Here is a 57671-nt window from a genome sequence, read left to right on the forward strand (position 1 = left end):
GATGTCCAGAAACCGGCGTTTCTCTTCCTTGAGCTTTACTTCCGCATTGACCTGGCGGGTTGAGTTGATGAAGCTGCCACAGATGGCGATCAGCTGGCCCTCATCATCAAAAATCGGAAAGTGGCGGGAGAGGAAATACTCTATGTCCCTGCCGATATTGAGAGCTAGCTGGCGAGTTTCGGTTTCTCTCGTCTCGGCAATACGGATAACAATGTCGAGATGGTCCTGCGGCAGGGAGGGGAGGATTTTGTCTTCTACGCGTTGCGCGGCGCCAGGGCGAAAATGTTCCCGATATCCGCTGTTGGCGTAAATGACGGTTCCATCCGGGCGGGCCATGTACATCGGGGGCGCCTGCTCAAACACCGCGTCGAAAAACTCGCGACTAACGATACTCTGCATTGACGGAATATCTGCGCCATTTGTGTTTTTGACATCGGTATGAAGCGACACGACACTTCCTTGCCCCCGTTCTGTCATTCACTCTTTACATGTAAGCCTACATGTTCCCTGATACAAAATTACGCCACAACAGGAAATCATAAATACACCCGGTCTTCGTCAAGATCTGCGTCGAGTTGTTCAACAATTTCCATGTAGTCACGCTCCAACTGCCAGAAGCGTAACGTCATTTTCGCTTTCTTTGAAGAAAGATTATCATAAAATTTCATAATAATCTCTACTTCTTCCGGCTGTGTCGTCTTTTTTACTATTTGTTTACGTGAAATATTGCGGGTCAGCAGGTATGTGGTGGAAAACCCGCTACGGCTAAACTCCAGCGCCTTGAGGACAACAATCAAGGCCTCGGCATTGGGGTCATAGATAAATCGGCTGATTTTCTGGTAATCAAGCCCCGACAGCTCAGCCAGACCGATCAGGAATAACCGGATCTGGCGGCCGCGCAGCGCCTGCACTAGAAATTTTTCGTTCAGTTCCTTGCGTTTCGACAGTTCTGAAATAAGCTTGTCCGCGCTCGAGCTTTTTTCCGTAACATCGTAGCGATATTCGGTTTTTGCTGCGGCAACGATCTTCTCATTCAGTTCCAGCTCATCGATCTCGAAATTCTCGATGATATGGCGGCGTAGGGCGGCCGACACCCACCAGAACATTTTATGGGCCAAATCCGGGGGGATGTCGTGGCGCGCAATCAGGGGTTCCTGGAAACGGTCGATCCGGCGGGACTCCTCAACCAGATATTCCATGCTCTTGCGGGATATCTTGGCGTCGCCATTCTCGATCAAATGCGAGATCACGTCCTCATCGCCATGGCTGATCAGCAAGTCGCTCAAGGTTGTATTCAGGTCGTCCCGCTCGGCAATGGCCAGCATATGCTCCTTGCCGCGGTTCTGGATGATCTCGATCAGGTCGGGCTCGGCCAGCAGGTGGCTCTTGAACAAAATAGGGCGGGCGACCTCGATATCGTCGTTGGCCAGCAATGTAATCAACCCATGGGGAACATGTTCATTGTCGGCCAGTTCTTCCGCCAGGTTCTGGCGCAGTGTTGTTTCGATCTCCGAAAGGAGCTTGGTCAGGATACTGATTATTAGCGCATGTTCCTGCTCACTCAGACGCTCTTCGTCTTTTATGAACAGATGGCTGATGTTGTTGAAGAGTTGATTGCGGCCGCGCTTGCTGCTGTCTCTCGACAGGGCAACCAGTCTGGCAAGCTCTTCATCGTGACCTTCAGTCATTTCTATTCCGTTTCTACCTTACAATGCCGACTTACTCTGATAGCCGATTTCCTCAGTAAAGGGCTATTTCTGACAAGTTTGACAGGTCCCGTTGAGACAAAATCATTTGTCCGCGCAAACTAATATCAACGTCACAACATGATACAGCGACATTAAATTCCCGTTAATTATGAGACAGGTTGCGGCGTAATTCTGCTGCGGGCTTCATAATTTTGCCGCGAATTGATGGTTTATTTTACCTAAGCACGCGAATGATGAAAGCCATCAAATCAACGAAAATGATAAAAATGGGATGATTTTCGGAGGATTTATGTCGATATCGCATAATCTTCGCGAAGAATTATTGCCAATTTACAATTCGTTAAGATTGTCAGGGCAGAATGAGATGAATTTCCAAGAAGTACATTTTTTTAAACGCGTATACCCGTTGACCTAAGGAAATATTGTGACTGAAGATTATCATGAACTCACCAGGTTGATTGAACGGCTCCATCGCCGCTTTCTCGATGTGTTGCGGACGGAACTGACACTGATGGAGATTACGGACATCAACGCCGTCCAGGCCTTGTTGCTGGCCAATATCGGTGATGAGGAAATTAATGTACGCGAACTTATGTCCCGGGGATATTACCAGGGTTCGAACGCGTCCTATAATCTCAAGAAGCTCGTCGAAATGGGGTATCTTCTCCAGGAGAAATCCGAACGCGACCGGCGGGCAACCATGATCCGGCTTTCTGAAAAGGGGCTCGACATGGTCGAAAAGCTAGGCGAAATGGAACAAAAGCAGTCGGACCTTCTGGCGCGTTCCAATCCGGCACCGGATGTCGCGGAAACCCGCAAGCAATTGCGACAGATAGAGCGTATCTGGACAGATTATATCCAATACGGCGCTCAGTAACACCTTCGCTCCTCCCATAAATACTCTTAAAATACGGGCTTTAATTCTGCCATTTCTACTAATGGCAGAATTAGACCGTCTGGGTTAACCATCTGTTAAGAATTTTCAGCTAGGTTAAATGCCTGCGGTAAACCGCATGAAAATGTTGGATGTTATTTATTGAATGAAGGAGAGGAGTTGCGTTATGGACGTAACCCCATTCGGAAAACAAACTGCGATACTTTCGACTTCGCATGCCACCAGCCCGGTTGCTGATCGCGGCACTGTGGTTAAATACACGGGCGAGGATCTTCCCGTATCGCCGCAAGCGAGTGCAACCCCCGCCAATCCGATAAAACGTGCTGAGGAAGCCATTGGTGGTCTGTTTACGGATTCTAAATTTCCTTCCGGCCGGTTTTCGATTGATCAGGACCGAGAGAGTGGCAGATATGTCTATCGCCTTATCGATCGTGAAACGGACGAAGTGTTGAAGCAGTTTCCAGGTGACTATGTTCTGCGGCGCGTTGCTTACTATCGCGAACTGCAGGGCCTGGCTGTCAACAGCGAAATTTAAAGCCACTCCGTTTGTTTTCCTCTAAATTACCTGGTTGATGGCGATCGCCCCGTTGACGGCGCGCGAATTCCTGTTCGAGAGGGAGTTGGCGACGGACGCGCGGGCGTTATAGGCACTTGGCGGCGCTTTCTTCTTCGCTACTTCGTCTGCTACCGACTTTACCAAACCTTCCGTTACGGTTCTTGCCGTTGACAGTTTCCTGAAATGGCGATCAAGGATAGCGTAGAATTTCTCGCTCGTCTGCTTCAGGTTGTCGATTTCCGCCTTGGGAAAAGCCTTGAACGCATCCGGGTTCTTCTTCACCAGGGACATCTGTTGGTTATAGGTCGCAATCAGGCGGGTCTTTTCATTCAGCGTCGCCTTGAAGCCTTCCGGATCATTCTCGTGGAGCAGCTTGTTTTCCTGTTCCAGGATGTCGCTGAGCCGGGCAATCAGGCGCGCAAATCCCTCCGGGGTCATCAGTGTCGGACCGCTATTCTGGGCTTGTAAGGTCATCTATTTTACCTCCTGTAATGCCAGCATTTCACGATAAACCGCATCCGCGATACCAACGCTATTATTGCGGCTCATGGATTTGGAGTATTCGTCGTTGAGCATGGAGCGGAACATCTTCTCGGATTCACCGCCACCGAATGTCTTGTCTGTTTCCAGGCCGGCCGACATGGAGTTCAGGACCTGGCTCAGGAAGAAGGCCTCAAACTCGATGGCGGTTTGCCTGATCTTCTCGTTTTCGCCGACGCGGCCATTTTTGCCGGTCGCGACCGGATCGACGATGAAGTTGGGGGATGTCGGTTGAATATTGCTCATTACATTAACTCGATATCTGCCTGCAGGGCACCTGCGGCCTTGATTGCCTGAAGAATGGAGATCATGTCCCGGGGGCCAATGCCAAGGGCGTTCAGCCCGTCAACGAGATCCTGAAGACGCACACCCTGTTTCAGGATGGTCAGCTTCTTGTCCTTGTCGTCGTCCACCTCGATATTGGTGCGCGGGACCACAACGGTTTCACCGGTTTCGGAGAAGGGGGCGGGCTGCGATACCTGCGGTGTTTCGGTAATGCGTACCGTCAGGTTACCTTGTGCGATGGCGACCGTGTCCACCTTGACCTCGCTGCCGATCACGATAATGCCGGACTGCTCGTCGATCACGACGCGAGCCGTCTGGTCGGGGTTGACCTGCAGCTGTTCAATATCTGCCAGCAGCTCGACCATGTTCTCACGGTTGCTGTCCGCCAGGTTGAGAACGACTGTCGACGGATCGGTCGGTTCCGCCACCGGCTTGCCGATATAGTCATTGATTGCGACAGCGATCCGGCGAGACGTTGTCAGGTCCGGGTTCCGCAAGGAGATACGCATGCTAGTCAGTGTCGCCAGGTCAAAGCCGAGTTCACGCTCAACAATGGCGCCGTTTACAATTCGGGCTGTGGTCGGCACACCGCGGGTTATGCTTTCCGCCGCACCGCCGGCAGCAAATCCGGCGACAGTCAGCGTGCCTTGCGCAACCGCATACACTTCGCCGTCCGCAGCCATCAGGGGAGTGACGACAAGCGTCCCGCCCATGAGGTTCGTGGCATCACCAAGGGAACTCACAACGATATCGACCTTCGTTCCCTGGCGCTGGAAAGGGGGCAGGGTGGCGGTCACGATCACGGCAGCGACATTCTTGGTCTTCAGCGTTTCCCCGCTGGTGTTAACGCCCAGACGTTCGAGCATGGATGTCAGGCTTTGTTCCGTAAATGGGGAGTTGGACAGAGAGTCGCCGGTCCCGTTCAGTCCGACCACCAGTCCATAGCCGACCAGAATATTGTCACGAATACCTTCAAATTCAGCGATATCCTTGACGCGCGAGGCGGCATTGGCCGCATCAAACGACCATAATAGACAGCTGATTGCGACGAAAGCTGCCATCAAATGCCGTGATTTTGCCTTTGACTGGGCTGCAATATGTTGGGCTAATTTCAAAGCCATCAATAAATTCCGTTCTTAGATATCCAAAATTTTCTAATTTCGATATAAGTAAAGCGAAATCCGTGCCAGTTTTTATATTTGTTAATTTGTTGATTTATATGGATAAAATTATCATATGGTTGTAACGGTGTGAGAAAGAGGCAATATCTTCCCCTTGACCGGGAAAGAATGTCCCTTGAGAATGGAAATTGGTAATATCAGTCATGTCAAATGTGACGGGGTAACGGTTCTAAAATGAAAGTTGGCGGTCCAGGCCGGGCATCAGCGGCATCCGGCAGCAAAGGCGGCAAGACGGCGCAAAAGTCCGGCGCAAAATTTTCCGTTGAAAGCGAAGCGGTGGAATCTGCGGCGGCCGGCGGCGTGTCGTCTTCTTCTCCCATCAGCTCAATCGAGGCGCTTGTCGCCCTGCAGGGGGTGGATGAAAGATTGCCAAGAGGCAACAAGGGGGCATTGGCCAAAGGTCATGATCTTCTTGAAAAACTGGAATCAATTCGCGACGGTCTGCTGACGGGGTCGTTGTCCGCGGACAAGCTCAAGCAGTTGCAGCAAACCCTGTCCGGCTATAAAGTCTCCGACGCCGATCCGGCGCTCAAGCAGATTATCAAGGATATCGAGGTGCGGGCGGCAGTTGAACTCGCTAAATTCGGATTTTGATTATAAAAGTACCCCTCGAGCAACTTATTTTCCCCCGATAACACCCTGATTTTTATCAGACCTTCATAAATATCTTATTCTAATGGAATAGGATGTTGCTAATAACGCCGCGATCTTATATTTATGGCCGGTAAATTTTTGGGTGCCCATGTTGAGGCATTCGAGAAATGGGAACTGGAGTCGCTTAATGAACGTTCAAATTCCTGAAGACTATCAGCCGTCCGAAGACGAGCCTTTTATGAATTCACGCCAGCAAGAGTATTTCCGCGCCAAGTTAATGAAATGGCGTAACGAGATTCTCGCCGATGCGAGCCAGACAATCCTGAGCTTGCAGGAAGAAACGGTAAAGGAACCGGATATCGCGGATCGGGCCTCGACCGAGTCCGAACGGACGCTGGAGCTTCGCACCCGTGACCGGCAGCGCAAGCTTATTGGCAAGATCGATGCGGCGCTGCGCCGGCTTGACGAAGGACAGTATGGCTATTGTGTCGAGACAGGTGAGCCGATTTCCCTGAAACGACTGGAAGCCCGCCCGGTTGCAACGTTAAGCCTGGAAGCGCAGGAACGGCACGAACGCCGTGAGAAAAGCTACCGTGACGACTAGGTTTTGCTTTCAGACAAGATGAGACAATAAAAAAGCCGGTTCTATCTGAACCGGCTTTTTCTGTTTCATGGCCTTCCTTAGAAGGGGAAGATAATGTCGAAGAGTTGCTGACCATAGCGGCCCTGCTGGACGTCGGTCAGGTGACCACGGCCGCCGTAGGCGATGCGGGCCTCGGCAATCTTTGCCGACTCAATCGTGTTGGAGGAAGTGATATCTTCCGGCCGGACAACACCGGTGACCGAGAGATCGCGACTTTCGAAGTTCACACGGACTTCCTGACGGCCGACAATTACCATATTTCCGTTCGGAAGGATCTGGGTCACGATGGCAGCGATTTCCATATTGATGGTTTCGTTCCGGTTGACGGCACCCGAACCCTTCATACTGTGATCACTTCCCAGATCGATCAGGGCGGCGGCATCGGTGCCTTCCGGCAGGACCTTGGTTACCTGGGATTCCAGTCCGAGAAATCCGGCGAACCCGGCGTTTTCGGAAGAGGCTCGCGTCGTATCAGTTGAGTTATTGAGCGTCGCCTTGTCCTCAATCTCGACAAGTACTGTCACGATGTCGCCAACCTGGTTCGCTCGCTGGTCCTTGAAAAAGGCCTTGGAGCCGGGCCGCCAGAGGGAGTTTGCCTGGAGCAGCACGGGTTCCGGTCGCGGCATGGGCATGGACACCGGCTGGTAGCCTTTCTGGGCTACCGGGTTTTCAATCTTTGACAGCGGCGGCTCGGAGCCGATATTGGAAAGGCGGTTAAAGAAGTTGCAGCCCGACAGAGCAAGGCCAAGACCGACCACCATCAGGATACGGGTAATGGATGTAATACGGTTCGTCATGGTAAGCTCCTTTATTCCTTGATATCGCTGGCAGATGCCAACTGCGGCTGCCGGGTAATGATACGTACTTCCTGTGGGCTGATCACCTGGGCCTGTATAACCATTCGGCTGTTGACGTTCTCAACGCGGATGACGTCGTCTTCACCACCGGCTTCAAGGGTGCGGCCGGTAACGGAGAGATACATGCCACCCTGTTCCAGAATGACAGCGACCAGCTTGCCTTTTTCGACAAGGACGGGATCACCCAGGTTACTGATATTGATCGGCAGACCGGAACGGACGGAGCGTCGCGGGCTCTTGCCAATCAGGCTTGCAGCATCGGTAACGACATGATGTCCGACCTTGCTGACGCGTTCGGGCTTATAGTCAATGTCACTCTCGCGAATTTCCTCGCCTGCGGACTTGAAGCGTTTGAGGACAGGGACCAGCATTTGCGCATGGAACTGGCCGCTCAGCTTAACGCGCTGGCCGTTTTCCGCATGAGCCGGTGCGAGAATCTCTGCAACGAACTGGCCGCTGTCGCGGTTGATATACAGATTTTCAATGGAAACTGTCTGGGGTTGATCCGCGGCAATCTGGATATTCAGGTTTTGCGTGGCCAGGTTCATTTCGAACATATCCAGGTCCAGTTCATACTCCAGGGCGGCACGTAGCTGATCGGTAATAACCTGCTGCGGGATGCTGGCGCCCAGACGGCGAACCGTAATCCGGCGGATCGGTGTCGCCGGACGCCATTCCAGCCCTTGCATATGGACATAACGGGCGACCGAGACAGCCTTGAAAACCGTTGATTTGCCCGGCGCGGGTGAGGGCGCGATAACCTGCTCGGCCTTGTCGCCGGCCCCGGTGAACAGATCGCCGATGGTAATCTGTTCTCCCTCGACCGTAATGTCGCGCCGGAGCGTAATCGTCTCGTCGGCAACCGAAAGTGACGGAGCGGTCAAGGCGATCATCAGGGTTAGTACGAGTGCAATGTATTTCATAGCTGTCTCTTTCATTCTAGAAAGTTTTATCGTCCAAGCTGGTTGGTAACCGACATCATTTCATCGGCGGCGGTAATGGTTTTCGAGTTCATCTCATAGGCGCGCTGGGCGCTGATGAGCTGGGTGATTTCCTGCACCGCATTCACGTTGGACATTTCAAGATATCCCTGACGCAAGGTGCCAAAGCCGGTGGATCCCGGAACGCCGATTGTTGGGGCGCCGGATGCCGTGCTTTCCTTATACAGGCTGTCGCCCAGTGGCTGCAGGCCGCCTTCGTTGAAGAAAATCGCAAGGTCGAGCTGACCCACAGTCTGCAAATTGACCTGACCGTCGATCTGGACCTCAACTTCACCGCTCGGGTTAATTGTCACGCTGGTGGCGTCCTGCGGAATGGTGATGCTGGGAATGACGGTAAATCCGTCCTGCGTCACGATCTCACCCGTCGGGCTTAACTGAAACGAACCCGCACGGCTGTAAGCTTCTTCACCACTTGGCAGGAGAATCCGGAAATAACCCTCGCCCTGAACGGCCATGTCATAAGTGTTGCCCGTCGATTCAAGTCCGCCCTGTTCCGTAATCCGGTAGACAGACGCGGTCTTGACACCGACACCGATCTGGATACCCGCCGGGACAATCGTGCCCGCATCGGAGGAAGCGGCGCCGGCGCGTTCCATGTCCTGATAGAGCAGGTCCTGGAACTCTGCGCGTTGGCGCTTAAAGCCGGTTGTTGTCATGTTGGCGATGTTGTTGGAGATAACATCCACGTTAAGCTGCTGGGCCAACATACCTGTGGCGGCAATACCGAGTGCTCGCATTAATCTATTCCTTCTCTACTGTAGTGTTGGCATTTCTTCGATAGTTTTCATCTGCAGGTCATGCTCTGAATCCAGCAGCTGTTGGGCTGACTGATAGGCGCGCATGATGTCGATCATCGCCGTCATTTCCAGAATGGGCTGGACGTTCGACTTTTCCAAGGTACGCTGCATGATAGTGGCCTCTACGGCTGCCTGTGGGCGGAAGTCCTCTGCGTCATACAATCCATTACCGACCTGTTTCAGTACTTGTGGGTTTTCAAAATTGACGAGACTGATCTTCTGCGTCTGTCCGGGGGCCGTTGTTACCGTGCCATCCGGTGCAAAGGAGACATCCTGAAACTGGAGGTCGACGGTAATTTTGCGGTTGTTCTCATCCAGCAGGGCGTTGTTATCGATGGTGACGACGGTCCCTTCCGGATCAAGCCGGAAGCTGCCATTGCGTGTATATCGTGTGCCTTGCGGTGTTTCGATGGTGAAATATCCCTCTCCGCTGACGGCGAGATCAAGGGGGCGGCCGGTATGGGTAAACTCTCCCTCGCGCAGGTCGCGATAGCTGCCATAGTCCTGAACATATGAAACAGAGTCCTGGTTCGCGCGTTCCACCAGAAACTCCTCGAACAGAGGATGTTCGCTCTTAAAGGCCGTCGTATTGACGTTTGCGAGGTTGTTTGCGGTTATGTCGAGGCGCCGTTTCAGCGCCATCTGTTGTGACAATCCAATAAAAACTGCGTTTTCCATATCTCTGCCTTTCTGGCACAAATTGATCTGCCAAGTTATATGCAGACCCCGTGCCAGAATAAAATATCAACAAAAACAATATGTTATATGTGGATAGGGAAGGGTTCACGGGAAACCAGGGGTGCAAATTCGGCCGTTGGCGGCAATTTTTTCCTATCACCGATTGCCGGCCCGTCAGCGGATTGTCGATTTCCAATATAAATTGCGCCTTTTTGCAAAAGAATTGGATGATATCAACTTCTTGTTAACCAAAGCGGCCTACTCTGTAACCAGTTGTTAAAGGTCCAATTCGTCGAAGGTACGAACGAACAATGGTTGACGAGACAGAAGACGAGGCGTTGGACGCCGATCAGGAAGAAGACGGCGAGTCGAAGAAAAAGAAGAAACTTAGCGGTAAGTTTCTGGTTCTCTTTGTATTGCTGCCCTTGCTAGTCATCGGCGGCGGTGCTGGTGGAGCCTACTTCGCCGGCGTGTTTGATGCGCCTGAACCGACAGAAGAGGAAATTGCGGCGAAAGCGGCTGAGGTGAACAAGAAGGTCGTTTTTTATGATCTGCCGGAAATGCTGGTCAATCTCAATTCCGGGAATTCATCAAGCAGCTTTCTGAAGCTTGGGGTTTCGCTCGAACTGGCAGACGAGGCATCCATCCCGGATCTGGAGCTCCTGATCCCGAGGATCATCGACAATTTCCAGGTTTATCTCCGCGAACTTCGGAAAGAGGATCTGAACGGGTCACAGGGAGTATTTCGCCTCAAGGAAGAACTGCTGATGCGGATCAATAGTTCAGCGGCTCCCGTCAAGGTGAACGATGTGTTGTTTAAAGAAATGCTGGTGCAGTAGGAAATTGTATGTCTGATCAGGACGACGAAATGGATATGGCCGCTGCGATGGCCGCCGAAGGTGAGGATGACATGGCTGCGGCTATGGAGGGAGAAAGCGACGAACCCTCCGCCGCTGAAATGAGCGGTCACAGCACGCGCGTACTCAACCAGGATGAAATCGACAGCCTGCTCGGCTTTGATATGGAAGGCGAAGACACCAGCGAAAACTCTGGTATCAAGGCCATCATCAATTCTGCGCTGGTCAACTACGAGCGCCTTCCCATGCTGGAGGTGGTGTTTGACCGCCTCGTCCGGATGATGACAACGTCGCTCCGTAATTTTACCTCCGATAACGTTGAGGTCAGTCTCGATAATATTACGTCCATTCGTTTTGGCGATTACCTCAATTCCATTCCTCTACCGGCGATCTTAAGCGTTTTCCGGGCCGAAGAATGGGACAATTTTGGCCTGATTATGGTCGAGAGCTCGTTAATTTACTCAATTGTCGATGTATTGCTGGGTGGCCGGCGCGGCACGGCCGCGATGCGAATTGAAGGCCGGCCCTATACGACAATCGAGCGCAATCTGGTGGAGCGGATGTTATCGGTTGTTTTGAATGACATGACCGCCGCTTTCGAGCCCTTGAGCCCGGTGACCTTCCGTCACGAGCGGATCGAGACTAACCCGCGGTTCGCGACGATCGCCCGCCCGGCCAACGCAGCGATCCTGATCAAACTTCGCATTGATATGGAAGATCGCGGCGGCCGCATTGAAATGCTTCTGCCCTATGCCACGCTGGAACCGGTTCGTGAGTTGCTTCTGCAAATGTTCATGGGCGAGAAATTTGGTCGCGACAGTATTTGGGAAAACCATCTGGCAACAGAACTCTGGTCATCCGAAGTTGATATCCAGGCAGTCCTGGATGAGAAAAAGATGTCTCTGAACGAGGTTCTGAACCTGAAGATCGGCGATACGGTCATGTTTAACGCCTCACCGGAAAGCCCGACGATCCTGCGTTGTGGCGGGATTTCGATGGTGTCTGGCAAAATGGGACGGTCTGGCCAGAATATCGCCGTTAAAGTTGATAAGTCACTCAGACCAATAGGTTAGAATAATGATGGAAAACTTGCCCCTCGATTTTCTGCTGAACTTGTTTCTTGTCGGTTTGTTGCTGGCAACGATCGGATATTGCGCGATGCTGAACAAGCGACTGTCCAGCATGCGCGATGCCCATACGGAATTGCGCCAGTTGACGGAAGAATTTGACAAGGCGCTTGTTCGGTCGAAAACCGGGGTCGAGGATTTGAAATCACTGGCGGCGACAACCGGAAGGCAGTTCAACGCGGAAATATCCCAAGCCAAGGAACTGATCGAAGAGCTCCAGCTAATCAACGCGTCGAGCACGCGCATTGCGGACCGGCTGCAAAAGGGGGTGGAATCCTCCTCGAAACGGGAAATAACCGGCATTTATGACGACGATCCGGCCGGGCTGTTCGATGATGATGATATCGCGCCGGCACGACCGGTAGCCGCGCCCACGAAATTCCGTACCGAGGCGGAAAAAGAACTTTTTGACGTATTGACGAAATCGACGTGAGGCAGGGGCCAATCATGATGAAACATATTCGTATTTTGCCTGTAACCGTCGTTGCGCTGGCCCTGATTTTCAGCCTCAAGCTGAGTGCCGTCTGGACGGATGCCCAGGGTGTCCTGTTTGACGTTAATGTCGCGGAGGCCAAGGCCAGCGGCAAGACAGACGAAGCGGAAAAGGCTCCCGATGCCGAAGCAACCAAATCCGATAACATGGAAGCTGCGGAAGAGGGCGTCCCCGCGGATGACACAGTTCCGGAAACGACCGTTGCGTCGGCAGACCCGAACAGCACTCACCAGTTTTCAAAGAGCGAGATTGAGGTTCTTGAGCGCCTGGTAGATCGCCGCGCTGAACTTGACCGTCGCGGCGAAGAGCTGGATATGCGGGACAACCTTCTCAAGGCTACCGAATCCCGCATTGACGAAAAGATCAAAAAATTGAAGGAGATGGAGGCAACTCTTAATTCTCTCCTGCAAATGCATGACGAGCAGGAAAAGGCCCAGATGGAGAGTCTGGTCAAGATCTATGAGAAGATGAAGCCAAAAGATGCGGCACGTATTTTCAATGACCTTGATATGGATATCCTGATCAATGTCGCGAGCAATATCAAGGAAGCGAAAATGGCGGTAATCCTGGCGGCAATGAACAACAAGCGGGCGAATTTGCTGACTGTCGAGCTGGCCACGCGCCGTCAACTTCCCGGTGCGGAAGACGGCAAGAGCTAAGTCGGTACTAAAGCCCTTCATCAATATCAAAAATCGTGAGATTTGCGTCTCCTCTTTACCGCTGATTAACCATTGCAGGGTAAAATTTGCCTATCTTGATACGCGACTTAAGCGTGACTGTATGAATAGGCAGGTGACCGGGTGACGGGGACGGACAATAGGATTTCTGTACAGATCGATATGAGCGAGTCCATGACGGGCCCGGTGAATGAGAAAAACGCCAATGCCGTCATCTTTGTCTCGCTTTATCTTCTTCTGCTTGCCTTCTTCATTTTTTTGCATTCAGTGTCTGTTTTGCAGGATGATCGCGTCCGGTCTGTTCTCGGCAGTGTGAATATTGCCTTTGCCGGCCTTTCTCAAGATACACCGGCGGACCAGCAGAAGATGCTCTCAGGGGAGGAGCAGGGCACGCAGGCCTTTCACGCGAAGCTGAAAAACGTTTTTGAAACGGCGATCCCACTCGTTGAATCCCGCTTTACCAAAGGGGGCACACGACTTCAGTTCACTGTTCCCATACGGCAGCTTTTTGCCTATCGCAGTGTGGAAATGCGCAATACGCTCGGGACTTTTCTTGATGATATCGCAGAGACACTGATCGCGCGCAATAACAACATCGGTACCGATCTGGAAATCCTCATCGGCACCGGGATGGCGCTGCCGGAGCTTGCGGATATCTCCGAAGATATCGCCGCACAGCGGGTCAGCCACCTCTCGCAGGTTCTGATGGAGGCCGGGGTGCCGTCGCGCAATATCTCGATCGGGATGGCCGCGGGTGACGCAGGGCTTATACATTTCAGCTTCTTCCTGCGCCCGTCGCTTACCTTTCAGTTCCGGCCGGAAGCAGGTGCGAAATGACCTTTTTCGGGCTGCAATATGAAAAATCTGCGGATACCAGCACCGCCTGGATGACATCACTTGCCGATTTGTTGGCGTTGTTGCTCGCCTTTTTCGTTCTGCTGTTCTCGATGAGTGAAATCAAGGTGGATCGCTGGCAAACGCTGACGGAAACCTTCGGCAACAAGATGAGCGACGTGACCGACCTTGTCACCAAGACGGGTGAGGCGGAAAAGAACATGTCGATGATCAATGAGCCAAAAGCCATTGACCTGTCCTATCTGGAGCATGTCCTGAACGGTAAAAAGCAGCAAAGCGAGCTGCTTGCGAATGTTGATATCTTCCGCGCCGAGGATCGCCTGGTCATTTCTCTTGCCGGCTGGGAATTTTTCAAGCCCGGAACCGAAAAGGAAAGCGGCGAGGTTGCCGAGGTGATCGGCATGATCGGCAATGCGCTTCGCCATATCAGCAACAGGATCGAGGTCTATGGGCATACGGACCCGGACCCGATCACGTCCGCAACGGCGAAGTATCCGAACAACTGGGCGCTATCGCTCGCCCGGGCGCTGTCGGTCGCCAATGAGCTTGAGAACTCCGGATATATCTATCCGATCCGGGTTTACGGCATGGCGGACTCCCGTTTTAACGAACTGATTTATGTGGACGACAAGGATAGAAAATATGCATTGGCACGACGTGTGGACATTGTCGTGCGTGAAGCTGAGGGTCGAGGGAAGTAGTATGAACCGCGTTATCAATCACGGATTTGGACATCGTCTGGGACAATTGCTGTTAGTCGGCGCGCTTGTTATCGCGTTCCTGATGAGCGAAGCAATTGCGGCCACGCCGGTTACCGTTACGGCGGCCAACAAGGACAATGTCGGTCGGCTGGTCTTCAACTGGGATGAAACGCCGGAGTTCACGACCGAACTGGAAGAGGGATATCTCTACATCCGCTTTACCAAGCCCTTTGATACGGACCTTTCCGCCGCCTCAAGCGCGCTCGCGCAATATGTTGGCAAGGGAGAGCTTTTGGAAGGGAAGCAGTCCGTTCGCTTTCCTGTCAAGGAAGAGGTGAGGGTTGCCGCGCGCAAGGACGGGAACGCCGTTGTTGTTGAGCTTACAAAATCGGCCCCGTCAGGCGGAAAAAAGACAGATAACGGCAGTGCTGTCCCGGTCCGTCTGAGGAGTGGCGATCATCCAGATTTCAGCCGCCTGGTCTTCGACTGGCCAACGGCGACTACCGGTTATACCAGCCGGACAACTGGAACTGGCGATAAGCTGATAATTACCTTTGATGCGCTGGCAGTGCTGGATACCAGGGCGTTCAACAATGACCCACTCAATTTCGCGACATCGATCTCACTTTCAAATCCGGACGGCAAGACGGAAGTTTCGGTACAGCTCAAGCCAGGCAGTACCACACGCAGTTTCCGCAATAAAAAAAGCGTCGTTTTTGATATCCAGAAAGGCGAAGTACAGGCGAAGGCTACGCCAGAAAAGGTCGTCCCTGCCGCCCCTGCACCTGCAAAGAAAGAAAGCGTGAAAGTCAGCGCGCCTTCGAAAGAAGCACCGGCCGAGCCTGTGAAGAAGGTGCAACCTGCAAAAAGCGACACAGTCCCGCAGGAAACTGCCGGCAAGGAGACTGAGGCCACTCCGTCCGTGAAAGGGCCGATTATCGAATTGCCGGTTGTCAAGCTGGAGCCGAGGAAGCCTGAAATCGAGTCGACTTCTGTGGAAAAGCAGGTGGAGCAGATTGAGCCCAAGGAAGAAACGGCGCGTGAACTGCCCGCGCCGACACCTGTTGCAGGCACGGAACTGGTCAAGATTGAGACCCCGGTCAGCGATGAGGCTCTCTCCAACCTGTCCCCATCCTCTGGTGCGGCCTCCGGCACCGCGATAGTTGCCATTAGCCCGACGATCGTGCTGGACAAGGAAGTCAGTGAAGTCGACGAAGAAAAGCAGGTGGCGAAGATCGAGCCGGTAAAAGCAGAGCCTCTCGTTATCAAGGATGCCGGGGAAGAACCCGTTGCCAGGGTGGAATCGAAGCAGGTCGTCTCTGCGCCCCTCGGTGCACCAGTGGGACCAGAGCTGAACGTCAAGATTGCCAATCTGAAGGACGGGTTCCGTCTTATCTTCCCCTGGAGCAAGCCGGCGGCCATGGCCATGTTCGAGTCCGGGGGAGCACACTGGGTCGTTTTCGATCAGATATCAAAGGTTGATTTCAAGAGCCTTTCCGGGCCCTACAAGTTCCTCGTTCCCAGTGCACGCCAGATAAACCATGACACGGCTACTCTGATCCGGTTCAATTTCCGCGAAGGATATGCGCCGAAGGTCCACAAGGTGAATGAAGAATGGTATGTGGATTTCCAACTCGATGCGACACCGGCCATAACCCATCCGCTGGGTGTCCAGACGCAGGGAATCTCGGCGTCTGAGTTCCGCGCCTTCATCCCTGCCGTAAATAACGGCAAGGAAATTCGATTCCAGGACCCCACGGCAAGTGAGGACCTTGTGGCGATGCCGCTTCATGGTTCCGGCTGGGGTATCGCGGAAGAGCATATCTTCAATAGCATAACTGTCCTGTCCTCGTTTCAGGGAATTGCGCTCAAGTCCACGGACGCCGATATCCGGATTGGCCATGAGCAGAACGGGCTTGCCGTTTCCGCCATTTCCAATGAGTTTGCGGCGCCGCTTGAGCCAAAGGAAGTCCCCAAAAAGGCAGGTGAGGAAATCTATCCGACGCCGGCCATTGGCAAGGCCCAGTTTGTCCGTCTGCAGGAGTGGCAACAGGTAAACCCGTTGCTATTTACGATCCGCAAGCAGGAACTTCAAAGTGCGGCGGCGACGGCGGAGAAAAAGGAAAAGCGTCCTGCGAAAATGACGCTCGCCAAATTCTATATCGCACATGATCATCATGCAGAAGCGCTTGGGGTGCTGGCTGAGTTGCTCCGGGCCTATCCTAAGATAGAGAAGGACCGGGAATATCGTCTGCTGACAGGTCTTGCCCAACTGGGGATGCATCGCTATGACGCGGCGGCCCGCAATCTTTATCACAATGACTTTGAAGGCGATGTGGAAGTTGCCCCCTGGCGCGGCGCGGTGTCCGCCGGCCTTGGAGACTGGGAGCGTGCGGCGCAGGAACTTAACTATTCCGCCCCTGCCTTCAATGTGTATGAAAAGACTTTAAGTGATCATTTCCGCTTGCTCCAGGCGCGGGCTGCACTGGAAAATGTCGATGTCAATCTGGCAAAGCAAGTGCTTGATCTTGTAAAAGCTCCCGAAGAAAAGGCCCAGAAAGCGGAGAAAGCGTATCTGGAAGGTGTACTTGCCCTGCAGCTTAGTGATTTCCCGACGGCCGCTGCAAAATTTAACAATGCGATAGCGCTCGATTATCGCCCCGTTTCGGAAAAGGCCCGCTTCAACAAGATCAATGTCGATCTGGTGGCGAAGCTGATCACACCTGAGCAGGCGATTGCGGAAATCGAAAAACTCGATTTTGCCTGGCGCGGCGATGCGCTGGAGGTAGAGGTGCAAAAACGCCTTGGTGATTTATACGTTGCCACGGGACAGATTGGTAATGGTCTTGAAACCTATAAACGGATTGTCCATCACTTCCCCAAGTCGCCCTATTCACGTGACCTCGGGCGCAAAATGAACAACCTGTTTGCCGAGCTGTTCCTTGAAGGGGCGGCAGATGAAATCCCGCCAATCAAGGCGCTGGCGATTTATTACCAGTATCGCGAACTGACTCCGGTCGGGGATCGCGGGGACAAGATGATCCAGATACTGGCGGATCGGTTGACGCGTGTCGACCTGCTGGAACAGGCCGCGCAATTGCTTGAGCATCAGGTCAATTTCCGCCTGAAAGGGCTGGCCAAGGCTCAGGCGGGCACAAAGCTTGCCGTTGTCCATCTCTGGAACGGTAAGCCGGCGCAGGCGCTTCGCGTTCTTTATGATACACGCTGGCGTCAACTCCCACCGGAGGAGAAGAGAGAGCGCATCCATATTGAAGCGCGGGCTCAGGCCGGGCTTCAGCATTACAAGGAAGCCCTGCAGCTGGTTGCCAATGACAACAGCATCGAGGCTGATGAGTTGCGCGCCGAAATCCACTGGAAATCACGCAATTGGGCTCAGGCGATCCCGGCAATCGAGAAGTTAATCGGGAGGGCCAGTGACAAGAAGGAAGTGGATGTCGCCCGGCTTGACCGGCAGCGGATCATGCAACTTGCCGTCGCCCAAAATCTTTCCAACAACAAGAACGGTATTCGTAATCTGCGGGAAAGATATTCCGATAAGATGAAAGGGACGCCCGATCAGGCCGCCTTCGACCTGATAACCGAGCAGAATGATCCGTCCGAAACCGATTTCCGGGAGCGGGCAACGGTCATCGCCCGTGTCGGGCAGCTGGAATCCTTTATGGCCGGCTATCGCGAAAAGCTGCAGAACGGTGAATTCTGGGCGACCTACTGATCGCCCTCTTGCAGGATCTCGCTGTAGAGCGATGGATCGACATTGCCGCCTGAGGCGATGGCAACAACGGTCTTGCCCCGAATATCAACCTTGCCCTCGAGTAATGCTGCGAGGGCAACTGCGCCGCCCGGCTCGATCACGCATTTGAAATAGTGAAAGGCCGTGCGCACGGCCGCCCTGGTTTCATTGTCCGTCACAACAAGCCCGCCTGATAGTGTTCGCCGGTTGATCCCGAAAGTGATCTTGCCGGGTGTCGGCGTCACAATGGCATCGCAAATACTCTGGTGTCCATCCTGGTTTTCGACCCGTTCCCCGGTGGCGAGCGATTTGCTGGTATCATCGAAAAATGCCGGTTCCGCCGCGTAGATTTTGGTTCTGGGACTAAGTTCCCGAAGGGCGAGGGACGTCCCGGCAATCAGACCACCGCCGCCCGTCGGCGCGGCACAGATATCGGCACGGATATCCCGCTCCTTCAATTGCTCAGCAATTTCAATTCCCGTGGTTCCCTGGCCGGAAATCACGAAATAATTATCATAGGGTTTGACGAGCGTCAGGTTCCCGTCTTTGGCTATTTTTTCCCCTATTTCCTCGCGTGACTGGTGATACCGGTCATAGGTGATAACTTTTGCGCCATATCCGCGGGTATTGTTCAACTTGATAGCAGGGGAATCTTCCGGCATCAGGATCGTCGCGGGGATGCCCAGCAGTTTCGCCGACAGGGCGACGCCCTGCGCGTGGTTCCCGCTCGAATAAGCGATGACCCCGGCCGACTTCTGGGCGGGGGAAAAGCGGCTCAAGGTGTTATACGCGCCGCGGAACTTGAAGGAACCGGTGTGTTGCAACGTCTCGCATTTAAGCAACAGCCTTGCGCCCAGCCGGTCGTTGAGCGCCATGGATTCCAGGAGCGGCGTGCGAATGGCGATCCCGCGGAGCTGCGTCGCGGCATCTCGGACGGACTGATAGGAGGGTGTCTTATCGAATTCGAGCAATGAAATCATCCATTTTTTTAAGGGCTTCCGGTTCGTTGAGAAGCGGAACATGGCCCCGGTTCTCGAGGACAAGGGCCTCCATATCGGGGTCTTCCTCCTTCATGCGCTCGAAAACCTCCTTGCTCAGGACATCCGAGAGCGCCCCCCGGATCGCCAGCACCGGCAGGTCTCCAAGTTCCCTGAAAAACGGCCAGAGATCGACCTGCTCTTTGGCATTAAGCTGGTCCACCAACGCCCGGCCAAGGCTCAGGTCATAATTGAGGCGATAATTCTTCGCGGTCTCATCATAGACGAAGGTTGTTTCCGCCTGGCCTAGCCAGTCCTCCTCCGGGAGATCCGGATAGGCGCCGCCATAGATCTTTTTCTGCTGTGCGGCCGCCTCTTCACGGGTCTTGAATCGAACATCCTTGCCGACATAATCGAGGATCCGGCTGCTCCCCGATTTGTCAACCTCCGGCCCGACATCATTCAGGATGGCGCCGGCAATGTAATTCTTGGCAAGGCCCGCCATCGCGATGGTCAGCAGCCCGCCCAGGGACGTGCCGACAAACAACGCTTTCCCGATACCTTTCGTGGTCAGGAAGGCAAAGATATCGCCGATATAGATTTGCGGATTATAGTTCTTGTAGTCCGTGTCATAGTCGGACTTGCCGCGCCCGCGATAGTCGAGGGTATAGACCTTGCGCGATGTCGCGTAGCGCTCGGCGAACTCATGAAAATCAAGCGACGAACGGGTCAGGCCCGACAGGCAGAGAAGGGGGCAGGCGCCTTCGTCCGATCCGTATTCCCTGTAATATAAATTCAGGCCATCCGGCGACGGGTAATAATTTTCGCTGAAAGACATAGGCTAATTTCATCCTGTTTCATTATGTTGCGCCAACAATGGCGGGAAGTTCATCGAGCGTTTTAATCTGACCATCCGGCGTTCCGGGAAGGCGTTCCGCTGCCTGGTCGAAGCGGTTGCACCAGATAACATTGAATCCAAATACTTTCGCGCCATAGGCATCCCATCCGTTGGAGGATTGGAAGGAAATCTCCGACGGTGCGAGTCCCAGACAGTCAACGGCGATCTGATAGGTGGACGGGTCCGGCTTGTATATCCCGACATCCTCAATCGAGTAGACCCCGTCCAGAAGCGAGGCGATTCCGGCGTTATCGACGGCGGCGGCAAGCATGTCCGGTGTGCCGTTCGACAGGATCGTGCATTTGATCCCTGATGATTTCAGCCGTTCCAGGGTCGTTTTCACTTCCGGATAGGCGGAAAGGGTGAGGTAAAGGTTCATCAGCCGTCCCCGTAGCGCCGCGTCTGATACGCCTGCGCTTGCCAGGGCAAAATCGAGGGCCTCTCCGGTCACCTGCCAGAAGTCCGCATGGCGCCGTTGCAGGCTGCGCAGCCAGGTGTATTGAAGCTGTTTCAGGCGCCAGACGTCGGCAATTTCCAGCCATTTATCACCGAGTGCCGCCTGCTCGGCACGGGCGGCGGCGTTTACGTCAAACAGCGTGCCATAGGCATCGAAAACGCAGGCCTTGATATTCTTGAGGCTAGGGGTCGCCATGGATCATTCTTTCTCTGTAACGCGCAAGACCCAATGTTGGATATGTGCTGCGCCAATGCAAGCAAAGAATTGCGGAGGGATTAGTGGCTCGCGGTGCCCCTGTTGATGTCATAACTGATTTTAAGGACGCTGCCGTCCTCCCGCGCCAAACGTGCGCGGTAGACCTGAAGGTTTTCAATGACCCGCTGGACATAATTCCGGGTTTCAGAGAAGGGAATAAACTCGATCCAGTCGATCATGTCGATCTCGCCGGAACGGGGATCGCCCCATGCCTTCAGCCAGCGGTCTACGTTGGCGGGCCCGGCGTTATAGCCGGCAATCGCCAGCACGTAGGAGCCGTTGAATCTTTCTATGAGGCCGGCAAGATAGGCACTGCCGAGCATCGCGTTATAGGCGGGATCGGCAATCAGGAGGTCTTTCGAGTAGTTGACCTTCAGGGTGCGTGAAACCAGCTTCGCGGTGCCGGGCATCAACTGCATCAACCCACGCGCACCCGCCCATGAAACGGCATCGGCGGCAAAGGCGCTTTCCTGCCGTGTGATCGCCAGCATCAGCGCAGGCTCAATCGGTGGGTTCTGGATGGCAAGATCCGGGGTCGGCCAGTTAATCTCTATTAGTTCCGTACCGCGTTGAGAGGCGCGCTTGGCAATCGCGATGGCATAATCCGGACGGCCGATATGGGCGGCAAGGTCAGCCAAGGCGATATAATCTGATTCGTCCTCGGCTTTTTCGGCCATGGAAAGTAGAAATGGCCTCGCCCATTTTGCCGCCCCGATCTCGGCGAGATGCCGGATAATCAGGATCTGCTCGTCCTCGCCGATCTTGCCCTTCACGGGTGTCTTGGCGGGGGTGAGCTTTGGAATAGTCGGTAGTTTCCGCTGCCCCAGTTCATGCAGGGCCATCTGGCCGTAATAGGTTGTGTAATATTGTGCGGCGACCTTGTACCAATATTCCGCCATGGGCTTTTCGCCGAGCGAGTCCTTCGCCCGTCCGATCCAGTAGGCGCCGCGGGCGCGGCTGATCGGGTAGCTCACATTTTCATAAAGCCGGATAAAGTGGTTGAGCGCCATTTCACCATCGCCGAGAAACCGGAGTGTAATCCAGCCGGACAGCCATTCGGCCGCCGCGAAATCCTCGCCATCCGTCAGGCCATGTTGGCTCGCAAGATTATAGGCCTCCGTGATATGCCCCCTGGCCAGAAGCTTGCGGGCATGGAGATGGCGTTCGGGCCACCATTTATCCGCGCGTGGCGCGGTATTATCAACCTCGAACAGAAGCTCGCGCGATTCCTCGTCAAGCGCCTGGCGGCGGCGCCATTTTGCGCGATCGAATGTCAGGCCGGGATCTTCCTGAAGCGCCTCGGGGACGTCGCGAACGGCCTGATCCACATTCCATGAATTCCGGATCAAGCGAATGCGTGCGGTTGCCAGCTTCTTCATATCCTCGCCAAGAAGCGGGAAAAGCCGCACTGCAGCCTCCGTTTCCCGTTCCCACAGGAGATGGTCAAGGCGTTTCTCATGATCCGCGACGGTCAACAGGCTGCCGTATTTTTGAAGAATGTCCTGCTCGATATCTTCTGAATATTCGCCAAGATGCCAGGCTTTGCGGATCCAGCCTTCGCCGTCAGCGTTCTTGCCGGATGCGATCAACGCATCTCCGTACCGGTACATACCGATGCCAGTGGTCGGTTCATGCTGGGAAAACCATTTTAGCGTTTTCCCGGGACTGACAGTTTCATCGATTGCCTGTTCTCCACGGCGGCGCAGGGTGCTTTGGCCGGGCCAGTCCGGATGGTCGTCCATAAACCGAACGATCTGGTCAAAGCTGGCCTGGTTTCGATAGGCGCTGAAATACCGCCATTCGATGATTTCGCCGGGGAGTTTGTATGTCGCTCCCCTTGCAATCTCCATAGCGCGAAGCCATTGCCGTTGATCCGCTGCGGCAAAGGCTTCCTTGTAAAGTTTCAGATCCCGCGCACTCAGCAACCCGGTCGTCAACGGATGCGGCGGTAGTTTGATGCCGATGGGGCGCGTCAGCGGAAGCGGGGCGCGTTCGGTCGTCAGCAGGGCGAGCCGGCCAATCTCCGGCTTGGACCGGGGAAGGGGCACGAACTCGTTTTCGGGCAGGCGACCTTCGGGAAGAGCGGTATCCGTCGTCTTAGCTTGAAGGGCGCGGCTGTCCTGAAGCACGGTCTTGCCTGCTGCGAGAACAGGCGCGGGTAAAAGCATTGTACTGGCCATCAGCGCCACCAGGGCGAACTCTTTGCGCATTACCTCAACCAATCAGTTAAACGACGACGTAAAAGCGGCTCCTCAATCTGTAACGGCAATAGCTGCATATTATCAGATAATTTTGCTAATTATGCAGGCTTTTATTTGCCATTTCGTAAACATGATCGGATAAATCGGGTAATTTCAGTATTTTCTCAAGTTCGGTGACCATCAGGTCCTGGCGATCCTTGTCATAACGCCGCCACTGACCGAGCGGCGCAACCAGACGCGCGGCGATCTGCGGGTTTGTCTTGTTCAACGCGGCAATGACGCCGGACAAGATGCGATATCCGTCACCGGATTTATCGTGAAAATACACCGGGTTACCCGAGGCAAACGCCCCGATCAGGGAGCGCAGCCGGTTCGGGTTGCGCAAAGTGAAGGCGGGATGCTCCATCAGTGCCTTGATATCGTCAATTGTGCTTTCCCGCGTCGCCATCGCCTGCAAGGTGAACCACTTATCGACGATCAAGGCGTCCTTTTGCCATTTCTCATAATAATCCGCGAACATGGCCTCACGGACCGGATGGTTGATATCCTTGAGACCGGCAAGGGCCGCGACACTATCGGTCATGTTTTTGCTTTTCCGGTACTGGCTGTCGGCGAGGGTAATAAATTCCTCCTGTCCCGTGGCGATCAGGTAGCTAAGGGCCGTGTTTTTCAGCTTCCGGCTGCTGCTTGCGGGCTGGTTTGCAGGGCTCGGCGCATTTTCGCATTCCTCATAGATTCTGCGCCAGTCATCCTCGAAGGTGAGGCCGATTTGTCGCCTTGCCCCTTCCCGGACCCTGTGAATCGCATCGACATCGACAACCGGCATTTTCTGCGCGATATCCTGCTCTCCCGGCAGGGTAAGGGCAGCGGCGGTAAAGGCACGATCCAGCGTCTTGTCAGACAACGTTTCCGCAAAGGCATCCAGGAACGCCGAGGGAAGGGAGGTGCCGTCGCCGGCATCCTCGATCTGCTTAAGGAGGATGTTGCTGGCGAGCCGCTGTCCGGCGTCCCAACGATTGAACAGGTCCTCATCCTTTGCAAAAAAGAAGGCGAGGGCGTCATCGCTTGATTCCTGCCGGATCTTGACGGGAGCGGAAAATCCTCTGAACAGGGAGGCTCTCGGTTGGGTGGAAAATCCTGAAAAAGTAAAGCTTTGCCGTTTCTTTGTTAAATCGAACACGCCTTCCGTCTCGCCCTTAAAGGGTCCGTCGGAAAAAGGGACGGCGTTGCCGTTCACATCCAGCAGGCCCAGCTTGAGCGGGATGTGCAGCGGTTCGGGATCTTTCCCGGCCTTGAGGTTTGTTTGCGCCAGTGTCAGCGTGTATTGACCGGTTTCTGCATCGAATTTTTCATTCACCGTGATTTCCGGCGTGCCTGGCGTAATGTACCAGCGGCGGAACTGGGTGAGGTCGATACCGGAGCCATCCTCAAGCGCAGCTATGAACTCCTCTGTCGTGACTGCCTGTCCGTCATGCCGCTCGAAATAAAGGTCCATGCCTTTGCGGAAATTCTCTTCCCCTAAAATCGTATGGATCATGCGGATCACCTCCGCGCCCTTCTCGTACACCGTGGCGGTATAGAAGTTGTTGATCTCGACATAGCTTTGCGGCTGGATCGGATGGGCGAGGGGGCCGGCATCCTCGGGGAACTGTGCCGCGCGAAGCCCCTGGACATCGCTGATGCGCTGGACCGGTGCCGAGTTCATGTCGGCGGAAAATTGCTGGTCACGGAAGACGGTGAGTCCTTCCTTCAGGGTGAGCTGAAACCAGTCGCGGCAGGTAATGCGGTTCCCCGTCCAGTTATGGAAATACTCATGGGCAATGACGCTCTCGATGCCATCGAAGTCCGCATCGGTCGCGGTTTCGGGGGAGGCCAGCACATATTTGGAGTTGAAGATGTTGAGGCCCTTGTTCTCCATGGCCCCCATGTTGAAATCGCTGACGGCGACGATCATGAAGATATCGAGATCATATTCACGGCCATATTTTTCCTCGTCCCACTTCATGGATTTCTTGAGGGAGGTCATGGCGTGATCGCATTTGTCCTCATTCCCTTTCTCAACAAAGATCTGCAGCTTCACGTCGCGGCCGGAACGGGTGGTAAATTTGTCCTCGACGACGGCCAGGTCGCCGGCGACGAGCGCGAAAAGATAGGCGGGCTTCGGATGCGGGTCCTGCCAGGTCACTCTTTTCCGCCCGTCGGGGAGCGTTTCCTGCAGTGTCAGGTTCCCGTTGGAAAGCATGACGGGGTAGCGGTCTCCATCGCCGACAATGGTCGTTGTGAAGATGGCCATAACGTCTGGACGATCCAGAAAATAGGTGATCCGCCGAAAGCCTTCCGCCTCGCACTGGGTGCAGAAATTCCCGCTGGATTTATAGAGTCCTTCAAGCGCGGTATTTTCCTGCGGCTTGATCCGGGTGATGATTTCAAGGGAAAATTCGGAGGTTATTGCTGCGACTGGCAGGTGAAGCCATTCATCGGTTACGCTATACTCATCCGGTGTCAGCATATGTCCGTCCATCTTAACGGATTGGAGGGTTAAATGCTCCCCGTTCAGGCTCAGCTTCGTGGCGGTTTCGTCATTCCGCTTAATTGCCAGCCGGGAGGTGACGATGGTTTCCTCTTCCCCAAGCTCGACAGTCAGATCAACGGTCTCGATCAGGAAATCAGGTTCTTTATAGTCTTTGAGGTAAATCGTGGCAGGCTTTGCGGATGATTTGGACAAGGGGAACACCTTCTACATGAAATAGACAATGAATTTAAGATAACCCCCTTATCACTTGGATCAAGAGCAGAAGTCGAAGCATTGTTGTCGCAAAATGCCAAAATGTGATTGTGCAGGCTGTGGAAATGCACTTACTGCTTGCCTTGCCGGGCATCATGCCTATAAATCAGGCAGTTCGCCGAGAAACGAAAGGATAGCCCGATTTAAAGGGCGTATTTGCAATAGAGGCGAAAATAGCAACTTAACTTACTTGAGGATTTTGTCATGTTTAGAGGATCGATTACAGCGCTTGTCACTCCGTTTGATGGAGAGCGCGTGGACGAAAAATCGTTTCAATCCTTCTGTGACTGGCAAATAAAATCCGGAACCAAGGCGTTAGTTCCTGTCGGCACCACCGGGGAGTCCCCGACGTTGAGCCATCCGGAACATGATCGCGTGGTGGAGCTGTGTGTCGAGGTCGCGAAAGGCCGTGTGCCGGTAATGGCCGGGGCAGGCTCCAACAATACGCTGGAAGCGATCCGCCTGACAAAGCATGCCAAGGCCGCCGGCGCCGATGCCGCGTTGATCGCCATGCCCTATTACAATAAGCCGACGCAGGAAGGTATGTACGCCCATTACAAGGCCATCAATGACGCGGTGGATATCCCAATTTATATTTACAATATTCCGGGACGGTCGATCGTTGACATGATGCCGGAGACCATGGGGCGTCTGGCGAAGCTGAAAAACATCGTCGGGGTCAAGGATGCGACAGGCGATGTGGCGCGCGTCTCCCTGCAACGGCTGCATTGCGGCACGGACTTTAACCAGCTCTCCGGCGAAGACGGCTCGGCTATCGGGTTCAATGCGCATGGCGGAAATGGTTGTATCTCGGTGACGGCGAATGTTGCGCCAGAGCTGGCCGCCCAGATGCAGGAAGCGAGCCTTGCGGGGGATAACGCCAAAGCCATTGAGTTGCAGGATCGTCTGATGCCGCTCCATCGGGCGCTGTTCCTTGAATCGAGCCCGGCACCCACCAAATATGCTCTATCATTGCTTGGCAAGTGCAAGCCGGACGTTCGTATGCCGATCATCCCGCTTGTAAAAGATGAAACCAAGCGCGCAATTGAGGCAGCGATGCGCCATGCGGGCATCCTGAACTAAACAAAGGGTCAGATACAGCTATGGGCCGCACGATCGCGGAAAACCGAAAGGCCCGCTATAACTACTTCATTCATGAAGAGTTCGAGGCGGGATTGATCCTGCTCGGGACGGAGGTGAAGAGCCTCCGCGCCGGGCGGGCAAACATTCAGGATGCCTATGCATCTTTTGAAAATAATGGCCTGTATCTGATCAACGCGCATATCTCGGAATATGGTCACGGCAACCGTAATAATCATGAGCCACTCCGCCCGCGTCAGCTGCTGATGCATAAAAAGGAAATCAGGAAAATTGCCGGTCAGATACAGAAGGCGGGGAAAACCTTGGTTCCGCTGTCGATGTATTTTAACGACCGCGGCATAGTCAAGGTGAAGGTCGGTCTCGCCTCGGGCAAGAAGCAGCATGACAAGCGCGCGACAGAACGCGACCGCGATTGGGGCCGAGAAAAGCAGCGGCTATTGAAAAGTAACCTCTGAAATTACGAGGCTGTCATTTCCGCGGGAAGTGGGTTTGTGAATTCTAGGCCGAGAAAATTATCCTGCGCCCAGACCACTCGGCTTTTCAGGCCTTCCGAAAATGCGCGAGAGGATTGCAGGACAAGCTGTGTGCCCTTTGGCAGCTTTCCCTGATACCAGACTTTCGCGCCTGACTGGCTAAAGTCGACCAGGCTGACATTCATCTTTGTCTCGTTTGTGATGATAAAGCCCGGCCAGTCAATTTTAGTGCGGGGGTGGCGCCGTTTGTTGGCCGTGGCGTCCATTTTCTCCCGAAAGACGGGGATGTCGCTGTCGGACAGGCTCGCCAATTGGCGGGGCCGGTATTTCTTGTCCAGCTCCCGGCGTTTCAGAACGGATTCATGAAGTTTTTCCGGCTCGAATTCAGGCGGAAACCCTTTCCCCGCAAACCCGACGGGGCGATTGAACACCTGCTTGAACGGCACGCGAATACCCATGACTTTTCTGCGGTTCATCGCGATCCTGCCCATGACGTCGGGCATAATCAGTTCTTCCAGTTTCTTCATATTAACATGCAGGCCCTGTTCGGCTGCCCGGTCCAGCAACCAGCGCAATGCAATATCGGAAAGCCGGCTGTCACGTCGCCCGCCGACAATATTCTCGTGGGAACCGGGGAACCAGACCTGTTCCACCGCCTTTGTCGCGGGTGAATGCACACCGGTCCAGAGGCCCGGCTTGAAACGGCTGCGCCGCTCATCCAGCGCGAGGGCCTGATAGGCGCTCTCGACATTGGCGTTGACCTTGTGATCGTGAAAGGTCATCCAGCTTTGCGATATCCGGTGAAGGCCGGGCAGGGGAAGGCCATGGCTGCCGACCGTATCCCAGCAGCCGAGAAAGCGGATGCGTGCCGGCTGGGACGGAAGATGATCGGCGAGGGCCTTTGCGCCCGGCGTATCGAGAGCTTCGGCCGGAATCTGGCTGTACTCGTACGCTTCCGGCAGCAGGTTGAGTTTTTCCGGGGGCAATATGCCAACCTTGTCCAGCAGGTCGGTCAGTCGCCGGATATTGCAGGCGCCAAGGCCCGCGCCGAATAGATAGATCTCGTCGTCCTCGCCCCGGTAGTTATGTGAGAGAAAAGTGTAGCTGTTGAATATTTCCGCTTTCATGCCGAGGCCGAATGTCCGCTGCATTAATCGCCGATGAAGGCCGGGCTTTGCTTGCAGATCGTGCAGGTAGCGGACCTGCTCGTTGCCGCTGTCATTGTGTTCCGCGATGGCATGGAAAGCGAGGGTGGCATTGCCGGGAACGCGCCGTTTCTTGCTCCGGAATTGCGGGGCAATCCAGCTGCCGTCACTCAGAACCACAAGTTTTCGAGCCATAATCTTTCCTTTGTTAGTCAGATAATTATAGCATAGCGAGTGTCGCGGGCAGCCTCGCAGTCAATGTCCGCAACGATTTTATAGTTATTATGGTTATACAGCAGCACTCTCTGCCTAAAGCGCCACGAACATTGTAAACGTATTTTGCCCTCTCATTCCATGAAAAAATAGGATGCCATAGCCGAGGGTAAATTAGTCAGGAAAATGAACGGCTTGAAATGAGTGTGACGGCGCAAAAACACTCGCATTTAAAATGTAAATCCTGAACAATAGCAATCACAGATTATTGTTATGAAGAGAGAGGGATATGATGGAGTTTTCGAGAATGATGAAAGTCATGCTGCTGGCTGCTGTGCTGATTGGCCTTTCGGCCTGTGCATCTAGTCGAAGCACCGTTTCCATTAATACGCCGGAAAATATCTCAAATCCCGCAAATGGTGTTCAGGTTACACTGACAGTTGTGGATGAACGGAAATTTGAAGTTGATCCAGGCTTGCCTGAAATACCCTCTCTTTCAAAAGACGAGCACAATGATGCGTCGATTAAGGCGCGGGCCATTGGACGAAAAAGGAATGAATGGGGCGCGGCGCTTGGCGACGTGATCCTCCCGGAAGGCCATACCGTTGCCGGGGTTATGAAAGGATATATGGAGAACGCGTTCCGCGAGGCAGGATACGTAGTGCTGAACGAAGGGGACCAAGGCTATGATGCGGCCGCGCCGGTGACTGTTCACATAATTCAATACTGGTGCTGGCTGGCAATGATGAAAGGTATGAGCAATATTTCCGAGATTGTAGTGAAGGGGCCAATCCCCATCTTGGAACCCGCAATCGTGGTTCAAAACGAATACACAAATGTAAAAATGTTCGCTTTTGACAGTGTTTGGCAGGAAACGGCGACCAACGGGATGAAGTTGCTGTCCGAAAAACTGACAATAGAGCTGAAGAAAGCTCAGTAATAACCTAAAAGATCGAGGAAATTGCCGCTAATCAGGCGATTTCCTCGGCATCTTCATAAGGCTCGAAATCGCCCGGGTAATCGTCATAGTCCCGGTCGGATTTCTGACCGGCGGCACGACCGACCTTTTTCTCGAGATCTTTCAATTCAATAAAGAAATCCGCCTGGCGGCGCAATTCATCGGCGATCATTGGCGGCTGTGACTTGACGGTGCTGACGACACTGACGCGTACACCCTGGCGCTGGATCGATTCAACGAGTCGGCGGAAGTCGCCATCGCCGGAGAATAGCACCGCATGATCGATATGCTTGGCGAGTTCCATCATGTCGATGGCCAGCTCGATATCCATATTGCCCTTGTATTTCCGGCGCCCAGCGGAATCCGTAAATTCCTTGGTTGGCTTTGTCACCATGGTGTAGCCGTTATAGTCGAGCCAGTCGACAAGGGGACGAATGGGGGAATATTCCTGATCTTCAATGAGCGCGGTATAGTAAAAAGCGCGAACAAGGCGTCCCTGTGTGGCAAATTCACCGAGCAGTCTTTTATAATCGATGTCAAATCCAAGCGCCCGGGCAGCAGCGTATAAATTGGAGCCATCGATGAAAAGAGCAATTCGCTCCTCTGAATAAAAAGGCATTACCACTTCCGCATTTAATATTATAAATAGTTCTTCGTGTGTTCGCTTACGCTCCCTAGTCTTTCATCAATAGCAAAATTATTTGTAATTCTCTAGATAAGAAATGCATGTCATCGTGGTGATTGTGATGAAATGATGCTGAAAACGAGGCATTTTAATGGTTTTTGAGGAAAATTTTAGGTGATATTGATCGGATTAGGGGCAAATATGCCACATCCAGACTATGGCGGTCCGCTAGATACGCTGTCGGAGGCCGTCCGTCACCTTCGCAAGTCTGTCGATGTTCTGCATCAGTCCAGCTGGTATCGGTCAGCCCCGGTGCCCGCATCAGATCAACCGTGGTTTGTAAACGCGGTGCTTGCCGTTGACACGAAAATGACTCACTTGGAGCTATTAGCTGCGTTGCACAAGACGGAGCGTCATTTCGGCCGTATTCGCCGCCAGCGGTGGGAAGCCCGCGTGCTCGATCTTGACCTGCTCGTTTACCACGACCTGGTGACGGAAAATCAGGATCAGTTGGCCGGCCCTGTCCTGCCGCACCCTCATATGCAGGAGCGGGCGTTTGTCCTCGCCCCGATCGCCGAAATAGCGCCGGAATGGCGCCATCCGGTAAGCCGTTTGCGGGCGTCGGACCTGCTTGCAATGCTGCCATCGGAGCAACCATTTGACGTTGTCGGTGTGGAGGATAACTCCCGCTGATGCGAAAAAGTGACAAAATGGCTTAAAGTCGCCATATTTCAACGGTTTTTTATGTCACTTTATCTTGCTATCCGCTGCGCAAACGCATATGTAGGAATCTAATCACAGACAATTGGAGTTACTGTAAATGGCACGCGTCACTGTTGAAGATTGCGTAGAAAGAGTTCCTAACCGTTTTGAGATCGTTCTGCTGGCTGCGCGCCGGGCGCGGGAAATCGCCGCAGGTTCGATGCTGACCGTTGATCGGGATAACGATAAAAACCCAGTCGTCTCGCTTCGTGAAATCGGCGATGGCACGATTGAGCTCGATGAACTGAAAGACAACCTTGTGCACTCGCTGCAACGCCGCGTCGAGGTGGATGAGCCTGAGGAAGACAACATGGCTGCTCTGATGAGTGCCAGCAATGAATGGGCCGGTGTTATTCAGGAAAATACCGCTGTCGAAACTTTTTCAGCCGATGAGATCGGCGCAACGGAAGCAGATACACCGGCAGCAGAAACGAATGCCGATGAACCTCTCGCTGATAGCTGATCGGAACAAAGGTAAACCCCGGCATTTACAACACGACAGTTCGATCGTAATGCCGGGTTCGGCGAGTTTGAGTTTCAGTATCTGTACCCAGTTTATTAGTTTGTGTTGTCAGCAAGGGGAGGGCGGCACTTGTCCGCCTTGTAGTTGCTGATGCTTCGTCAGGTTGAACTCGTAGATCGTGTTTTACGTTATGATCCTCAGGCCGATGAGGATCTTCTCAACCGGGCATATATTTTTACCGTTAAAGCCCATGGTAGCCAGGTGCGGGCCTCGGGCGACCCCTATTTTTCCCATCCGATCGAAGTCGCCGGTATCCTGACGGAGCTGAAGCTCGATACTGCGACGATCGTAACGGCCCTCCTGCATGACACGATTGAGGATACGGTCGCCACGAAAGAGCAGATCGAGGAAATGTTCGGAAGCGAAATTGCCGGCCTCGTCGATGGCGTTACCAAGCTCTCGCAGATCGAGCTGCAATCCGACAAGACGAAACAGGGCGAGAATTTTCGCAAGCTTCTTCTGGCGATGTCCAATGATATCCGCGTCCTGCTGGTCAAGCTGGCGGACCGGCTGCATAATATGCGGACCCTGCATTTCATCAAGAACCCCGAAAAACGCAAACGCATTGCCACCGAGACAATGGAGATCTACGCGCCACTGGCGGAGCGGATCGGCATGCAGAACTTCCGCGATGATCTGGAAGACCTTGCCTTTATTGAACTGAATAACGAGGCCCGGAACTCGATAAAGCGGCGGTTGGAATATCTGCGTGCCGAGGGCGAGGACCTGGTTGAGCGGATCGTTGAGACGCTGAAGAAGGATGTCGATGCCGCCGAGATAAAAGCCGAGATATATGGCCGGGAAAAGCGGTTCTACTCAATCTGGCGCAAGATGGAGAAAAACAATGTCTCCTTCGAGCAGCTGGCTGACATCATTGCATTCCGCATTATCGTTGATTCTGTCGAAGAGTGCTATCATGTGCTCGGCATCCTGCACGCCAAATATTCAATGGTTCCGGGTCGTTTCAAGGATTACATCTCGATCCCGAAGCGCAACAACTACCGCTCCATCCACACAACGATTATCGGACCGGAAAAACAGCGGATCGAGGTGCAGATCCGCTCCAAGGAAATGCACCAGACCAATGAATATGGTGTTGCCGCCCATTGGCAATATAAGGAAAACCTCCAGAATGTGAAGGAAGGCAAGCAGTATCGCTGGCTTCGTGAACTGCTTGAGATTCTGGAAAACACGGTCGATCCGGATGAATTCCTTGAACATACGAAACTCAGCATGTTCCAGGACCAGGTGTTCTGCTTTACACCAAAAGGGGACTTGATTTCCCTGCCACAGGGAAGCAGCCCTGTTGATTTTGCCTATGCGGTCCATACGGATGTCGGTAACACCTGCGTCGGTGCCAAGATCAACAGCCGTCAGGCTCCGCTTCGAACCCCGCTCCGCAATGGGGACCAGGTCGAGATCCTGCGCTCCAAGAACCAGACACCCTCGCCAACCTGGGAAAGCTTTGTCGTAAGCGGCAAGGCGCGCTCGGCCATTCGCCGTTTCACCCGGATGAAGCAGCGCGGTCAGTATATCGAGCTTGGCAAGGCGATCGCGGAGAAGGCGTTCCGTGTTGAGGGAAAGAAGTTTGCTGAAAAGGCATTACAGACCGCCGTTAAAGTCTGGAATCAGGAAAATATTGACGATGTCTACTCCATGCTGGGCGATGGGTCCCGCACTGGCCGACAATTGATAGAGGTCATTTTTCCTGGCGAGAGCCGCAAGCCAGAAGACGATAACGTCGTTCCGATTACCCGGAACAAATCGAAATCCGACCGCAACAAAAAGAAGCATTCCATTCCCATTAGGGGCCTGATTCCCGGTATGGCCATGCATCTTGCTGGCTGTTGTCATCCGCTGCCGGGAGATCGTATCGTAGGGATCGTCAGCACGGGGCGCGGTGTCACGATCCACACCATCGATTGTGACACCCTTGAACAATTTGCCGACGTGCCGGAACGCTGGCTTGATGTTTCCTGGGATGAAGACAGCGGGGAGGCCGGGCTTCCCGTCGGCCGGATATCTATTATTATGGCGAACGAACCGGGTGCGTTATCGGGGGTCACGTCGACGATTGCGTCTAATAATGGCAACATAAACAATTTATCAATCGTCAATCGAAGCCAGGATTTTTTCGAGATGCTGATCGATATTCAGGTCAAGGATGTCCGTCATCTGACCAATATAATTGCGGCGCTGCGGGCGGATCCTGTGATAAGTTCAGTTGAGAGATCGGCCGGTTAGCAATTCCCGGGCAAAAAAATGAAGAGGTAAGTATGAAAGAGGATGAAATCCTGTCCCATTTCCGGGAAACGAATGCCTTGCTGGAAGGGCATTTCCTGTTGAGCTCCGGGTTGCATTCCGACCGGTACCTTCAATGTGCGAAGGTGTTGATGTATCCGGACCGGGCCGCGATATTGTGTCGGGCACTGGCGGACAAGGTAGCGGAGACTCTCGGTGAGAATGCGGTCGATATCGTGGTAGCGCCGGCCATGGGCGGCATTATCGTCGGATATGAACTGGCGCGGCAACTGGCGGTTCCGGGAATTTTCACCGAGCGGGAAAATGGCGAGTTCACATTGCGCCGCGGATTTCAGCTCACACCCGGAGCCCGGGTCATAATGTCCGAAGATATTGTGACGACAGGTAAATCCAGCCGCGAATGTATCGCGGCCATTCAGGCGGCAGGTGGAGAAGTTGTCGGGGCGACCTGCCTGATTGACCGTTCAAACGGGAGCGCCGATGTTGGCGTGCCCCTGATCTCGCTGCTGCAGATGGAAGTCAAGACCTATGAGCCTGATAAGCTGCCGCCGGATCTCGCCGCGACGCCGGCTGTAAAGCCGGGCAGCCGGAACCTCAAGTAATCTATAAAGAGTGTTGCCCGAATGTTTCGCCGTCGCCAGAAAACAACAAGAATAAAGCAACTGGCTGATTTTGTCTGGCCGGCAATCGGTTTTCGGCGCTCGTCGAAATATGTCGGCTATCGGCTTGCGCGGCTGAAAGGCTCGCCTTACAGCCTTGCGGCCGGCTTCGCGTTCGGCGCGGCGATATCCTTCTCGCCATTTGTCGGCTTGCATTTTATTCTGAGCGGTCTGCTGGCATGGATCTTTCGGGCAAGCATCCTGGCGTCCGCCCTAGGTACAGCAATCGGCAACCCCTGGACCTTTCCCTTTATCTGGACAATGTTATATCAGGTCGGGCGGTGGATTTTGGGGGATGCACCCGGGAATGCAGAACTTTCAGATGCCAGCTTCAAGGCATTTTTTGACGGGATACTGGCGGGCCAATGGACCCTAGTTTCGCATATCTTTTATGAAATTATTCACCCCATGCTGGTTTCTTTCCTGCCGATCTCCATATTGGTGTGGATCATTTTTTTCTATCCCTTGCAGGCTTTGATCCGTAGATTTCAGGAGAAAAGAATACAATTGATCCTGAAAGCGCAAGCTCGGAAGGCAAATAAACAGATCGCAAGAGGCAAGAATCTGGGAGTGTCGGAGAAATGAAGTATTTAAGACTGGGCGTCAATATTGACCATGTGGCGACAATCCGCAACGCGCGTGGCGGCGTTCATCCAGACCCATTGCGCGCCGCCCGCATCGCGGAGGCCGCCGGCGCAGACGGCATTACGGCGCATTTGCGCGAGGATCGACGCCATATCAGTGATGGCGATATAACCCGACTTGCGCATGAGCTTACAATCCCGCTCAATTTCGAGATGGCGGCGACAAAAGAGATGCTGGAAATTGCGCTTAGCCATAAGCCTCACGCCAGTTGTCTGGTCCCGGAAAAGCGCGAAGAGCGGACGACCGAGGGCGGGCTTGATGTCGCGGGCGGATATAGTTCGCTTAAATATTATGTCGAGAGCCTGAAGGGAGCGGATATCCGCGTTTCTCTTTTTATCGAGGCGGATCCGAAACAGATCGAGGCAGCGAAAAAAATCGGTGCCGATATCATTGAGATTCATACCGGTGCCTATTGCGATATGGAGGATCCAGCGCAGCGGCAGGCCGAATTCGAGCGTATCCAGAAGGCAGCTGCCCTTGCGGAGGAACTGGGTCTTGAATGCCATGCAGGCCATGGTCTGACCTACGGCACCGTCAGCCCCATCGCCGCGATCCCGACGATCGTGGAGTTGAACATCGGGCATTTCCTCATCGGCGAGGCGATTTTTTCCGGGCTGGAACCGGCCATAACCAAAATGCGACACCTGATGGATGAAGCCCGTCAGGCTGTGGCCTAGGGCGGAGCAGGGAGATATGTCCCGGATAATCGGCCTTGGCAATGATATCATCGACATACGGCGAATTGAAAAAACGCTGGACCGGTTCGGTGAGCGATTTATCAGGCGCATTTATACCGAGGTGGAGATCGCTAAGTCCGAGCGACGGCTCAACAGGGTGGAATCCTACGCGAAAAGATATGCCGCGAAGGAGGCCTGTTCAAAGGCGCTTGGGACCGGGTTCCGTCGCGGTGTCTTCTGGAAGGATATGGGGGTCATCAATCTGCCATCCGGAAAGCCGACAATCGCGCTCACCGGGGGCGCGCTGGAGCAACTGATACGCATTACGCCGCCGGGCATGCGATCTGAAATTCATTTGACGATCACCGATGAACCGCCGCAAGCCCAGGCCATCGTCGTGATTACGGCGATTCCGGAAGAGGAATAGGGGCAAACACGGGAAAACCGCGGGAAATCGGTTGCCTGCGCGTCTTGATCGTGCAATTGAATGTTTTTTGTTTGTAATATTTTTTTGGAAGAGTTTTGATGAAGGAAGAAGCGGTAAAGGCCAAAGGCGGCCTCGGGGAAACTATCCGTACAATTATTTACGCGGTACTGATTGCGGTGGTGATCCGGACCTTTGCCTATGAGCCGTTCAAGATTCCTTCTGAATCGATGTTGCCCACCCTGATGATCGGTGATTACCTGTTCGTCTCCAAATATTCGTATGGCTATAGCCGACATTCCTTCCCGTTCAGCCTTGCACCGATTTCCGGCCGTATTTTTGAAGACCTGCCCGAGCGTGGCGATGTTGCGGTTTTCAAGAAGCCAATCGGGGAACAGGTTGACTATATCAAGCGGATCATGGGCCTGCCGGGAGACAAGCTGCAGATGATCAACGGCGTCCTCCATATAAACGGCACGCCGGTCAAGCGCGAACGGATTGAGGATTTTGTCGATCGGGACCGGTTCGGCAATGTCCGGCGGATCGCCCAGTATCGCGAAACACTGCCAAGCGGGCGGACTTATTTGACACTGGACGAAACCGTGCAGGGGATCATGGACAATACGGATGTCTATTTGGTTCCCGAAAATCATGTCTTCGCAATGGGCGATAACCGCGATAATTCCACTGATAGCCGGTTTTTGAGTCATGTTGGTTATGTCCCCGTAGAAAACCTGGTGGGACGGGCGGAGATCATCTTCATGTCCCTAGACGGTTCGGCCGAATGGTACGAGATATGGAAATATCCCACAGCCATTCGCTGGAACCGGATCTTTAATTCCCTGAGCTGATGTCCGGCGCTGCAAAAAATCCTGAGGAACTGGCGGTCCTGCTGGATCACGAGTTCAAGGATATCAGCCTTCTGAAGTCGGCTGTAACGCATTCTTCCCTGATCAAGGGAAAAGGAAAAAAAGCAGACGGAGAGGATTACGATCGCCTCGAATTTCTGGGGGATCGGGTTCTCGGCCTTGTCATCAGTGAAGAGCTTTTCCGCCGATTTGAAACGGCGGAGGCCGGGCAGCTTTCACGACGCTATAATGCGCAGGTTCGCCGGGAGACCCTCGCGGAGATAGCCCTGGAAATGGGTCTTCAGGACTATATCCATATGGCCGGGGATCTTGCGGCTACCGGTGGGCGTGAAAACCCGTCCATTCTGGAAGACGTGATGGAAGCGGTGATTGCCGCCCTATATCTTGATGGAGGGTTCAGGGCGGCCCGGAAGTTTATAAAATCGAAATGGTGGCCGCGGTTTGATTACAAGGATGCATCGAAAAAGGATGCGAAATCGGCACTTCAGGAATGGCTGGCCAAGACGGGAAGAGCCTTACCGTGTTATTCGGTGGTAGAGGAAACGGGTCCGGATCATGACCGACGCTTCAAGGTGATGGTGGAAGTTCCCGATTTTACGCCGGCGACCGGAACGGGATCGTCAAAACGGGTCGCAGAACAAAGGGCGGCCGCAAAAATATTAAAGGAACTTAAAGGTGAGTGATCAACAAATGGGCGAGGGATTAACGCGGTGCGGCTATGTCGCCCTTGTCGGCGCGCCGAATGCCGGCAAATCTACCCTGCTCAATCAACTGGTGGGAGCTAAAATCGCGATTGTCACGCCCAAGGTGCAGACAACACGCACCCGCGTGACCGCGATCGCGATCGAAGCGGACAGCCAGATTATCTTTGTTGATACGCCGGGCATCTTCAAGCCCTCTCGTCGCCTGGAGAAGGCGATGGTTGATGCGGCTTGGGGTGGCGCGCAGGACTCGGATCGGATCGTGCTGATCATAGATGCCGCGAAAGGCATTTCGGCTGATGTGGAACGCATCATTGCTGGACTGGAGAAGAATGGCCGGCGGGCGCATGTCATTCTCAACAAGATCGATATCCTGAAACGGGACAGCTTGCTTGCGCTTGCACAATCCCTGTCAGACCGCGGCATTTTTGATGAGATCTACATGATTTCCGCGCTGACTGGGGATGGGGTCGCGGATTTGCGGGCGGCGCTTGCGACGGAAATGCCGGAAGGGCCTTGGCTTTACCCTGAGGATCAGCTCGCCCTTGCACCGATGCGACAGCTTGCGGCGGAAGTCACCCGCGAGAAACTCTTCATGCGTCTTAATCAGGAACTTCCCTATTCCCTGACAGTGGAGACGGAAAGCTGGGAAGAGCGAAAAGACGGCTCCGTCAAGATCCAGCAGGTGGTCTATGTATCGCGCGCCAACCACAAGCCGATCATCCTCGGCAAGGGCGGGCAGGCTATCAAGAAAGTCGGTGCGCTCGCCCGCGAAGAGCTGGAAAAAATGCTGGAACGCCGCGTCCATCTGTTTCTTTTCGTCAAGGTTCGCGAGAAATGGCTCGACGATCCGGAACGCTATCGCGAGATGGGCCTGGACTTTCCTAAAGACTGACTGCGCGCACCCAACCGTAATTTATTTGGCATCGTCGCCTGCTGCCCGTTGCCTTGCCATGCGCGGTATTCAGCTTCCCTGTTTGTGAAGCTTTAACGAACATGGTTAAAAAAATAACGGGTGAAACAAAAAATTAACCTAATCCCCTCCATCATGCTTCTTGAGAAGAATCTAATTCTTCATCTGGAAGTGCTTTTTGTCTGGTTAGTCGAGAGAATATGGGGATTTGAAAATGGCTAAACGCGACGTGAACTATATAGAGAAACATCTGAAAAGTGCAGATGCGGGCATACCTGATGAACAGTTTCGCGCCGGCCTGCTTTTTTCAACCGGTGACGGAGTGCAACAGGATCTGGTGACCGCGCATAAATGGTTTAATCTGGCAGCGATGAACGGCATTGAAGAGGCGCGAGAAATCCGAGCTGAAATTTCTCTAGATATGTCGGCACAGGAAATCGCCAAGGCTCAGAGAATGGCACGTGAATGGATCATGGGCCGATAAAATTAACCCAGACAAAAAACGCAGAAAAAATTGCAACTAAACTCTTTGACACACAGCCAAAATCTGCCATATTGCCGCCTCCGGTGAGCTGGCCGAGTGGCTGAAGGCGCTCCCCTGCTAAGGGAGTATGGGGTTAATAGCTCCATCGAGGGTTCGAATCCCTCGCTCACCGCCACCCACCCCTGAAAATTTGTCTGGATGGGCTGACAGCATATCGCAGTTATAACTACTATTGCCCATGATATCTATGGCGCCTTCCTCAATCTCTGCATCTAAAGCCAGTCCAACGCTCGCATGGGCGCAATCGGAGCAATGTCAGGGAGTCTGCCTCGGGCAATTTACTGCGTATCAGCCGACGGGAGGGTTTTGCGATGCATCCCACCGTCAATCGACTGCAATGGTGGCTAAAGAGACCAAGGATGTAATCCGTCATGAAGAAGACCCCCTCAATATCCTTCTGAGCTCATAACCTGAAGGTTTTAGGTTCAAATCCTATTTTCGAAACCAGAAAATATTGAAATATCAATATCTTAAGAAAACGCCCCGAACCAAAAATTCGGGGCGTTTGCTATTCATCGATACGCTCTTAGGAGCAGGCCAGTTTTAGGGCCAGCTCTTTGGCTGAGTTGTGGGCGTTTGTCACAGAATTTATGTGCCGGTCGTCATTAAACTCTTGATACTCCGCGTTGATCTCGTGGAATTTTTCAACACCCAGATAATGGCTCAATGTCTGCACATGAGGGCCCAAGTGGTTCATTTTTTCTCGGATACCACCAATTTCGAAACCAAACTCACCGCTTGAAGTTATCAAAACCAATATTTTGCCAGACATAATAGGTTCCAATGGAAAGTCTCCACGAGCTAAATCAAAGGTGAATGTCTTGTGGATGCGGATAACTTGATCAAACCAGGCCTTCAAGGTGGCAGGCATACCGTAATTGTACATGGATGAGGACATGACGATGACGTCAGCCTGCTCCACCTCACTGATCAATGTATCTGACAAGGAAAGCAACGCCTTTTGATTGTCAGTTTTGGCGCTATCCGGCGTAAAAACTGCGGCAATCCAGTCTTGACTGATAAAATCAGGTGGGTTGGCCCCTACATCTCTATGGATGATTTTACCTTCATTATTTAATATACGCCATTTTTGTATAAATGTTGCGGCGATTGATTTTGATATGGAGTTGTATGCTGCCACTGAATTGTTTGTTTTTCTCGCACTAGCGTCGATATGAAGCAACGTTTTCATATGATATCCTTTCATGAACCGATTGATCGTTGAAACAAATATGGAAATTGAAAGGGGGTTTGACGAATGGCGATTTCTCAATTATAGATGAAATAATATCATCTATATAGAGGTGTTCAATGGACGCGAGGCTACCATCCCTTAATGTTCTTAGAACGTTTGATGCAGCGGCAAGACTGAAAAGCTTCAAAAAGGCAGCCGAGACGTTACATGTGACGCCAACGGCAGTCTCTCACCAAATCAAGGCATTGGAGGAGGGGCTTGGGACCCGTCTGTTTGAGCGCCAGACCCGTGCAGTTAAGCTAACCAGAGAAGGGGAGTTACTTTCTGATACCACTTTCAACATCTTTCGCCAGCTTAACCACACCGTCAACGAAATTGTCGGCTCAAAAGAGACGCTGACGATTAGTACAACATCTTCTTTTGCCTCAATGTGGCTGGTGCCAAACCTGGAAAAGTTTTACAGGGCACATCCGGGTATTGATGTTTCCCTTCAAACCGGAGAGCAGAAAATTGATGTCCTGCGCGATCGTCGCATTGATCTTGCGATCAGCTATGGGCAGTACGATCCCGCGCAACTTCACACAACAAAACTCGTCACTGAAAAATTTGGCCTATACGCGACGCCGACATATCTTGAAAAATTCACTGAGCTGAAGGACGCGCAGCTTCTGGAGACGGCGTGGGTGAACAAATCTTTGCCATCAATTACCTGGGAGGCGCTTATCAATCAACAGGGGCGCGAGGAAGGTCACCCGACCTACATAATACGGCGGTTTGATCAGGAACATCACGTCATACAAGCCGCCCTGGCGGGTCAGGGAATTGCGCTTGTAAGCTCTATTCTGGTTAGAAATGCTTTGAAAGAACAATGGCTTGTTCCTTTTTCTGACAATACCTTGCCGGGTGAAATTGCCGGTTTGACATATTATCTTGTCGTGCCCCCCCATAATCAGCGCAACAAAAGCGTCGGGGCCTTTACTGAATGGTTGTTGACAGAATTCCGGAAGAGCCTCTCCTAATCAATACTTGCGGTCTCTTTATCTGATTGCCGGGTGTTGTTTCACCTAAAGCACGATAAATTGCATCATGATAAGACCTGCTTGCATTTGCGTAGATTATACCTTTTCGAAAAGACGCAGATTAAAAGAATCGAGAATCTAACAGCTTATTTATCATCGCTTTCACTTCCATAGATTTTTGCTTGTCGCTTCTCAATAGCAAGAAAGACTTGAAGTAAATTGGGGGATCAAATGGAATAAGCGACAATCCGCTTCGGTCAAAGGAGCTTTCAATCGCGAGGGGGTTTGTGAGGCCTATGCCGATCCCAAGCTTGACCAACTCCGCCACGGTAATGGCATAGGGTGTCTCGATGACAATATTTGGGTTGATCCCATTCTCATTGAGAACAGTATCTATTTGTTGGCGCGCGCTATCCTCAGACATGAACGCGATAAAGTCCTCACCATCGAGATCTTGTGGTCTTATAACTTCTTTAGTTGATAAGGGATGTTTATTTGGTACGGCGCAAATTGCCCTGACACTTGTGAAAACTTCAAAATGCATTCCCTCTGTATCGATCTCTTCTGCAGCCAGTCCGATGTCAAAATGTCCGTTGTAAACCAGGTTGCGAACTCGAGCAGATGAGGCAATCTGCAAGGTAATCGCGGTACTCGGATATTCCTCTCGAAACTTGGCGATAGCCCTGGGTACCAGGGAAGAACCTTGTGAGGGAATGCTGGCAATTCGGATCTGCCCTGAACCGAGATCCCGAATTCTAGCTGCTGACGTCCGCAATGAATCAAGACCGCGAAAAGAAGTTTTTACGTCACGAAAGAACATTTCACCTTCCGGTGTTGGCACTAATCGTCCGCGAATACGATTGAATAGTGGAAATCCAAGTGACCTCTCCAGTTCTGCGATTGCCCGACTGATTGCTGGTTGAGTTATTTGAAGAAGATCTGCTGCGCGGGAGGCCGAGCCAGCCATCATAACTGCCCGAAAGGTTTCTATCTGCCGAAAGTTCATGCGAATTTAATAGTCCAATAATTTAACCTATAAGTTTTTAGCATAGACTTGTTTCTTTTCGTCAATTGTTTTTGATCATTTCCAGAGCTAACTTGATTTCACTTTCCCGTTTGGGGGCTTTCAAAGAATACAATTGAATATAGGCAGGTAAGGAATTGAATATGTCATTGTTGAAATCAACATTTACGAAAGTATTGACGTCCTGTGTTGTGGCCGGGATGTATATTTCTTCAGGCTATGCGGCAGAAGTTAATTGGGATTTCCCGATTTCTTGGCCGGAAAATAATTTTCATACTGTAAATGCAACAAAATTTGCGTCAGAAGTTGAAAAATCTACAAATGGCGAAGTAATAATTACGATTCACCCAAACGGATCGTTGGGCTTTAAAGGGCCAGAGATGCTCACGAGTGTAGAACAGGGGTTGGTGCCAATTGCCGACATTGTCATGAGTGCTCAATCTGGTATCGCGCCAATTCTGGCGCTTGATACGCTGCCTTACCTGGTTAATGACATCGATCAATTGCAGATTCTGTATAAACACTGGCGGCCTGCAGTAGAAAAGGCGGCGGCGAAGCATAATCAGAAAGTGCTTTATATGGTGCCCTGGCCCCCGGCAATGATCTACACGAAATCGCAAGTAAACAGCATAGACGACCTGAAAGGCGTGAAGGTTCGTACATATAGCAAAAGTTCCAGTGAAATGATGAATAGTCTCGGGATGACTGCGATACAGATGCCTTGGGGAGAGCTAATTCCAGCGTTAGCCTCTGGGGCCGTTGAGTCTGTGACTACTTCGGCAGCTTCCGGCGTCGATGGCAAGCTTTGGGAGTATCTCGACTACATGTATGTGACGTCCCACACATGGTCCACGAACATGGTGACAGTCAATCTGGATGCTTGGAATGCTTTATCCGACGCGCAACGTTCTACTATTGATGAACTAGCTCAGAAGCTAGAGCCGGTGTTTATTGAGAATGCTCTTTCAGATCACATCGCAAAACTGAATACGCTGCAGAGCAATGGCATTGAACTCGGGACAATTTCACCAGACACGCTAGAAAACATGAAGACGCTTACGGCGCCCTTGGTCGAGAAGTATGTCAACGAGGTGGGTGCACCCGCGTCCGATGTTCTCAAAAAATATCGTACAGAAGTAAACGGCTAAGTGATGAACGTGAGAAAAGTGATAGGGCGTGCAATTCGCTTTGCTGATTGCCTGACTTTGGCAATGGCGTGGATCGCCGGCGGGCTTGTCATGCTTGTTACGATACTAATCCTGATCGAGGTGGTGTCCCGTTCTCTATTGAACATTAGCATGGCATTCGCTTGGGAGTTTTCCAGTATTGGTGCCGGATTGGCTATGTTGTTGGGGACCCCCTACGCTTTTCTCACCTATGGGCATATTCGTTTAACATTGCTTGATGAAATGCTTGGACAACCATGGGCATCCAGGTTGGCGATATTAACAACGGTGTTTGGGTTGATTGTTTTGGTTGGAATAACAGTCGCGACTGGGCAGCTTGCATATTACTCGTTCAGTCGAGGGGTAACATCTTTTGCAACGGATCTGCCCTTAGCTTTACCACAGGCTGTCATTTGTTTTGGATTCCTTGCCGCTTCCATACAACTTGCGGCGGCTCTTGCGCGCCTCACCATGGATTTCGACAACTTAAATGTGAAGGGCGTGGATGGGTAGCATGGCAATTGTAGCAATTTGTACGGTAGTACTTCTTTTTCTGACTTTGGGAACGGGCCTGTGGATTGGTCTGTCACTAGTGACAACCGGCGCGGTTCTCATGGAAGTTTTTCGGAGCATTCCGACCGCAAAATTATTGTCTCAGCAGATCTTCAATGTTGTGTCGACGCCGGAATTAGTCGCCCTTCCACTCTTCATTCTGATGGGCGAGATACTTTTTCATACACGCCTGGCGGAAAATTTGTTCTCTGGATTGCGTGTTTGGATTAACCGACTTCCTGGTCAATTGCTCCATGTAAATGTTTTGGCATGTACGGTTTTCGCCGCTGTTTCGGGTTCATCTGCGGCGACCACGGCGACTGTTGGTCGCATTACATTGGATGAATTGGACAAGCGTGGTTATGACGGAAATGTATCCGTTGGATCGCTTGCAGGCGCAGGAACATTAGGTTTCCTGATCCCTCCTAGTCTTATCATGATTGTATATGGTGTTATCGCGGAAGAGTCTGTTCTGAAGCTCTTTGCTGCAGGGATTCTACCCGGATTGATGATTGCCGGACTATTCATGCTCTATATTGCCGGAGTGTCACTGGTTCGGCCGAAAGTAACGCCTAAGTCGGACGAAAAGTTTACGTTTTCGCAAAAGCTTAGAGGTGTTCGGGAGTTTGGGCCGGTGACTTCACTCATCGTATTCGTACTTGGTTCAATGTACGGTGGGTTTGCAACACCAACAGAAGGGGCTGCATTTGGTGTTCTTGGGGCGGTCATAATCGGAGTCTGTCAGCGAACACTGACAATATCAAACTTCGGAAAAGCCATTTTGTCTGCGACCAGAACCTCCAGTATGGTTTTTCTTATACTTGTTGGCGCAGTTTTCTTTTCTGTAAGTCTTGGATTTCTTGGATTACCCAAGTTTATCGCAGTGCAAATTGCCGGCCTGGAATTGTCGGCATTTCAGTTAATTGTTGCATTGGTCTTGTTCTACGCATTGCTGGGTACTTTTCTGGATGGCATTTCAAGTCTTTTGATGACCTTGCCCATTACACTGCCGCTTGTTCTACAGGCTGGGTATGACAAAATCTGGTTTGGTGTCTTCATAATCGTAACAATTGAGATGGCTCAAATTACACCGCCACTGGGTTTCAATCTCTTTATTCTGAAAGATATGACAAAGCGGACGATTGGGCAGATCGCCATGTCAGCCTTGCCATTTTTCTTGATACTTTGTTTGGCCTGCTTGCTGTTAGCGGCATTTCCAAGTATCGCGACCTTTTTGCCGTCGATAATCACAACAGATGTCAAATAAAGAAAACTACTAAGGAAAAGACTATGAGCTATTCATCTAAAAAGAGCCCGAATTCAGAGAAAATCCTGATTTCTTCAGGGTCTCCGTTTGAGGAAATGACAGGATACTCGCGTGCTGTTGCGTTTGGTGAAGAAATCCATGTTTCGGGCACAACTGGATATGATTACTCAAATATGACCATATCTGAAGACACCGGAGAACAAGCGGACCAATGCTTCAAAAACATCAAGAAAGCTTTGGAAATGGCAGATTTTGAGATTGAGGATATTGTTTGCCTGCGCACTTACTTTCCTAATCGTTCAGATTGGGCGGCCATCGCAGAGGTGATCTCAAAATGGTGCAACTCTGCCCGCCCGACCAGCACAGCTGTTGTCTGCGGCCTGGTGGATGAAGAAATGAAAGTTGAGATTGAGGCTTACGCTCGGCGGACTTCCGCAAGGTAAATCAGTTTTTCTCTGACGAAAAATCAAAAAATTGGCGAGTGAAATGATTTCAAAAAATAGACCGATAGCGGACTGTACAATCAATTGGGTTTACACCGATGATCTTGATGGCACCAAGGCGTTCTATACCGAAAAAATTGGTTTGAAGGTCGCGTATCAGCAGGAAGGTACGTTCATTTTTCATCTTGGCAGAGATTGTCTTCTTGGGATCTGTAAAGTTCGGCCGGGAAGGTATGTCGAGCCTCGCGGAACGATGAATACCATTGTGACGAATGAAGTTGATGATTGGTATGAAAAGCTGATTGACGCGGGCGTAGAGATTGAATGTCCTCCGCAACATAACGAAACTTTTGGAATCTATCATTTTTTTGCAAAAGATCCGAATGGCTATGTCATTGAATTTCAACGATTTACAGATCCTCGTTGGGCCGAAATGCGAAAGCAGATGAGTAACGAAGAATGACAGATAATTTCACACTTTTTAATTACAGCCCCTACAACCGGCGGCCGCAAATCCGTTGGCCGGATGACGCTCGCATCGCACTCGTTGTGGTGCCCAATATTGAGTACTATGAATACAATCCGCCAGGTAATTCCCGCTATCAAGGATGGGAACGTCCTGCCCCGGACATCCTGTACCTATCTCATCGGGACTATGGAAACAGGGTCGGGTTGCATCGCATGATGTCTGTGATGGAGCGATATGACGTTCGGGGCACGGTCTCGCTAAACGTGGCCTTATGTGATCACATTCCTGAAATTATCGAGGATTGTTGCAACCAGGGATGGGAGCTTTTTTCGCATGGAATATACAACACAAGATATATGTATGGCCTGACCGAAGATCAGGAAAGAGAAGTAATTCGCGACTCGATCGCTTCTATCAAGAAACATAGTGGGCAGGGTATGGCAGGATGGTTATCTCCATCCATCACACCGACAATTCATACAACTAGATATTTAGCAGAAGCCGGCGTGAAATATACATGTGATTTCTCCCATGATGATCGACCAATTGGAATTGAGTTTTCAGGTAGTCGGATTATTAGCATGCCGTATTCATATGAGATCAACGACTATTTTGCATTGAACTCATATCATTACACTCCTGAAGAATATCTGGATGTAATCAAGCGGCAGTTTGATCAATTATACGAAGAAGGTGAAGAATCCGGAACAGTTCTCTCGCTGCCCCTACATCCTTACATCATCGGACAACCTCATCGGATTGATATTCTCGATCAGGCGCTTGACTACATTACCGGGCATTCAGCTGTTTGGCGTGCAACAGGAAGAGAAGTCGCCGATCACTGCCTTGCGCATTTTGATGAATATTATGGAGGCAATAATGGACGCTGACTATCTCCAATATGAATATCGCAGAAAAGGCTATGATCATGGTCTCTTTAGTTTTTCCGATAGCTTCTCTCGCCCGCCTCTGTTGCTACCCGATGGGGCTAAAGTTGCGGTTGTGATACTGCCGGTTTTGCAACATTTTCCGGTTTCCGGGCAGGCCGGAGAGTATCCCAATTTATGGGATATAAGCCGGTATGATTACGGAGTGCGGGTAGGTATTTTCCGCATCCTTGAAACGCTGGGTAAGTTTGATTTTCCAGCTACCGTCGCATTCAATGCCTCTCTAGCAAAGCTCGAGCCCCTCGTTAATCAAATGCGCGATGCCGCCTGTGAGATCATTGGGCATGGAAGTAACATGAATGTCCTTTTCACAAACGACCTTGGGTATGAAGAAGAGAGCCGGGTCGTTGGTGAAAGCCTGCAAATTCTGGAGAGTACATTTGGAAGTAAAGTTACGGGCTGGCTATCTCCTCAATCGTCAGAATCAAATCATACTCCCCGCATACTTGCCTCACATGGGATCAAGTATCAATTTGATTGGTCGAATGATGACAGGCCCTATTGCTTTGATCTGGCAGATGAGAACCTGATCGCGATGCCCGGCAGTTACGAACTAAGCGACAAATGGGCGATGGAGCAGTTGAACTACACCTCTCCTCGTTGGGCGGATCAAGTGCTTCAATATGTGAATGTTCTCTGCACAGAGGCCAGCGAACATGGCGCACGTGTCATGACATTACAGCTTCATCCATGGATAGCGGGGCAACCGCATCGAATTAGGTCTCTTGAGAAAATTTTTGAGCACCTTCAGGCGCGGGAGGATGTTTTGGTAGCAAAAGCAGAAACGATCATTGAGAGCCTTGAACCACAACTTAGGAAAGATGGTTCTGGCGGGAATTCGGATGTAACGCCTCCATAGACGGGCTCAGGTTCAGAATTTCTCTGAGTTTATTCAATTGTCCACCGCGACATCGCCATAGTTGCAGCCAGTGGCCACAGAATTGCTTTGCCTAAAAGCCTTAAACGGGACGCAAACTTAAATCGCTGAAATGGAAGAAAATCAAAATGACGGGAATTAAGCGTGAAACAGAAGTGGCGAGCCTAATATCGTTCGCGCACAGAATATTTGATGAAAAGGGTCTTAGCCGTGAGACTTTGAGTGAAATATTGGACAGATTAACGGATCTGGCCGCACAAACAGACTTATGGAATTCGGAAGCCTATCCGCCGCCGAAGGAAGGCGAATTGCAGGTCCGATATCTGATTAGCCAAGATGAAGATGCAACCTACGCCCTCTATCTTAACACGATGCGTCCTGGGAAGAAAATTCCACCACATGATCATACTACATGGGCATGCATAGCGGCAGTAGAAGGTGTTGAGACAAACACAATTTATACCCGTCTGGATGATGGCGAGGAACCGGGAAAAGCAACCATCGAAAGCATCGATGAAATAGAAGTCGGTCCTGGACAGGGAGTAGCACTTCTTCCGAACGACATCCATTCAGTAACCATCATGGGGAGCGAGCCCATTCGCCATTTGCATCTATATGGCAGGGCGTTGGAAACACTGACTGAGCGCACGGTTTTCGATATTGAAGCCGGAACCTGTCGGATAATGGATGTCGGCGTTAAAACACGTTCCGCGAATGCAAAGGACAAGTTATGAGTACCTGTGTCACCACCAAATTAATTACTGCGGACGAACTTAAAGTACGCTTGACGGCCCGCGAAGAAATCGCCTTGCTGGATGTCCGAGAAGCCGGAGAATTCGGCGAAGGACATATGTTGTTTGCCTCCAATTGTCCTTATAGCAGGCTTGAACTTGATATCACGAAACTGGTCCCGAACCGGCATGCTTTTTGTGTGTTATGTGATGGAAATGACGGTGTGGCTGATCGGGCTGCCGTTCGACTGAATGCAATCGGATATGAGAATATAAATATTCTCGACCAAGGTATGACTGGATGGAAAGAAGCAGGCTTTAGTGTCTTTAAAGGAATTAATGTTCCAAGCAAAATACTTGGTGAACTGATCGAAAAAGCTGAGAGAACTCCTAGAATTACTCCCGATACATTGTCCAGCTGGCAGGAAGAAGGCAGGTCTGTGATGGTCATTGACGGCAGGCCTTTCTCAGAACATGCTAAATTTACATTGCCAGGATCCAGATGTATTCCAAACGGCGAGTTTTTATACCGCAAGGATAGCCTCTTGAATGATCCCGAATTGACCATTGTCATTCACTGCGCAGGGCGGACACGCGGGCTGGTTGGGGTTCAAAGCCTGATAGATGCATCGATTGATAATCCGGTTTTTGCACTGGAGAATGGAACCCAGGGTTGGGCATTATCCGGGCGAGAACTGGCGCGAGGACAGGTCAGCGAACCCTTGCCGGAAGTTAATGCCGACATCATAAAACAAGGTGCAAGGACCGCAGAAAGATTGGCGGCTTCGCATGATATTCCCTTCATCGGAGCAGATACAGCCAGGCAGTGGTTTCACGACAAGTCGAAAACAACATATTTGCTTGATGTACGAACAAGTGAAGAATTTGAAGCAAGGCATTTTCCCGGGTCAGTGCATGCCCCCGCAGTGCAAATTGTTCAAGCGACTGATGAATGGATTGGTGTTCGCAACAGTAGAGTTGTTCTGATTGATGATAATGGCCTTCGCGCAACTTCGGCAGCCTCACGGTTAAAAAGACTAGGTTATTCCGTTGCTGTGATGCGCACTGAATTTGAAGCATTGGGAGCATGGGACACTCCGGAAAAGTCTTTGCCTGAATTCTGCGAATTCCCCAACATGAAGGAAATTTCAGCAGCGCAACTAAAAGCGAATAAGGATCAATTCAGTATAATTGATGTGCGCCCCAGTTCTCAATATCGGGAAAAGTGTATTCCGGGGTCGTCCTGGTCCATACGCCCGAAGTTAGATCAGTTGGACTTTGAGCGTGGAACAAATATTGTGTTGATCTCTGACAATCCGTCAATTGCGAATTTGGCAGTTCTTGACCTACAGGAAGCGACTTCCGCCGATATGTATTTTCTGGCTGGAGGTATAGAGAGCTGGGAGGAGATAGGCGGTGAGCTTGAACTGGATTCCAATCGGCCATCAGTCGTAGAATCTATAGACTATTTGTATTTTGTTCATGATCGACATTACGGCAACATGGAGTCCGCCCGGCAATATATTGCCTGGGAGATCGGACTGATAGACCAACTTGATAATGATGAGAGGCAGCTCTTCCAAATATCTTTAGAAGAGGAAGTCACTCATGGATAGAATGACTCAACTGGTAAGGTCCGGGCGGGATTTGCCCACGGATAATCGGCCTGCAGCGATCAATCCGCCGGTTATCAAGGCATCGACAGTTCTCTACTCCGACTTGGAGATGATGCAGCTAGTTCGTTCCCGCCGGGATAAAGGAGAGAGAATATTTTCATATGGCGCGCATGGCACCCCGACCACGCATTTTCTGGAGGACAGTCTCTGTGCCCTTGAAGCTGGTGATCGTGCGTTTGTTTTTCCAACCGGGCTCAGCGCCCTAGCGGCGGTCTTCTTGACTTACACCAAGCCGGGAGATCATGTTGCGGTGATTGACAATGCATATCCACCGGTTCGCAGATTATGCGATGAGTATTTTGCAAACCGGGGGGTGAAGGTGTCATACTTTGCGCCTAACCCAGAAAGTCTCTCCGAGGTTATTCGATCTGAGACTAGCCTTGTATTGGCAGAATCACCCGGATCAGGGACCTTTGAAATTGTGGACCTTCCAGCTTTGGCAAAGATAGCCCACGAACATGAGGCGATACTTGCAGTTGATAATACATGGTCAGCGGGAGTGTTCCTTCAGCCGTTGAAGCTTGGGGCTGATATTTCGGTGCAGGCCGCGACAAAGTATTTATGCGGAGCATCGGACATTATGATGGGAACCATAGTGTGCAAGGAAGCATGCGCAAAGCATTTATATGATGTAGTGACATTACTGGGTATTATAACAAGCCCGGAAGATTGTTACGATACCTTGCGGGGGATGCGCAGCCTATACCCACGACTTAAACAGCATGAACAAACCGCGATTGAGCTGGCGAAATGGCTAAATTGTCAGGATGCAGTAGCAATGGTTTTGCATCCGTCCTTGCCGGATCATCCTGGGCATGAAATTTGGAAACGTGATTTTTCGGGATCAAGCGGTTTATTCGCATTTGGTTTTTCTGATGAATATGTCGCGAAAACACCGGATTTTATTAATGAACTTAGGTTGTTCGGTATAGGATCATCTTGGGGTGGTTTTGAAAGTCTTGCGTTGCCAGTATCGCCTGAATCAATACGAAGCTGCGGCTCCTGGGATGGTCCAAACACTTTGGTTAGAATACATGCGGGTCTTGAATCTCCCGGCGATTTGATTGCTGACCTTCAGCAAGCATTGGCCAAAATATCGCAATAAGAATGATTGGATAGATTGCATAGATGTATTGCGACCGCCAATTCAAGTTGGCTATTCGCTGATCACCAATAAGCGAAATCCATAGAAATTTAATTAGAATTACCTTCGCCGAACTAGACATTACATCGGGCGAATTGGATGAACATGGAATGGAGAGTTAGATGAAACCGGTAATTGATGTCATTTCTCTGGGTGGCACAATAGCAATGAAAGACAAGAGCGGATCGGCTGGAGTTGTGCCAACTTTATCAGCCGATGATCTTGTGCAAGCTGTTCCACAACTGGCAGAAATTGCTGCAATCCGAACACATTCACCTTGCAATGTGCCCAGCGCTCATCTGACCTTTGAAGATATTTTTAATGTAGCAAGTAAGATCAGAATGTTGGCGCAAGAGGGATCCGCTGGCTTTGTCATTACACAAGGAACTGACACCATTGAAGAAACAGCTTATGCGCTGGACCTGTTGCTTAGGCTTGAAGTGCCTGTTGTCGTAACGGGAGCAATGCGGAACCCGACAAAGCAAGGAGCCGACGGTCCGGCCAATATACTGGCTGCGGTCCAGGTGGCGGTAGAACCAGCTGCAAAATCTCTTGGTTCTCTTGTCGTGTTCAACGATGAGATACATTCAGCCCAGTTTGTCCGAAAAACGCATACAAGCAATCCATCAACATTTCGATCGGATCCGCTGGGGCCGATTGGTTGGCTGACTGAGGACGAAGTGAGAATACATTTAGAACCAAAAAGCCGACCGGTTCTCGGCTCTAGTGAATTTGATGATGACGTACGGGTTGCGATTATAAAGTTAGGGCTAGGTGACGATGGCAGATTGATCGATGCCGCGGTTACCGCAAGTTATTCCGGGCTTGTCATTGAGGGATTAGGAGGAGGGCATGCATCTGTAAGCGCAGCCAATGCTTTGGAGCGTGCCTGCGCGAAAATACCGGTAGTCCTTGCATCACGTACAGGAGCGGGTGAAGTTCTGACTTCTACATATGGGTTTGTCGGATCAGAAATTGACCTTCTCTCAAAGGGGCTTGTCCCTGCAGGTCGCCTTGATGGATGTCGCGCGAGAGTATTGCTGACTTTGTTGCTTTGCTCAAAAGAAACAAGTGTTGAAAACATTGCCGATGCATTTCTTTCCCATGGAACACAATAGACTATTGATCCTATTAAACAGTCAAAGCCGCTTTTAGCTATCTTTTGCATTGGAGGGTTCCGGGTTGAACGCGTGGCACAGACAAATTTACACTTCCTGTTTGGGGCTATTTCCTGGCCTTCTTCTTTGCCTGACGGTTGCCGCGGCGGCGCGATTTTTATCGGAACATTACCTCGCACCGCAAATGCTGTTTGCATTGTTGTTGGGGATGGCCTTTCATTTTCTCGCAGAAGAGGGAAAATGTGTCGAGGGGGTTGAATTCTCATCGAAAACCGTACTTCGGTTCGGTGTTGCTTTGCTCGGGATGCGACTGACAATCGATGACGTCCTTTCGCTTGGCTGGGCGCCTGTTGGTGTGATTATCAGTGGGGTCGGGGCGACTATAATTGTGGGAATTTTCTTATCTAGATTGCTGGGCCGCCGTCGCCGTTTCGGGACATTGACAGGGGGCGCGGTTGCCATTTGCGGGGCATCTGCCGCGCTGGCCATTTCTTCTGTGTTGCCAAAATCAAAAAACAGCGAAAGAGATACGATCTTTACCGTCATTGCGGTAACGGCCCTCAGTACATTGGCGATGATCCTGTATCCCATTGTGGTCAGTCTTCTGGGGCTTAATGACAGGTTTGCCGGAATATTTCTGGGCGGGACAATCCATGATGTCGCGCAGGTCGTCGGCGCGGGTTACGCTGTGTCTTCTGAAGCCGGGGATATCGCCACAATTACCAAGTTGTTGCGGGTGTCCTTGCTGGTACCGATCGTGCTGATTATCTCACTATGTTTCAAGACGCGACGGGCAGGGGCGTCGGCCGAGTTTCCTTTACCCTTGTTCGTTATCGGATTCTGTTTCTTTGTCGGGCTTAACAGCTTCCAGATTGTTCCAGTGGAGATCAGGGACATGCTGGTCCAGCTATCCTCCTGGTGCCTGGTTATGGCGATAGCAGCTCTGGGGATCAAAACATCATTAAAGGACATGTTGACCATCGGCTATCAGCCAATGCTTCTCATAACACTGGAAACACTGTTCATTGCTGCGTGGGTCCTTCTCGGTGGGGCTTATCTAATTGGCTAATGGTACTGTCGGCACTGTCAGCAGAAAATGGATTGATGGTCATATTTCGTCTGGACGCAATAAAAATGACCCGTTTCGCTATTTCAAGACATCGCCCGAGATCATCCGCCTGGCGGTGATGATGTATGTTCGATTTCCGCTTTCTCTGCGAAATGTCGAAGACCTTCTTCATGAACGAGGCATCGACATTTGTCATGAAACGGTCCGCTATTGGTGGAACAGGTTCGGTCCGTTGTTCGCAGGAGAAATACGTAAGAAGCGGACCCATCCGTCTCAGAATTATTCAAATTGGAAATAGCATCTTAATGAGGTCTTTGTGAAGATCTATGGCGAGACATATTGCCTGTGGCGTGCTGTTGACCACGAGGGGGAAGTGCTGGAAGCCTTTGTTTCCAAGCGCTGCGACCGCAAGGCAGCAATGGTTTTCCTGAAGAAACTTATGAAATGGTATGGAAAGCCGCGCGAAATTGTTACAGATCGTTTAAAGTCATATCGTGCCGCTATGAAGACCATCGGAAATGCTGAGGTTCAAGAGGTTGGCCGGTGGAAGAACAATCGCTGCGAAAACTCACATCTACCATTTCGACGAAGGGAGCAGGCGATGCTACAATTCAGGCGCCTGCGAAGTTTGCAGAAATTTGTCTCAATCTATGCATCCGTCCACAACCACTTCAACCATGAGCGTCACTTAACCAAGCGAAAGACATTCAAGTTTCAAAGAAATGCCGCACTGGCCGAGTGGCAGCAACTCAGCGCGGCATAATAGGGGGCACCTTATCGTCAATTTACGCCAAACGGAGACGAGGGCGCCTTCGTCTGTTAGCACCTTTCTATTTCATGTAAGGTCGCCGATTTTTTCGCGCTTGACGTGGATGCCTGCCTGTTCTCGATCCCAAGTGTCCGCAGTTACGCCCTCTTGACGAAGCAGATGTTTTTGAACTTTTTGAGTGGGCGTCTTTGGTAGATCTTCGAGCACTCTTATATAGCGCGGGATCATGAAATGTGCCATGCGCGGACGTAAAAACTCAATCAAGTTTTCAGGGTCTATGGTGCAACCAGGTACTGGGGCAACGACAACCAAAACTTCGTCCTCTCCAAGGGGGCTCGGCACGCCAACGGCTGCTGCCTCGCGCACATTGGCATAGGCAGTCACTTCATTTTCAACTTCAAACGACGAGATATTTTCGCCTCTGCGGCGGATAGCATCTTTAGCCCGGTCGACAAAAAAGAAATTTCCGTTCTCATCGCGCGTAAAAAGGTCGCCAGTATGAAACCAGCCGTTCCGCCAGGCGTCGGCTGTTGCGGACGGATTGTTGTTATAACCATGATTCAGTCCCCAGGGTTTGTCATCGCGGACAATCATTTCACCGATGGTTCCGACGGGAACTTCGCAATCATTGGAATCGACAAGCCTCACTTCGGCTCCAGGGCGCACCTTGCCGCAGGAACCGACTTTTGAAGGATTACGTTCTGATATCAACTGCCCGCTAATCTCGGTCATATTGAAGGCGGTATAGACATCGACACCAAACCTCTTTCGAAATGCCGTAACATCCTCCGAAAGTGGAACCATAATAACCGTTTTTAATGAATGACTTTGATCGTCAGGACTGTAAGGCGCCTTATTCAAAAATGACGTCATTGCACCAAGCAGGGTTACACAGGTAGTCCCGGACCGTCGAACAGTATCCCAAAATTGATCTGTTTTAAAGGAGTCTACAAGTGCAATAGCTCCACCTTTGGTCAACATGCCATAGACGCTACTTGTGCCGCCTGCATGGAACAACGGCAGATTAATCAAGCGCCTGTCCTCTGAACTAAGCATTTTGTTCAAGCTCGTTGTCATAGTGTACAGATGTAAATATGAAGACAGAACACCCTTGGAGGGTCCGGTTGTTCCAGAGGTATATATTATCGACTGGAGTTCCCAAGGGTCGATGAGGCGGTCCAGCGGTTCAGGAACATCGCCCGGTGACCCAAGCGCATCTATACTGAACACTGTCAATTGCTCCATTTCGGCAGAGCCGCCAACCACGACGACCGTCTCCAAATTTGCCAGGTCAATGCCTTTCAGACGATCGATGAGGTCAACATGTGTGATAAGAACTTTCGCGTCAGAGTTTTTAATAACATGCTCAAGCAAGCCGCCGCGATATGCCGTATTGATGGGAACATAAACTGCGCCAATGTAATTAATGCCGAACCAGCAACGCAGCATTAATGAACTGTTGGGCAACCAGACCACCACCCGGTCACCTCGATTTACGTTGAGCTTTTGTAATCCTGACGCAGTTCGTAGGGCTTCTTGCTGAGTGCGTCGATAGGACCAAGTCTCTTCGCCTTCGAACCATGCAAAGTCTTGCTCCGGGACTTCATCGGCTAACCGATCGAGGATATGACGCAATACACACTGATCGCGTGCCGGAATGCGCGGATCAGGGAATGGTTGGCCTGGCGAGCTTGTCAACGGCATTTATCTTCTCCTGCTGTAATCTGGATTTTTGCTTTTTTTAAGTCAGGCCGCTACGGCGCTTCCTTTTCTACCAATTCATTTAGAATTTCTTCGGTATGGAGACCCGTTCGTGTGAGTGGCCTGCCAACCGCTGACGGTGTTCTGGAAAATCGGGGTGCAACGTTTGTCTGTAGGGTGTCCTCGACAGTAACGACGGTCTCCCGGGCCTTAATATGCGGATGATTTGCTACTTCGGCAAAAGATAGGACGGGAGCGAAGCAAACATCGGTTCCTTCTAACAAGTCGCACCAGTCAGCACGGGTGCGGCTGCGGAAAAGTTCGCGCAATTTGGCTGTCATTCTGGGCCAGCTTTCCTGGTTCATTTGCTGTTCCCACAGGGGGTCATTTAGCTCCAGTTTGTCCTTTAACATTGAGAAAAACTGCGGTTCGATACTGCCGATAGAAATATACTCGCCGTCTGATGTCTCGTATATATTGTAGTAGGGCGCGCCACCGTCGATCTGGTTCGAGGCACGCTCATCGTTCCATCTGCCTTCCGACACGCGCGTCAGGAAGGTTCCAGCCAGCGAGGTGGCCCCATCCACCATCGCGGCATCTATAACCTGCCCCTTGCCGGACCTGGAGCGTTCAAATAGGGCGGCGCAAATCCCCATGGCCAGATAAAGCGAACCGCCACCAAAATCGCCGATAAGGTTGAGCGGAATAGACGGGGCGCCGCCTTGAGGGCCGATTGCCGCCAGCGCACCGGTTAAGGAAATATAGTTGATATCATGCCCGGCTGACTGGGCGAGGGGGCCTTCCTGGCCCCATCCCGTCATACGGCCGTAAATCAAGGCAGGGTTGCGTTCAAGGCAAATGTCAGGTCCAAGGCCTAGCCTTTCCATTACCCCCGGGCGAAATCCTTCAATTAATGCGTCTGAGTGTTTGACGAGACGCAGGGCAGTTTCCAAGTCGGCCGGGTTTTTCAAATCCAGGGCGATCGAACGCTTGCCGCGCGAAAATGTAGAAGTCGAAGGTTCTAGCTCCGCGGATACCCGATCGACGCAAATTACATCGGCCCCCATGTCCGCCAGGAGCATGCCGCAAAATGGTCCTGGACCTATGCCCGAAAATTCAATCACTTTAAGACCTGAAAGGGGTCCTCCCATTTTACTCACTCCAAATTTTTGTTGTAATAATTAGCCTTTGTCGCTGAAGCAGGTGGTGACCTTGCTATTCAACAAATCGATTGTTTTCG

59 protein-coding genes, 1 tRNA gene and 1 pseudogene (2 of these 61 running past the window's edge) are annotated in these 57671 nt (G+C 51.8%); 40 read left to right on the plus strand and 21 right to left on the minus strand.

What is annotated here, in order from left to right; translation table 11 throughout:
• On the minus strand, positions 1-450 hold the beginning of the coding sequence (locus J0X12_RS13700) for an ATP-binding protein (RefSeq protein ID WP_207046716.1). The gene continues 1140 nt to the left of window position 1, outside the view; only the first 450 of its 1590 coding nucleotides appear in the window; the start codon lies at positions 448-450; its stop codon lies beyond the left edge, outside the window.
• 86 nt (positions 451-536) lie between these two features.
• A complete protein-coding gene (locus J0X12_RS13705) occupies positions 537-1688 on the minus strand; it encodes a DUF2336 domain-containing protein (protein ID WP_207046718.1) in 1152 nt (383 codons plus the stop codon).
• A 445-nt stretch (positions 1689-2133) separates the two neighbouring features.
• On the opposite strand from J0X12_RS13705, the gene J0X12_RS13710 reads away from it, so the two are divergent.
• On the plus strand, positions 2134-2586 hold the full coding sequence (locus J0X12_RS13710) for a MarR family winged helix-turn-helix transcriptional regulator (protein ID WP_207046720.1): 453 nt from the start codon (positions 2134-2136) through the stop codon (positions 2584-2586).
• 184 nt (positions 2587-2770) lie between these two features.
• Complete coding sequence (locus tag J0X12_RS13715; protein WP_207046722.1) at positions 2771-3139, plus strand: flagellar protein FlaG; 369 nt, start codon at positions 2771-2773, stop codon at positions 3137-3139.
• 21 nt (positions 3140-3160) lie between these two features.
• Here J0X12_RS13715 and J0X12_RS13720 read toward each other — a convergent pair whose 3' ends face one another.
• The 3 genes from J0X12_RS13720 to J0X12_RS13730 are packed head-to-tail and all read right to left on the minus strand — an operon-like array spanning position 3161 to position 5106.
• Positions 3161-3634, minus strand: coding sequence for a hypothetical protein (locus J0X12_RS13720; RefSeq protein WP_207046724.1), 474 nt, complete (start codon positions 3632-3634; stop codon positions 3161-3163).
• Positions 3635-3946 (minus strand): rod-binding protein, encoded by a 312-nt coding sequence (locus tag J0X12_RS13725; protein ID WP_207046726.1) that lies wholly within the window; start codon positions 3944-3946, stop codon positions 3635-3637.
• Positions 3946-5106 (minus strand): flagellar basal body P-ring protein FlgI, encoded by a 1161-nt coding sequence (locus J0X12_RS13730; RefSeq protein WP_207046729.1) that lies wholly within the window; start codon positions 5104-5106, stop codon positions 3946-3948. The genes J0X12_RS13725 and J0X12_RS13730 overlap by 1 nt, the downstream gene beginning before the upstream one ends.
• A 234-nt stretch (positions 5107-5340) precedes the next feature.
• On the opposite strand from J0X12_RS13730, the gene J0X12_RS13735 reads away from it, so the two are divergent.
• Positions 5341-5760, plus strand: coding sequence for a flagellar assembly protein FliX (locus J0X12_RS13735; RefSeq protein WP_207046731.1), 420 nt, complete (start codon positions 5341-5343; stop codon positions 5758-5760).
• 187 nt (positions 5761-5947) lie between these two features.
• Positions 5948-6364, plus strand: coding sequence for an RNA polymerase-binding protein DksA (dksA, locus tag J0X12_RS13740; RefSeq protein WP_207046740.1), 417 nt, complete (start codon positions 5948-5950; stop codon positions 6362-6364).
• Positions 6365-6441: 77 nt separating this feature from the next.
• Here dksA and flgH read toward each other — a convergent pair whose 3' ends face one another.
• The 4 genes from flgH to flgF are packed head-to-tail and all read right to left on the minus strand — an operon-like array spanning position 6442 to position 9736.
• Positions 6442-7200, minus strand: coding sequence for a flagellar basal body L-ring protein FlgH (gene flgH, locus J0X12_RS13745; protein WP_207046743.1), 759 nt, complete (start codon positions 7198-7200; stop codon positions 6442-6444).
• Positions 7201-7211: 11 nt separating this feature from the next.
• Positions 7212-8183 (minus strand): flagellar basal body P-ring formation chaperone FlgA, encoded by a 972-nt coding sequence (gene flgA / locus J0X12_RS13750; RefSeq protein WP_207046745.1) that lies wholly within the window; start codon positions 8181-8183, stop codon positions 7212-7214.
• A 26-nt stretch (positions 8184-8209) separates the two neighbouring features.
• On the minus strand, positions 8210-8998 hold the full coding sequence (gene flgG, locus J0X12_RS13755; protein ID WP_207046746.1) for a flagellar basal-body rod protein FlgG: 789 nt from the start codon (positions 8996-8998) through the stop codon (positions 8210-8212).
• A 15-nt stretch (positions 8999-9013) separates the two neighbouring features.
• Positions 9014-9736 (minus strand): flagellar basal-body rod protein FlgF, encoded by a 723-nt coding sequence (gene flgF, locus J0X12_RS13760; protein ID WP_207046748.1) that lies wholly within the window; start codon positions 9734-9736, stop codon positions 9014-9016.
• Between the two features lie 311 nt (positions 9737-10047).
• Here flgF and J0X12_RS13765 point away from each other — a divergent pair, with 311 nt between their 5' ends.
• The 7 genes from J0X12_RS13765 to J0X12_RS13795 all read left to right on the plus strand — a co-directional run bounded on the left by J0X12_RS13765 (position 10048) and on the right by J0X12_RS13795 (position 18179).
• Positions 10048-10575 carry a flagellar basal body-associated FliL family protein gene (locus tag J0X12_RS13765; protein ID WP_207046750.1) on the plus strand — a complete coding sequence of 176 codons (528 nt, stop codon included), beginning with the start codon at positions 10048-10050 and terminating at the stop codon, positions 10573-10575.
• Positions 10576-10583: 8 nt separating this feature from the next.
• Positions 10584-11666, plus strand: coding sequence for a flagellar motor switch protein FliM (gene fliM / locus J0X12_RS13770; RefSeq protein ID WP_207046752.1), 1083 nt, complete (start codon positions 10584-10586; stop codon positions 11664-11666).
• Between the two features lie 4 nt (positions 11667-11670).
• The gene (locus tag J0X12_RS13775) at positions 11671-12153 is read left to right on the plus strand and encodes a DUF6468 domain-containing protein (protein WP_207046754.1); all 483 of its coding nucleotides are present in this window, start codon (positions 11671-11673) and stop codon (positions 12151-12153) included.
• A gap of 14 nt (positions 12154-12167) precedes the next feature.
• On the plus strand, positions 12168-12872 hold the full coding sequence (locus tag J0X12_RS13780) for a MotE family protein (protein WP_207046756.1): 705 nt from the start codon (positions 12168-12170) through the stop codon (positions 12870-12872).
• Positions 12873-13013: 141 nt separating this feature from the next.
• The gene (locus J0X12_RS13785; protein ID WP_207046758.1) at positions 13014-13727 is read left to right on the plus strand and encodes a hypothetical protein; all 714 of its coding nucleotides are present in this window, start codon (positions 13014-13016) and stop codon (positions 13725-13727) included.
• Positions 13724-14446, plus strand: coding sequence for an OmpA/MotB family protein (locus J0X12_RS13790; protein ID WP_207046760.1), 723 nt, complete (start codon positions 13724-13726; stop codon positions 14444-14446). Before J0X12_RS13785 ends, J0X12_RS13790 begins: the two co-directional genes overlap by 4 nt.
• Before the next feature lies 1 nt (position 14447).
• Entirely contained in the window at positions 14448-18179 is a 3732-nt protein-coding gene (locus J0X12_RS13795) for a tetratricopeptide repeat protein (protein ID WP_207046762.1), read from the plus strand.
• Here the strand turns inward: J0X12_RS13795 and J0X12_RS13800 are convergent.
• The 5 genes from J0X12_RS13800 to pepN all read right to left on the minus strand — a co-directional run bounded on the left by J0X12_RS13800 (position 18173) and on the right by pepN (position 25710).
• Positions 18173-19177, minus strand: a complete 1005-nt coding sequence (locus tag J0X12_RS13800; protein WP_420497077.1) for a threonine ammonia-lyase — start codon at positions 19175-19177, stop codon at positions 18173-18175. The two genes, J0X12_RS13795 and J0X12_RS13800, sit on opposite strands and share 7 nt — an antisense overlap.
• A complete protein-coding gene (locus tag J0X12_RS13805) occupies positions 19152-20012 on the minus strand; it encodes an alpha/beta fold hydrolase (protein WP_207046766.1) in 861 nt (286 codons plus the stop codon). The genes J0X12_RS13800 and J0X12_RS13805 overlap by 26 nt, the downstream gene beginning before the upstream one ends.
• Positions 20013-20034: 22 nt before the next feature.
• Entirely contained in the window at positions 20035-20724 is a 690-nt protein-coding gene (locus tag J0X12_RS13810; RefSeq protein WP_207046767.1) for a haloacid dehalogenase type II, read from the minus strand.
• Positions 20725-20804: 80 nt separating this feature from the next.
• Positions 20805-22994, minus strand: coding sequence for a lytic transglycosylase domain-containing protein (locus J0X12_RS13815; RefSeq protein WP_207046769.1), 2190 nt, complete (start codon positions 22992-22994; stop codon positions 20805-20807).
• 85 nt (positions 22995-23079) lie between these two features.
• Positions 23080-25710, minus strand: a complete 2631-nt coding sequence (pepN, locus tag J0X12_RS13820) for an aminopeptidase N (protein WP_207046771.1) — start codon at positions 25708-25710, stop codon at positions 23080-23082.
• A 264-nt stretch (positions 25711-25974) separates the two neighbouring features.
• On the opposite strand from pepN, the gene dapA reads away from it, so the two are divergent.
• Together dapA and smpB are read left to right on the plus strand one after the other, a co-directional pair.
• Positions 25975-26853, plus strand: coding sequence for a 4-hydroxy-tetrahydrodipicolinate synthase (gene dapA / locus J0X12_RS13825; RefSeq protein WP_207046773.1), 879 nt, complete (start codon positions 25975-25977; stop codon positions 26851-26853).
• Positions 26854-26873: 20 nt separating this feature from the next.
• A complete protein-coding gene (smpB, locus tag J0X12_RS13830; RefSeq protein ID WP_207046781.1) occupies positions 26874-27326 on the plus strand; it encodes an SsrA-binding protein SmpB in 453 nt (150 codons plus the stop codon).
• Positions 27327-27328: 2 nt separating this feature from the next.
• Here the strand turns inward: smpB and J0X12_RS13835 are convergent, their stop codons facing one another.
• Positions 27329-28684 carry a phospholipase effector Tle1 domain-containing protein gene (locus J0X12_RS13835; RefSeq protein WP_207046783.1) on the minus strand — a complete coding sequence of 452 codons (1356 nt, stop codon included), beginning with the start codon at positions 28682-28684 and terminating at the stop codon, positions 27329-27331.
• Between the two features lie 307 nt (positions 28685-28991).
• On the opposite strand from J0X12_RS13835, the gene J0X12_RS13840 reads away from it, so the two are divergent.
• Positions 28992-29642, plus strand: coding sequence for a YajG family lipoprotein (locus J0X12_RS13840; protein WP_207046785.1), 651 nt, complete (start codon positions 28992-28994; stop codon positions 29640-29642).
• Positions 29643-29673: 31 nt separating this feature from the next.
• On the opposite strand, the gene J0X12_RS13845 is transcribed toward J0X12_RS13840, so the two are convergent.
• Entirely contained in the window at positions 29674-30279 is a 606-nt protein-coding gene (locus J0X12_RS13845; protein ID WP_207046787.1) for a LabA-like NYN domain-containing protein, read from the minus strand.
• Positions 30280-30459: 180 nt separating this feature from the next.
• Here J0X12_RS13845 and folK point away from each other — a divergent pair, with 180 nt between their 5' ends.
• The 12 genes from folK (at position 30460) to J0X12_RS13905 (ending at position 39379) form a co-directional block, all read left to right on the plus strand.
• Complete coding sequence (gene folK / locus J0X12_RS13850) at positions 30460-30978, plus strand: 2-amino-4-hydroxy-6-hydroxymethyldihydropteridine diphosphokinase (protein ID WP_337925157.1); 519 nt, start codon at positions 30460-30462, stop codon at positions 30976-30978.
• Between the two features lie 127 nt (positions 30979-31105).
• Positions 31106-31510, plus strand: coding sequence for a DNA-directed RNA polymerase subunit omega (gene rpoZ / locus J0X12_RS17695; RefSeq protein WP_207046792.1), 405 nt, complete (start codon positions 31106-31108; stop codon positions 31508-31510).
• Between the two features lie 150 nt (positions 31511-31660).
• On the plus strand, positions 31661-33814 hold the full coding sequence (locus tag J0X12_RS13860; RefSeq protein WP_207046794.1) for a RelA/SpoT family protein: 2154 nt from the start codon (positions 31661-31663) through the stop codon (positions 33812-33814).
• A gap of 32 nt (positions 33815-33846) precedes the next feature.
• Positions 33847-34434, plus strand: a complete 588-nt coding sequence (gene pyrE, locus J0X12_RS13865) for an orotate phosphoribosyltransferase (RefSeq protein WP_207046796.1) — start codon at positions 33847-33849, stop codon at positions 34432-34434.
• A gap of 21 nt (positions 34435-34455) precedes the next feature.
• Positions 34456-35076: a DUF2062 domain-containing protein gene (locus J0X12_RS13870; RefSeq protein ID WP_207046798.1), complete on the plus strand. Its 621-nt coding sequence runs from the start codon at positions 34456-34458 to the stop codon at positions 35074-35076.
• Positions 35073-35813 (plus strand): pyridoxine 5'-phosphate synthase, encoded by a 741-nt coding sequence (locus tag J0X12_RS13875; protein ID WP_207046799.1) that lies wholly within the window; start codon positions 35073-35075, stop codon positions 35811-35813. The genes J0X12_RS13870 and J0X12_RS13875 overlap by 4 nt, the downstream gene beginning before the upstream one ends.
• 16 nt (positions 35814-35829) lie before the next feature.
• Positions 35830-36240 carry a holo-ACP synthase gene (gene acpS / locus J0X12_RS13880; RefSeq protein ID WP_207046801.1) on the plus strand — a complete coding sequence of 137 codons (411 nt, stop codon included), beginning with the start codon at positions 35830-35832 and terminating at the stop codon, positions 36238-36240.
• A gap of 98 nt (positions 36241-36338) precedes the next feature.
• Positions 36339-37088 carry a signal peptidase I gene (gene lepB, locus J0X12_RS13885; protein ID WP_207046804.1) on the plus strand — a complete coding sequence of 250 codons (750 nt, stop codon included), beginning with the start codon at positions 36339-36341 and terminating at the stop codon, positions 37086-37088.
• Positions 37088-37789: a ribonuclease III gene (gene rnc / locus J0X12_RS13890; RefSeq protein ID WP_207046806.1), complete on the plus strand. Its 702-nt coding sequence runs from the start codon at positions 37088-37090 to the stop codon at positions 37787-37789. Before lepB ends, rnc begins: the two co-directional genes overlap by 1 nt.
• Before the next feature lie 7 nt (positions 37790-37796).
• Positions 37797-38702 (plus strand): GTPase Era, encoded by a 906-nt coding sequence (era, locus tag J0X12_RS13895; RefSeq protein ID WP_207046890.1) that lies wholly within the window; start codon positions 37797-37799, stop codon positions 38700-38702.
• A gap of 232 nt (positions 38703-38934) precedes the next feature.
• Entirely contained in the window at positions 38935-39204 is a 270-nt protein-coding gene (locus J0X12_RS13900; protein ID WP_207046808.1) for a sel1 repeat family protein, read from the plus strand.
• An 82-nt stretch (positions 39205-39286) separates the two neighbouring features.
• Positions 39287-39379: transfer RNA gene (locus J0X12_RS13905), tRNA-Ser, on the plus strand.
• Between the two features lie 411 nt (positions 39380-39790).
• Here the strand turns inward: J0X12_RS13905 and J0X12_RS13910 are convergent.
• Entirely contained in the window at positions 39791-40456 is a 666-nt protein-coding gene (locus J0X12_RS13910) for an FMN-dependent NADH-azoreductase (RefSeq protein WP_207046810.1), read from the minus strand.
• Between the two features lie 119 nt (positions 40457-40575).
• On the opposite strand from J0X12_RS13910, the gene J0X12_RS13915 reads away from it, so the two are divergent.
• A complete protein-coding gene (locus J0X12_RS13915; protein WP_207046812.1) occupies positions 40576-41478 on the plus strand; it encodes a LysR substrate-binding domain-containing protein in 903 nt (300 codons plus the stop codon).
• A 121-nt stretch (positions 41479-41599) separates the two neighbouring features.
• Here the strand turns inward: J0X12_RS13915 and J0X12_RS13920 are convergent, their stop codons facing one another.
• A complete protein-coding gene (locus J0X12_RS13920) occupies positions 41600-42484 on the minus strand; it encodes a LysR substrate-binding domain-containing protein (protein WP_207046814.1) in 885 nt (294 codons plus the stop codon).
• A 161-nt stretch (positions 42485-42645) separates the two neighbouring features.
• On the opposite strand from J0X12_RS13920, the gene J0X12_RS13925 reads away from it, so the two are divergent.
• The 13 genes and pseudogenes from J0X12_RS13925 (at position 42646) to J0X12_RS13985 (ending at position 54724) form a co-directional block, all read left to right on the plus strand.
• Positions 42646-43650, plus strand: coding sequence for a TRAP transporter substrate-binding protein (locus J0X12_RS13925; protein WP_207046816.1), 1005 nt, complete (start codon positions 42646-42648; stop codon positions 43648-43650).
• Between the two features lie 3 nt (positions 43651-43653).
• The gene (locus J0X12_RS13930; protein ID WP_207046818.1) at positions 43654-44181 is read left to right on the plus strand and encodes a TRAP transporter small permease; all 528 of its coding nucleotides are present in this window, start codon (positions 43654-43656) and stop codon (positions 44179-44181) included.
• 1 nt (position 44182) lies between these two features.
• Entirely contained in the window at positions 44183-45487 is a 1305-nt protein-coding gene (locus tag J0X12_RS13935) for a TRAP transporter large permease (RefSeq protein ID WP_207046820.1), read from the plus strand.
• 23 nt (positions 45488-45510) lie between these two features.
• Positions 45511-45930, plus strand: coding sequence for a RidA family protein (locus J0X12_RS13940; protein WP_207046822.1), 420 nt, complete (start codon positions 45511-45513; stop codon positions 45928-45930).
• A 43-nt stretch (positions 45931-45973) separates the two neighbouring features.
• On the plus strand, positions 45974-46393 hold the full coding sequence (locus J0X12_RS13945) for a VOC family protein (RefSeq protein ID WP_207046824.1): 420 nt from the start codon (positions 45974-45976) through the stop codon (positions 46391-46393).
• On the plus strand, positions 46390-47289 hold the full coding sequence (locus J0X12_RS13950) for a polysaccharide deacetylase family protein (protein ID WP_207046826.1): 900 nt from the start codon (positions 46390-46392) through the stop codon (positions 47287-47289). Before J0X12_RS13945 ends, J0X12_RS13950 begins: the two co-directional genes overlap by 4 nt.
• Entirely contained in the window at positions 47279-48205 is a 927-nt protein-coding gene (locus tag J0X12_RS13955; protein ID WP_207046827.1) for a polysaccharide deacetylase family protein, read from the plus strand. Before J0X12_RS13950 ends, J0X12_RS13955 begins: the two co-directional genes overlap by 11 nt.
• A 146-nt stretch (positions 48206-48351) precedes the next feature.
• Positions 48352-48957: a cysteine dioxygenase family protein gene (locus J0X12_RS13960; RefSeq protein ID WP_207046829.1), complete on the plus strand. Its 606-nt coding sequence runs from the start codon at positions 48352-48354 to the stop codon at positions 48955-48957.
• Positions 48954-50570 (plus strand): rhodanese-like domain-containing protein, encoded by a 1617-nt coding sequence (locus J0X12_RS13965; RefSeq protein ID WP_207046831.1) that lies wholly within the window; start codon positions 48954-48956, stop codon positions 50568-50570. The genes J0X12_RS13960 and J0X12_RS13965 overlap by 4 nt, the downstream gene beginning before the upstream one ends.
• Positions 50563-51735 (plus strand): cystathionine beta-lyase, encoded by a 1173-nt coding sequence (metC, locus tag J0X12_RS13970; protein ID WP_207046833.1) that lies wholly within the window; start codon positions 50563-50565, stop codon positions 51733-51735. The genes J0X12_RS13965 and metC overlap by 8 nt, the downstream gene beginning before the upstream one ends.
• Positions 51736-51896: 161 nt before the next feature.
• Positions 51897-52892: an asparaginase gene (locus J0X12_RS13975; protein ID WP_207046835.1), complete on the plus strand. Its 996-nt coding sequence runs from the start codon at positions 51897-51899 to the stop codon at positions 52890-52892.
• Between the two features lie 100 nt (positions 52893-52992).
• Entirely contained in the window at positions 52993-53961 is a 969-nt protein-coding gene (locus J0X12_RS13980; RefSeq protein WP_207046837.1) for a YeiH family protein, read from the plus strand.
• A 118-nt stretch (positions 53962-54079) separates the two neighbouring features.
• Positions 54080-54724, plus strand: a pseudogene (locus J0X12_RS13985) (IS6 family transposase).
• A gap of 72 nt (positions 54725-54796) precedes the next feature.
• Here J0X12_RS13985 and J0X12_RS13990 read toward each other — a convergent pair.
• The 3 genes from J0X12_RS13990 to J0X12_RS14000 all read right to left on the minus strand — a co-directional run.
• A complete protein-coding gene (locus tag J0X12_RS13990) occupies positions 54797-56434 on the minus strand; it encodes an AMP-binding protein (RefSeq protein WP_207046839.1) in 1638 nt (545 codons plus the stop codon).
• A gap of 50 nt (positions 56435-56484) precedes the next feature.
• Positions 56485-57582, minus strand: a complete 1098-nt coding sequence (locus J0X12_RS13995; protein ID WP_207046841.1) for a CaiB/BaiF CoA transferase family protein — start codon at positions 57580-57582, stop codon at positions 56485-56487.
• A 64-nt stretch (positions 57583-57646) separates the two neighbouring features.
• Positions 57647-57671 carry the end of an AMP-binding protein gene (locus J0X12_RS14000; RefSeq protein ID WP_207046842.1) on the minus strand. Its footprint extends 1589 nt past the window's final position, so the window shows 25 of its 1614 coding nt (coding positions 1590-1614); its start codon lies off the right edge, out of view; its stop codon occupies positions 57647-57649.

Source organism: Sneathiella sedimenti, from assembly GCF_017313765.1.
Classification (GTDB): domain Bacteria; phylum Pseudomonadota; class Alphaproteobacteria; order Sneathiellales; family Sneathiellaceae; genus Sneathiella; species Sneathiella sedimenti.

Coding starts and splice junctions, on each gene's coding strand:
- J0X12_RS13950 (WP_207046826.1), top strand. CDS start 46,390: ATGACAGATAATTTCACACTTTTTAATTACAGCCCCTACAACCGGCGG.
- J0X12_RS13965 (WP_207046831.1), top strand. CDS start 48,954: ATGAGTACCTGTGTCACCACCAAATTAATTACTGCGGACGAACTTAAA.
- J0X12_RS13705 (WP_207046718.1), bottom strand. CDS start 1,688: ATGACTGAAGGTCACGATGAAGAGCTTGCCAGACTGGTTGCCCTGTCG.
- dksA (WP_207046740.1), top strand. CDS start 5,948: ATGAACGTTCAAATTCCTGAAGACTATCAGCCGTCCGAAGACGAGCCT.
- J0X12_RS13780 (WP_207046756.1), top strand. CDS start 12,168: ATGATGAAACATATTCGTATTTTGCCTGTAACCGTCGTTGCGCTGGCC.
- J0X12_RS13925 (WP_207046816.1), top strand. CDS start 42,646: ATGTCATTGTTGAAATCAACATTTACGAAAGTATTGACGTCCTGTGTT.
- J0X12_RS13730 (WP_207046729.1), bottom strand. CDS start 5,106: ATGGCTTTGAAATTAGCCCAACATATTGCAGCCCAGTCAAAGGCAAAA.
- J0X12_RS13920 (WP_207046814.1), bottom strand. CDS start 42,484: ATGAACTTTCGGCAGATAGAAACCTTTCGGGCAGTTATGATGGCTGGC.
- J0X12_RS13810 (WP_207046767.1), bottom strand. CDS start 20,724: ATGGCGACCCCTAGCCTCAAGAATATCAAGGCCTGCGTTTTCGATGCC.
- J0X12_RS13900 (WP_207046808.1), top strand. CDS start 38,935: ATGGCTAAACGCGACGTGAACTATATAGAGAAACATCTGAAAAGTGCA.
- J0X12_RS13935 (WP_207046820.1), top strand. CDS start 44,183: ATGGCAATTGTAGCAATTTGTACGGTAGTACTTCTTTTTCTGACTTTG.
- J0X12_RS13775 (WP_207046754.1), top strand. CDS start 11,671: ATGATGGAAAACTTGCCCCTCGATTTTCTGCTGAACTTGTTTCTTGTC.
- acpS (WP_207046801.1), top strand. CDS start 35,830: ATGTCCCGGATAATCGGCCTTGGCAATGATATCATCGACATACGGCGA.
- J0X12_RS13765 (WP_207046750.1), top strand. CDS start 10,048: ATGGTTGACGAGACAGAAGACGAGGCGTTGGACGCCGATCAGGAAGAA.
- pyrE (WP_207046796.1), top strand. CDS start 33,847: ATGAAAGAGGATGAAATCCTGTCCCATTTCCGGGAAACGAATGCCTTG.
- J0X12_RS13955 (WP_207046827.1), top strand. CDS start 47,279: ATGGACGCTGACTATCTCCAATATGAATATCGCAGAAAAGGCTATGAT.
- rnc (WP_207046806.1), top strand. CDS start 37,088: ATGTCCGGCGCTGCAAAAAATCCTGAGGAACTGGCGGTCCTGCTGGAT.
- J0X12_RS13870 (WP_207046798.1), top strand. CDS start 34,456: ATGTTTCGCCGTCGCCAGAAAACAACAAGAATAAAGCAACTGGCTGAT.
- J0X12_RS13990 (WP_207046839.1), bottom strand. CDS start 56,434: ATGCCGTTGACAAGCTCGCCAGGCCAACCATTCCCTGATCCGCGCATT.
- J0X12_RS13940 (WP_207046822.1), top strand. CDS start 45,511: ATGAGCTATTCATCTAAAAAGAGCCCGAATTCAGAGAAAATCCTGATT.
- J0X12_RS13715 (WP_207046722.1), top strand. CDS start 2,771: ATGGACGTAACCCCATTCGGAAAACAAACTGCGATACTTTCGACTTCG.
- lepB (WP_207046804.1), top strand. CDS start 36,339: ATGAAGGAAGAAGCGGTAAAGGCCAAAGGCGGCCTCGGGGAAACTATC.
- J0X12_RS13915 (WP_207046812.1), top strand. CDS start 40,576: ATGGACGCGAGGCTACCATCCCTTAATGTTCTTAGAACGTTTGATGCA.
- J0X12_RS13805 (WP_207046766.1), bottom strand. CDS start 20,012: ATGTCTTTCAGCGAAAATTATTACCCGTCGCCGGATGGCCTGAATTTA.
- flgG (WP_207046746.1), bottom strand. CDS start 8,998: ATGCGAGCACTCGGTATTGCCGCCACAGGTATGTTGGCCCAGCAGCTT.
- J0X12_RS13735 (WP_207046731.1), top strand. CDS start 5,341: ATGAAAGTTGGCGGTCCAGGCCGGGCATCAGCGGCATCCGGCAGCAAA.
- fliM (WP_207046752.1), top strand. CDS start 10,584: ATGTCTGATCAGGACGACGAAATGGATATGGCCGCTGCGATGGCCGCC.
- flgH (WP_207046743.1), bottom strand. CDS start 7,200: ATGACGAACCGTATTACATCCATTACCCGTATCCTGATGGTGGTCGGT.
- era (WP_207046890.1), top strand. CDS start 37,797: ATGGGCGAGGGATTAACGCGGTGCGGCTATGTCGCCCTTGTCGGCGCG.
- J0X12_RS13840 (WP_207046785.1), top strand. CDS start 28,992: ATGATGGAGTTTTCGAGAATGATGAAAGTCATGCTGCTGGCTGCTGTG.
- J0X12_RS13875 (WP_207046799.1), top strand. CDS start 35,073: ATGAAGTATTTAAGACTGGGCGTCAATATTGACCATGTGGCGACAATC.
- J0X12_RS13930 (WP_207046818.1), top strand. CDS start 43,654: ATGAACGTGAGAAAAGTGATAGGGCGTGCAATTCGCTTTGCTGATTGC.
- smpB (WP_207046781.1), top strand. CDS start 26,874: ATGGGCCGCACGATCGCGGAAAACCGAAAGGCCCGCTATAACTACTTC.
- J0X12_RS13815 (WP_207046769.1), bottom strand. CDS start 22,994: ATGCGCAAAGAGTTCGCCCTGGTGGCGCTGATGGCCAGTACAATGCTT.
- J0X12_RS13960 (WP_207046829.1), top strand. CDS start 48,352: ATGACGGGAATTAAGCGTGAAACAGAAGTGGCGAGCCTAATATCGTTC.
- dapA (WP_207046773.1), top strand. CDS start 25,975: ATGTTTAGAGGATCGATTACAGCGCTTGTCACTCCGTTTGATGGAGAG.
- J0X12_RS13975 (WP_207046835.1), top strand. CDS start 51,897: ATGAAACCGGTAATTGATGTCATTTCTCTGGGTGGCACAATAGCAATG.
- flgF (WP_207046748.1), bottom strand. CDS start 9,736: ATGGAAAACGCAGTTTTTATTGGATTGTCACAACAGATGGCGCTGAAA.
- flgA (WP_207046745.1), bottom strand. CDS start 8,183: ATGAAATACATTGCACTCGTACTAACCCTGATGATCGCCTTGACCGCT.
- metC (WP_207046833.1), top strand. CDS start 50,563: ATGGATAGAATGACTCAACTGGTAAGGTCCGGGCGGGATTTGCCCACG.
- J0X12_RS13720 (WP_207046724.1), bottom strand. CDS start 3,634: ATGACCTTACAAGCCCAGAATAGCGGTCCGACACTGATGACCCCGGAG.
- J0X12_RS13835 (WP_207046783.1), bottom strand. CDS start 28,684: ATGGCTCGAAAACTTGTGGTTCTGAGTGACGGCAGCTGGATTGCCCCG.
- rpoZ (WP_207046792.1), top strand. CDS start 31,106: ATGGCACGCGTCACTGTTGAAGATTGCGTAGAAAGAGTTCCTAACCGT.
- J0X12_RS13790 (WP_207046760.1), top strand. CDS start 13,724: ATGACCTTTTTCGGGCTGCAATATGAAAAATCTGCGGATACCAGCACC.
- J0X12_RS13800 (WP_420497077.1), bottom strand. CDS start 19,177: ATGATTTCATTGCTCGAATTCGATAAGACACCCTCCTATCAGTCCGTC.
- J0X12_RS13945 (WP_207046824.1), top strand. CDS start 45,974: ATGATTTCAAAAAATAGACCGATAGCGGACTGTACAATCAATTGGGTT.
- J0X12_RS13860 (WP_207046794.1), top strand. CDS start 31,661: ATGCTTCGTCAGGTTGAACTCGTAGATCGTGTTTTACGTTATGATCCT.
- J0X12_RS13995 (WP_207046841.1), bottom strand. CDS start 57,582: ATGGGAGGACCCCTTTCAGGTCTTAAAGTGATTGAATTTTCGGGCATA.
- J0X12_RS13910 (WP_207046810.1), bottom strand. CDS start 40,456: ATGAAAACGTTGCTTCATATCGACGCTAGTGCGAGAAAAACAAACAAT.
- J0X12_RS13845 (WP_207046787.1), bottom strand. CDS start 30,279: ATGCCTTTTTATTCAGAGGAGCGAATTGCTCTTTTCATCGATGGCTCC.
- J0X12_RS13795 (WP_207046762.1), top strand. CDS start 14,448: ATGAACCGCGTTATCAATCACGGATTTGGACATCGTCTGGGACAATTG.
- J0X12_RS13725 (WP_207046726.1), bottom strand. CDS start 3,946: ATGAGCAATATTCAACCGACATCCCCCAACTTCATCGTCGATCCGGTC.